General features: G+C 45.1%; 62 protein-coding genes, 1 tRNA gene and 1 riboswitch (1 of these 64 only partly in view). Of the genes, 55 read left to right on the top strand and 8 right to left on the bottom strand.

The window, feature by feature from the left end; translation table 11 throughout:
• Window positions 1–44 precede the first annotated feature (44 nt).
• Both QYF49_RS17295 and QYF49_RS17290 read left to right on the top strand, forming a co-directional pair.
• A complete protein-coding gene (locus tag QYF49_RS17295) occupies window positions 45–674 on the top strand; it encodes an MBL fold metallo-hydrolase (protein WP_290400845.1) in 630 nt (209 codons plus the stop codon).
• A gap of 28 nt (window positions 675–702) precedes the next feature.
• On the top strand, window positions 703–1755 hold the full coding sequence (locus tag QYF49_RS17290) for an SAM-dependent methyltransferase (RefSeq protein WP_290400844.1): 1053 nt from the start codon (window positions 703–705) through the stop codon (window positions 1753–1755).
• A 68-nt stretch (window positions 1756–1823) separates the two neighbouring features.
• Here the strand turns inward: QYF49_RS17290 and QYF49_RS17285 are convergent, their stop codons facing one another.
• Together QYF49_RS17285 and QYF49_RS17280 are read right to left on the bottom strand one after the other, a co-directional pair.
• Window positions 1824–2069, bottom strand: coding sequence for a DUF2626 domain-containing protein (locus QYF49_RS17285; protein ID WP_062235012.1), 246 nt, complete (start codon window positions 2067–2069; stop codon window positions 1824–1826).
• A 134-nt stretch (window positions 2070–2203) separates the two neighbouring features.
• A tRNA-Gln gene (locus QYF49_RS17280) sits at window positions 2204–2278 on the bottom strand.
• Window positions 2279–2401: 123 nt separating this feature from the next.
• Between QYF49_RS17280 and comGA the strand changes: the two genes are divergently transcribed.
• From comGA to moaA, 10 genes are all read left to right on the top strand, one after another.
• Window positions 2402–3466: a competence type IV pilus ATPase ComGA gene (gene comGA / locus QYF49_RS17275; RefSeq protein ID WP_290400843.1), complete on the top strand. Its 1065-nt coding sequence runs from the start codon at window positions 2402–2404 to the stop codon at window positions 3464–3466.
• Window positions 3463–4500: a competence type IV pilus assembly protein ComGB gene (gene comGB, locus QYF49_RS17270; RefSeq protein ID WP_290400842.1), complete on the top strand. Its 1038-nt coding sequence runs from the start codon at window positions 3463–3465 to the stop codon at window positions 4498–4500. The genes comGA and comGB overlap by 4 nt, the downstream gene beginning before the upstream one ends.
• A gap of 14 nt (window positions 4501–4514) precedes the next feature.
• Window positions 4515–4820 carry a competence type IV pilus major pilin ComGC gene (comGC, locus tag QYF49_RS17265; protein ID WP_290400841.1) on the top strand — a complete coding sequence of 102 codons (306 nt, stop codon included), beginning with the start codon at window positions 4515–4517 and terminating at the stop codon, window positions 4818–4820.
• On the top strand, window positions 4804–5250 hold the full coding sequence (gene comGD, locus QYF49_RS17260; RefSeq protein ID WP_290400840.1) for a competence type IV pilus minor pilin ComGD: 447 nt from the start codon (window positions 4804–4806) through the stop codon (window positions 5248–5250). The genes comGC and comGD overlap by 17 nt, the downstream gene beginning before the upstream one ends.
• Complete coding sequence (locus tag QYF49_RS17255) at window positions 5234–5554, top strand: type II secretion system protein (protein ID WP_290400839.1); 321 nt, start codon at window positions 5234–5236, stop codon at window positions 5552–5554. The genes comGD and QYF49_RS17255 overlap by 17 nt, the downstream gene beginning before the upstream one ends.
• Window positions 5551–5991, top strand: coding sequence for a competence type IV pilus minor pilin ComGF (gene comGF / locus QYF49_RS17250; protein ID WP_290400838.1), 441 nt, complete (start codon window positions 5551–5553; stop codon window positions 5989–5991). The genes QYF49_RS17255 and comGF overlap by 4 nt, the downstream gene beginning before the upstream one ends.
• The gene (gene comGG / locus QYF49_RS17245) at window positions 5988–6362 is read left to right on the top strand and encodes a competence type IV pilus minor pilin ComGG (protein WP_290400837.1); all 375 of its coding nucleotides are present in this window, start codon (window positions 5988–5990) and stop codon (window positions 6360–6362) included. The genes comGF and comGG overlap by 4 nt, the downstream gene beginning before the upstream one ends.
• The gene (locus tag QYF49_RS17240; protein WP_290400836.1) at window positions 6359–6886 is read left to right on the top strand and encodes a shikimate kinase; all 528 of its coding nucleotides are present in this window, start codon (window positions 6359–6361) and stop codon (window positions 6884–6886) included. The genes comGG and QYF49_RS17240 overlap by 4 nt, the downstream gene beginning before the upstream one ends.
• A gap of 14 nt (window positions 6887–6900) precedes the next feature.
• Window positions 6901–7077 (top strand): YqzE family protein, encoded by a 177-nt coding sequence (locus QYF49_RS17235; protein WP_290400835.1) that lies wholly within the window; start codon window positions 6901–6903, stop codon window positions 7075–7077.
• A 76-nt stretch (window positions 7078–7153) separates the two neighbouring features.
• On the top strand, window positions 7154–8164 hold the full coding sequence (gene moaA, locus QYF49_RS17230) for a GTP 3',8-cyclase MoaA (RefSeq protein ID WP_425589602.1): 1011 nt from the start codon (window positions 7154–7156) through the stop codon (window positions 8162–8164).
• A 14-nt stretch (window positions 8165–8178) separates the two neighbouring features.
• Here moaA and QYF49_RS17225 read toward each other — a convergent pair whose 3' ends face one another.
• Together QYF49_RS17225 and QYF49_RS17220 are read right to left on the bottom strand one after the other, a co-directional pair.
• Window positions 8179–8985: a YqhG family protein gene (locus QYF49_RS17225; protein WP_290400834.1), complete on the bottom strand. Its 807-nt coding sequence runs from the start codon at window positions 8983–8985 to the stop codon at window positions 8179–8181.
• Window positions 8954–10651 (bottom strand): DEAD/DEAH box helicase, encoded by a 1698-nt coding sequence (locus QYF49_RS17220; protein ID WP_290400833.1) that lies wholly within the window; start codon window positions 10649–10651, stop codon window positions 8954–8956. Before QYF49_RS17220 ends, QYF49_RS17225 begins: the two co-directional genes overlap by 32 nt.
• Window positions 10652–10801: 150 nt before the next feature.
• A riboswitch (glycine riboswitch) is annotated at window positions 10802–10887 on the top strand.
• 214 nt (window positions 10888–11101) lie between these two features.
• Between QYF49_RS17220 and gcvT the strand changes: the two genes are divergently transcribed.
• The 3 genes from gcvT to gcvPB are packed head-to-tail and all read left to right on the top strand — an operon-like array spanning window position 11102 to window position 15024.
• Window positions 11102–12199: a glycine cleavage system aminomethyltransferase GcvT gene (gene gcvT, locus QYF49_RS17215; protein WP_290400832.1), complete on the top strand. Its 1098-nt coding sequence runs from the start codon at window positions 11102–11104 to the stop codon at window positions 12197–12199.
• A gap of 24 nt (window positions 12200–12223) precedes the next feature.
• A complete protein-coding gene (gene gcvPA / locus QYF49_RS17210; protein WP_290400831.1) occupies window positions 12224–13564 on the top strand; it encodes an aminomethyl-transferring glycine dehydrogenase subunit GcvPA in 1341 nt (446 codons plus the stop codon).
• On the top strand, window positions 13564–15024 hold the full coding sequence (gene gcvPB, locus QYF49_RS17205; RefSeq protein ID WP_290400830.1) for an aminomethyl-transferring glycine dehydrogenase subunit GcvPB: 1461 nt from the start codon (window positions 13564–13566) through the stop codon (window positions 15022–15024). Before gcvPA ends, gcvPB begins: the two co-directional genes overlap by 1 nt.
• Window positions 15025–15067: 43 nt before the next feature.
• Here gcvPB and QYF49_RS17200 read toward each other — a convergent pair whose 3' ends face one another.
• Complete coding sequence (locus QYF49_RS17200; protein ID WP_290400829.1) at window positions 15068–15445, bottom strand: rhodanese-like domain-containing protein; 378 nt, start codon at window positions 15443–15445, stop codon at window positions 15068–15070.
• Between the two features lie 154 nt (window positions 15446–15599).
• Here QYF49_RS17200 and QYF49_RS17195 point away from each other — a divergent pair, with 154 nt between their 5' ends.
• From QYF49_RS17195 to QYF49_RS17180, 4 genes are all read left to right on the top strand, one after another.
• Complete coding sequence (locus tag QYF49_RS17195; protein ID WP_290400828.1) at window positions 15600–16436, top strand: lipoate--protein ligase family protein; 837 nt, start codon at window positions 15600–15602, stop codon at window positions 16434–16436.
• Window positions 16437–16772: 336 nt separating this feature from the next.
• Window positions 16773–19331 carry a vitamin B12-dependent ribonucleotide reductase gene (locus QYF49_RS17190; RefSeq protein WP_290400970.1) on the top strand — a complete coding sequence of 853 codons (2559 nt, stop codon included), beginning with the start codon at window positions 16773–16775 and terminating at the stop codon, window positions 19329–19331.
• Between the two features lie 185 nt (window positions 19332–19516).
• Window positions 19517–19945 (top strand): transcriptional regulator MntR, encoded by a 429-nt coding sequence (gene mntR, locus QYF49_RS17185; RefSeq protein WP_091004697.1) that lies wholly within the window; start codon window positions 19517–19519, stop codon window positions 19943–19945.
• Window positions 19946–20021: 76 nt separating this feature from the next.
• The gene (locus tag QYF49_RS17180; RefSeq protein WP_354005844.1) at window positions 20022–20948 is read left to right on the top strand and encodes a patatin-like phospholipase family protein; all 927 of its coding nucleotides are present in this window, start codon (window positions 20022–20024) and stop codon (window positions 20946–20948) included.
• On the opposite strand, the gene QYF49_RS17175 is transcribed toward QYF49_RS17180, so the two are convergent.
• Window positions 20945–21304 carry an SA1362 family protein gene (locus QYF49_RS17175; RefSeq protein WP_290400827.1) on the bottom strand — a complete coding sequence of 120 codons (360 nt, stop codon included), beginning with the start codon at window positions 21302–21304 and terminating at the stop codon, window positions 20945–20947. The genes QYF49_RS17180 and QYF49_RS17175 overlap by 4 nt on opposite strands.
• 12 nt (window positions 21305–21316) lie before the next feature.
• Window positions 21317–22267 carry a DUF1385 domain-containing protein gene (locus QYF49_RS17170; RefSeq protein ID WP_290400826.1) on the bottom strand — a complete coding sequence of 317 codons (951 nt, stop codon included), beginning with the start codon at window positions 22265–22267 and terminating at the stop codon, window positions 21317–21319.
• Between the two features lie 189 nt (window positions 22268–22456).
• Between QYF49_RS17170 and QYF49_RS17165 the strand changes: the two genes are divergently transcribed.
• The 26 genes from QYF49_RS17165 (at window position 22457) to spo0A (ending at window position 44915) form a co-directional block, all read left to right on the top strand.
• Window positions 22457–22957, top strand: coding sequence for a YqhR family membrane protein (locus QYF49_RS17165; RefSeq protein WP_290400825.1), 501 nt, complete (start codon window positions 22457–22459; stop codon window positions 22955–22957).
• 67 nt (window positions 22958–23024) lie between these two features.
• Window positions 23025–23459: a type II 3-dehydroquinate dehydratase gene (aroQ, locus tag QYF49_RS17160; RefSeq protein ID WP_290400824.1), complete on the top strand. Its 435-nt coding sequence runs from the start codon at window positions 23025–23027 to the stop codon at window positions 23457–23459.
• A 26-nt stretch (window positions 23460–23485) separates the two neighbouring features.
• Window positions 23486–24559 carry a M24 family metallopeptidase gene (locus QYF49_RS17155; protein WP_290400823.1) on the top strand — a complete coding sequence of 358 codons (1074 nt, stop codon included), beginning with the start codon at window positions 23486–23488 and terminating at the stop codon, window positions 24557–24559.
• A 17-nt stretch (window positions 24560–24576) separates the two neighbouring features.
• Window positions 24577–25134 carry an elongation factor P gene (gene efp / locus QYF49_RS17150; protein WP_290400822.1) on the top strand — a complete coding sequence of 186 codons (558 nt, stop codon included), beginning with the start codon at window positions 24577–24579 and terminating at the stop codon, window positions 25132–25134.
• Window positions 25135–25255: 121 nt separating this feature from the next.
• Window positions 25256–26200, top strand: coding sequence for a stage III sporulation protein AA (spoIIIAA, locus tag QYF49_RS17145; RefSeq protein WP_290400821.1), 945 nt, complete (start codon window positions 25256–25258; stop codon window positions 26198–26200).
• The gene (gene spoIIIAB, locus QYF49_RS17140; RefSeq protein WP_290400820.1) at window positions 26197–26709 is read left to right on the top strand and encodes a stage III sporulation protein SpoIIIAB; all 513 of its coding nucleotides are present in this window, start codon (window positions 26197–26199) and stop codon (window positions 26707–26709) included. Before spoIIIAA ends, spoIIIAB begins: the two co-directional genes overlap by 4 nt.
• A gap of 17 nt (window positions 26710–26726) precedes the next feature.
• Window positions 26727–26933 (top strand): stage III sporulation protein AC, encoded by a 207-nt coding sequence (gene spoIIIAC / locus QYF49_RS17135; RefSeq protein ID WP_290400819.1) that lies wholly within the window; start codon window positions 26727–26729, stop codon window positions 26931–26933.
• Window positions 26934–26947: 14 nt separating this feature from the next.
• Window positions 26948–27337 carry a stage III sporulation protein AD gene (gene spoIIIAD, locus QYF49_RS17130; RefSeq protein ID WP_290400968.1) on the top strand — a complete coding sequence of 130 codons (390 nt, stop codon included), beginning with the start codon at window positions 26948–26950 and terminating at the stop codon, window positions 27335–27337.
• Between the two features lie 6 nt (window positions 27338–27343).
• Window positions 27344–28546: a stage III sporulation protein AE gene (gene spoIIIAE / locus QYF49_RS17125; protein WP_290400818.1), complete on the top strand. Its 1203-nt coding sequence runs from the start codon at window positions 27344–27346 to the stop codon at window positions 28544–28546.
• A 9-nt stretch (window positions 28547–28555) separates the two neighbouring features.
• A complete protein-coding gene (spoIIIAF, locus tag QYF49_RS17120) occupies window positions 28556–29197 on the top strand; it encodes a stage III sporulation protein AF (RefSeq protein WP_290400817.1) in 642 nt (213 codons plus the stop codon).
• A complete protein-coding gene (gene spoIIIAG / locus QYF49_RS17115) occupies window positions 29187–29846 on the top strand; it encodes a stage III sporulation protein AG (RefSeq protein WP_290400816.1) in 660 nt (219 codons plus the stop codon). The genes spoIIIAF and spoIIIAG overlap by 11 nt, the downstream gene beginning before the upstream one ends.
• A 2-nt stretch (window positions 29847–29848) precedes the next feature.
• A complete protein-coding gene (locus tag QYF49_RS17110; RefSeq protein WP_290400815.1) occupies window positions 29849–30397 on the top strand; it encodes a SpoIIIAH-like family protein in 549 nt (182 codons plus the stop codon).
• A 267-nt stretch (window positions 30398–30664) separates the two neighbouring features.
• The gene (gene accB, locus QYF49_RS17105) at window positions 30665–31165 is read left to right on the top strand and encodes an acetyl-CoA carboxylase biotin carboxyl carrier protein (RefSeq protein ID WP_290400814.1); all 501 of its coding nucleotides are present in this window, start codon (window positions 30665–30667) and stop codon (window positions 31163–31165) included.
• A gap of 14 nt (window positions 31166–31179) precedes the next feature.
• Window positions 31180–32541 carry an acetyl-CoA carboxylase biotin carboxylase subunit gene (gene accC / locus QYF49_RS17100; RefSeq protein ID WP_290400813.1) on the top strand — a complete coding sequence of 454 codons (1362 nt, stop codon included), beginning with the start codon at window positions 31180–31182 and terminating at the stop codon, window positions 32539–32541.
• A 16-nt stretch (window positions 32542–32557) separates the two neighbouring features.
• A complete protein-coding gene (locus QYF49_RS17095; RefSeq protein ID WP_290400812.1) occupies window positions 32558–32962 on the top strand; it encodes an Asp23/Gls24 family envelope stress response protein in 405 nt (134 codons plus the stop codon).
• Between the two features lie 105 nt (window positions 32963–33067).
• Window positions 33068–33463, top strand: coding sequence for a transcription antitermination factor NusB (gene nusB, locus QYF49_RS17090; protein ID WP_290400811.1), 396 nt, complete (start codon window positions 33068–33070; stop codon window positions 33461–33463).
• Window positions 33464–33507: 44 nt separating this feature from the next.
• Window positions 33508–34857 (top strand): exodeoxyribonuclease VII large subunit, encoded by a 1350-nt coding sequence (gene xseA, locus QYF49_RS17085; protein ID WP_290400810.1) that lies wholly within the window; start codon window positions 33508–33510, stop codon window positions 34855–34857.
• Entirely contained in the window at window positions 34850–35086 is a 237-nt protein-coding gene (locus QYF49_RS17080; RefSeq protein WP_290400809.1) for an exodeoxyribonuclease VII small subunit, read from the top strand. Before xseA ends, QYF49_RS17080 begins: the two co-directional genes overlap by 8 nt.
• A complete protein-coding gene (locus QYF49_RS17075) occupies window positions 35083–35967 on the top strand; it encodes a polyprenyl synthetase family protein (protein WP_290400967.1) in 885 nt (294 codons plus the stop codon). The genes QYF49_RS17080 and QYF49_RS17075 overlap by 4 nt, the downstream gene beginning before the upstream one ends.
• A gap of 725 nt (window positions 35968–36692) precedes the next feature.
• A complete protein-coding gene (locus tag QYF49_RS17070; protein WP_290400808.1) occupies window positions 36693–37292 on the top strand; it encodes a hypothetical protein in 600 nt (199 codons plus the stop codon).
• 21 nt (window positions 37293–37313) lie between these two features.
• Window positions 37314–39215, top strand: coding sequence for a 1-deoxy-D-xylulose-5-phosphate synthase (gene dxs, locus QYF49_RS17065; protein ID WP_290400807.1), 1902 nt, complete (start codon window positions 37314–37316; stop codon window positions 39213–39215).
• Window positions 39212–40042 (top strand): TlyA family RNA methyltransferase, encoded by an 831-nt coding sequence (locus QYF49_RS17060; RefSeq protein WP_290400806.1) that lies wholly within the window; start codon window positions 39212–39214, stop codon window positions 40040–40042. Before dxs ends, QYF49_RS17060 begins: the two co-directional genes overlap by 4 nt.
• 137 nt (window positions 40043–40179) lie before the next feature.
• Window positions 40180–40629, top strand: a complete 450-nt coding sequence (gene ahrC / locus QYF49_RS17055; RefSeq protein WP_290400805.1) for a transcriptional regulator AhrC/ArgR — start codon at window positions 40180–40182, stop codon at window positions 40627–40629.
• A gap of 45 nt (window positions 40630–40674) precedes the next feature.
• Window positions 40675–42387, top strand: a complete 1713-nt coding sequence (gene recN, locus QYF49_RS17050; RefSeq protein WP_290400804.1) for a DNA repair protein RecN — start codon at window positions 40675–40677, stop codon at window positions 42385–42387.
• Between the two features lie 150 nt (window positions 42388–42537).
• Window positions 42538–43836, top strand: coding sequence for a SpoIVB peptidase (gene spoIVB / locus QYF49_RS17045; RefSeq protein ID WP_290400803.1), 1299 nt, complete (start codon window positions 42538–42540; stop codon window positions 43834–43836).
• Between the two features lie 275 nt (window positions 43837–44111).
• A complete protein-coding gene (gene spo0A, locus QYF49_RS17040; protein WP_290400802.1) occupies window positions 44112–44915 on the top strand; it encodes a sporulation transcription factor Spo0A in 804 nt (267 codons plus the stop codon).
• Window positions 44916–45070: 155 nt separating this feature from the next.
• Here the strand turns inward: spo0A and QYF49_RS17035 are convergent, their stop codons facing one another.
• Window positions 45071–45307 (bottom strand): DUF2627 domain-containing protein, encoded by a 237-nt coding sequence (locus QYF49_RS17035; protein WP_290400801.1) that lies wholly within the window; start codon window positions 45305–45307, stop codon window positions 45071–45073.
• A 137-nt stretch (window positions 45308–45444) separates the two neighbouring features.
• On the opposite strand from QYF49_RS17035, the gene QYF49_RS17030 reads away from it, so the two are divergent.
• The 10 genes from QYF49_RS17030 to QYF49_RS16985 form a co-directional block, all read left to right on the top strand.
• Window positions 45445–47508: a sigma-54 interaction domain-containing protein gene (locus QYF49_RS17030; RefSeq protein ID WP_290400800.1), complete on the top strand. Its 2064-nt coding sequence runs from the start codon at window positions 45445–45447 to the stop codon at window positions 47506–47508.
• 133 nt (window positions 47509–47641) lie between these two features.
• Window positions 47642–48541, top strand: coding sequence for a phosphate butyryltransferase (yqiS, locus tag QYF49_RS17025; RefSeq protein ID WP_290400799.1), 900 nt, complete (start codon window positions 47642–47644; stop codon window positions 48539–48541).
• 21 nt (window positions 48542–48562) lie between these two features.
• The gene (bcd, locus tag QYF49_RS17020; RefSeq protein WP_290400798.1) at window positions 48563–49663 is read left to right on the top strand and encodes a branched-chain amino acid dehydrogenase; all 1101 of its coding nucleotides are present in this window, start codon (window positions 48563–48565) and stop codon (window positions 49661–49663) included.
• A gap of 23 nt (window positions 49664–49686) precedes the next feature.
• Complete coding sequence (gene buk / locus QYF49_RS17015; RefSeq protein ID WP_290400797.1) at window positions 49687–50796, top strand: butyrate kinase; 1110 nt, start codon at window positions 49687–49689, stop codon at window positions 50794–50796.
• 21 nt (window positions 50797–50817) lie between these two features.
• Window positions 50818–52239 (top strand): dihydrolipoyl dehydrogenase, encoded by a 1422-nt coding sequence (gene lpdA, locus QYF49_RS17010; RefSeq protein WP_290400796.1) that lies wholly within the window; start codon window positions 50818–50820, stop codon window positions 52237–52239.
• Between the two features lie 18 nt (window positions 52240–52257).
• Window positions 52258–53250 (top strand): thiamine pyrophosphate-dependent dehydrogenase E1 component subunit alpha, encoded by a 993-nt coding sequence (locus tag QYF49_RS17005; RefSeq protein ID WP_290400795.1) that lies wholly within the window; start codon window positions 52258–52260, stop codon window positions 53248–53250.
• A gap of 12 nt (window positions 53251–53262) precedes the next feature.
• Window positions 53263–54246: an alpha-ketoacid dehydrogenase subunit beta gene (locus QYF49_RS17000; RefSeq protein ID WP_290400794.1), complete on the top strand. Its 984-nt coding sequence runs from the start codon at window positions 53263–53265 to the stop codon at window positions 54244–54246.
• Window positions 54247–54274: 28 nt separating this feature from the next.
• On the top strand, window positions 54275–55603 hold the full coding sequence (locus QYF49_RS16995; protein WP_290400793.1) for a dihydrolipoamide acetyltransferase family protein: 1329 nt from the start codon (window positions 54275–54277) through the stop codon (window positions 55601–55603).
• Between the two features lie 153 nt (window positions 55604–55756).
• A complete protein-coding gene (locus QYF49_RS16990) occupies window positions 55757–56188 on the top strand; it encodes a BrxA/BrxB family bacilliredoxin (protein WP_290400792.1) in 432 nt (143 codons plus the stop codon).
• 186 nt (window positions 56189–56374) lie between these two features.
• On the top strand, window positions 56375–56397 hold the 5' portion of the coding sequence (locus QYF49_RS16985; RefSeq protein ID WP_290400791.1) for an ABC transporter substrate-binding protein/permease. 1447 nt of this gene lie beyond the right edge of the window; only the first 23 of its 1470 coding nucleotides appear in the window; its start codon is at window positions 56375–56377; its stop codon lies off the right edge, out of view.

The following is a 56397-nucleotide window of genomic DNA, read 5'->3' as shown; positions in this document are numbered from 1 at the left end:
TTAGTGTAAAATAGGGGGAAATAGAATGCAATGGAGGGATACGTATGAAATGGGAGCGGCTGACGGTCGGACCAGTTCAGGAGAATACATATATTTTATGGAACGAGAAGAAGGAAGGCATAATTTTTGATCCGGGCAGTGAGAGCAAAAAGATTATTTCGTTAATAGAAAAAAGGGGAGTAAAGCCGCTTGCAGTATTGTTGACGCATGCCCACTTCGATCATATCGGAGCTGTGGATGATGTCAGGGAAAAGTGGAATATCCCAGTTTATGTCCATAAAAAGGAAAAGGACTGGCTGGTCGATCCGAACAAGAACGGGTCTGCACATTTTATGCAGAATATTAGCGCTAAGAAAGCGGATCACCTGATTCCTGGGGAGGGAGAGCTGAAAATCGGCAGTTTCGCTCTTCATGTGCTTGAGACGCCGGGACATTCACCAGGGAGTGTATCCTATTATGTATCAAGTGCGGAGACCGTTTTCTCTGGAGATGCTCTTTTCGCAGGCAGTATTGGAAGAACTGATCTATATGGGGGAGATCAGGCTCTCCTGTTGAAGAGCATTCACGATAAGCTCTTGAATCTTCCTGAGGAAACAATGGTTCTCTCGGGCCACGGACCAGAGACAACCATCGGTGCAGAAATGGACTCCAATCCTTTCTTAAGCGGTTTTTAACATGCTCTCTGTCATCAAGGAGAGGATTATGAGCTCTCCGGATAAGGCTATTTCATATTCCGACTATATGAGCCTGGCTCTTTACACCCCTCAACTCGGTTATTATCAGAAGGAACGGGAGAAAATCGGCAGAAACGGAGATTTTTATACAAGCAGTGCAGCTTCAGAAGTGTTTGGAGCCGTATGGGCGGATGTGTTTTATCGCGTGTTTCAGGAACAGCAGCTGCCATTTGCCGTATGTGAGATCGGAGCAGGAGACGGGCGGTTTGCAAAAAGTGTTCTCAATGAATGGAAGGCCAAAGGCTATCCGCCTCTGGAGTATATCGCAGTTGAATCGAGCCCTTCTCACACAAGGAAAATAAAGGACAGATTTTATGAGGGCCCTGTCACCCATTTTGACTCGATCGATGCTATGAGAGCTGTACGTTCATCTTTTCAAGGAATCCTATTTGCCAATGAACTCCTAGATGCGATGCCGGTTGACGTGGTTAAAAAAGAGGTTCACGGTATGGCAGAGATCATGGTATCCATTGACAATAAAGGAAACCTTATGGAGCTAGAAAAGCCATTGCAGAATACGGAACTCCTCATGTGGATCGATGAACATATTGGAGACCTCTCAATCGGACAGACTATAGAAATTCCGCTGGCTATGACAAACTGGCTTACTGCTCTTTATGGCTGGGTTGAAGACGGAGCCGTTATATTCGTTGACTACGGATATACGAGGCAAGAATGGAGAATGCCTCAACTTCTGAACGGAAGCCTGAGAGGCTATTACCGGCATCAGCAAATCAACGATCCGCTGAAATTTCCTGGAGAAATGGATCTTACGTCTCATATCCATTGGGACTGTGTAAAAGCAATGGGTGAAAAAGCGGGGTTTCGAGCCGCTTGTTTTCAGGGCCAGTCCAGTTTTCTCCTCGAGAACGGATTACTGGAGCTGCTCCAGGATTCCAGCAGCCTGGATCCCTTTTCACCCGTTCATAAAAAGAACAGAGCCATTCGTTCATTGATTATGGAGGACTCCATCAGCTCATATTTTCAGGTTCTTATCCAAAAAAAAGACGGCTGCCGCTAAACGGCAACCGTTTTCTTTTTTGCATAGAAGTAATGTCTAGCTCAGCGCCAAGGACGCTTGCGCATTTCTTAATGACCGCCCGCTCCGGGAGTCATCATGAACGTCGTCCAGTATGTAAAACCGACAAAAAAGACTGTTAAATAAGCTCCGAAAATGTAAATATACATACGCTCAGATAAATTTAAGTAGCTTAGTGAAACAAACAAAATGGTTTGGCCCAAAAAAAGCAGTGACATGTTCGTTAAGTCCCCAAGATAGGCCATTACTGCGATAATACCGGTCCAAAAGCCCAAAACCTTGTACATTCTTGCCATATGTATCCCTCCCTTTTCACCGAAGAACTCATTCCCTCTGTATTATATATGAATTTTTACTCGATTGTAAATGCCATTCTAACTGGATTTGGAAAACAAAAAAAGAACACGTGGCAGGTGTTCCTGGTAAAAGATGGCTGGGCTAGCTGGATTCGAACCAACGAGTGACGGAGTCAAAGTCCGTTGCCTTACCACTTGGCTATAGCCCATCGGAATAATTTTAGTATGGGTATTGTCGAAAATTTTATGCAAGCAAGTGTAAAATTTTTGAAGGAATGTAGCGGATTTTGCCGTATATTTACTTATAAGATAAGAAAGAAGGTGATAATGCGTTGCCCATTGAAAAGAAAAGTGATGAACTCCTTCAACTCGCAGCGAGCACCAATGCTTCCGATATTCATTTTGTCCCTCTAAGGGAAAAAGGCCTGATCCAGTTCAGAGTGGATGGCCGGCTGCATCAGGTGGAAGAACTGCCCTACGGATTTTTTGAAAGACTTCTTTCCCATTTCAAATTTAAAGCTGGAATGGACATCGGTGAACGCCGCAGGCCCCAGGACGGTTCGATGGACATCGCTCTACAGGACCGGCTCCTTCATCTCCGGCTGTCCACACTTCCAACGGCCTTTCACGAAAGCCTCGTCATCCGGCTGCTTCCCCAAACACATCCCGCTGAGTTTCAATCATTAGCATTGTTTCCGGATTCATTGAAAGGACTGCATGCTCTTTTGCACAGGGCAAGCGGACTTATTCTCTTTTCAGGACCAACTGGTTCAGGAAAAACGACGATCATGTATTCTCTTCTCCAGCATATCCAATCCCTATCTACGCGCAACATCCTCACTCTTGAAGATCCAATAGAAAAGAAAATCGATCTGTTTTTGCAGATGGAAGTGAATGAAAAAGCAGGAATAACGTACGGAGAAGGCTTTAAATCTATCCTTCGCCACGATCCGGATGTGATCATGATTGGCGAGATCCGGGATCAAACGACAGCTAAGCTCGTTATCCGGGCAGGAATGACAGGTCATCTAGTGCTTTCGACTGTCCATGCGGAAGATGCTCTAGGCTGCTTATACCGGTTGATTGAATTTGGTGTCACTGTGCAGGAACTAGAACAGACACTTCTCGGGATTGTTGCTCAGCGGTTGTTATCGGTGAGCTGCCCCTATTGCGGTGAAGCCTGCGAAACGCAATGTTTCATACGAAGAAAAAATAAACGAATGGGTATTTATGAACTGCTGTCAGGATCCGGGCTGGAAAAAGGTATTGAGTGGGTTCGGGGCAACTCGGATCGGCCGGATGAGACCAGAACATTGAATCATTTTATAAAACAAGGCATCGCTTTAGGATTTCTTCCTTCCCAGAGTCTTGAGAGGTGGGGGGTGGACCGGCTGTGAGCAGAGGAAGGAGATGGACGAACAGACAGCAGGGCGATTTTTTGTTGCGCCTTGGCCGTCTTTTGGAGCAGGGTTATTCTTTGCCTAAAGCGATTTCTATCCTTAAGCTCCATCAGAACCGCTGGATGCAAGACGGTCTTCAAAGGGTGTACGATTGCCTGAAAAGAGGCTATGCTCTTCACGAAGCTTTGGCAAATGAGAATTTTTCGAGAGATGTGCTCGGGTTTTTGGAGCTGTCTGAAAAACATGGTGATTTGCGGTTCAGTGTAATGGAAGGAGGTAAAATGCTTCAGAAGAAGGAAGAAATGAAAGGACGATTCATAAAAGCTGTAAGGTATCCCATCTTTTTGTTCGTTGTCGTTTTGTGTATTTGTTTCGTTTTGTTCCGCATGCTGATGCCACACTTTTTATCCTTATACTCCTCCTTAGACATCAAATTCCCTTACTTTACGATGGTGATGATCTCCATCTTAAAAAAAATTCCGTTCCTCTTTTTTATGTTCGCTGCCTTTATTGTCAGTGCAGCGCTATTGTATTTCACATTCATGAAGAAAATGTCTCCCTCCAGGCGAATCTCTTTGCTCTTAAGGATTCCAGTTTTAAAACGGACCGTTATCGTCCTGATCACCCACCAATTTTCCATTCAGCTCGGCAGCCTTTTAAAAGGCGGTTTGGCAATCAATGAGGCGTTGAAGATCCTCGAACAGAATCAATACATGCGATTTTTTCAGACCGAGGCGGCCTTAATGAAAAAGGAGCTTGTGAACGGCTTAAGGTTTGAAGATATTGTTGCCCAAAGACGATACTTTGTTCCTGAGCTGTCTATGATTATTGCACATGGGCAATCTTACGGATCGCTCGGAAAAGAATTGATTGCTTACAGTGAAATATTGATCAGTTATGCAGAAGAACGAATGGCAAAATACATCATCGTTGTTCAACCGGTGCTGTTTTTATTTATCGGAAGCATGATTCTTGCCATGTTTGTTTCGATGCTCCTTCCGATGTTTAAAATGATGGATTCTATTCAATAAAAAAGGAGAGCCAAATGAAAAGAATCAACGAAAAAGGTTTTACTTTGATCGAAATGATGATCGTTCTGCTCATCATTTCTGTGTTGCTCCTAATCGCGCTTCCAAGCATGGCAAAGAACCTCGGAGTCGCAAAGAACCTTGGATGCAGGGCAACACTTGACCTTGTTCAGGGACAAGTAGGTGCTTATGAAGCGGATAAAGAGGAGAAACTCACGGACTTAAATACATTGGTATCAGAAGGTTATGTGGATACGGTTAAATGCCCGAACGGGAATGCTCTTGAACTAAAAGGCGGGACGGTAGTTGAAGCGGCGGATTAAATGGGTCTGCGGCTACTCATTGCTGGAGCTGCTCATTGTTCTTTCCATCGGAAGTATTCTTTTGAGCATTGCCTCTGTTTCCTTACAGAAATACTATAAAGGCAGAGAAGTACACTTTTTCCTGGAGCAGTTCAAACGCGATTTATACTTCACCCAACGAACAGCGATAAATGATCACAAGGTCATGCATCTGCATATTTTACCCGATGAGAACCGCTATATTATTGCCACGGCCATGAACGACTTGCATAAGAACGTTAATTACCCCAAACAAATTAGATTTGAATCGTCCACGATGCCGTTAAAGATTACTTATAACAAAAGCGGAAACATCAGCAATTCAGGAACACTGATCATAAAAACGGAAGCCGGCAAATATAAAATGGTTTTTCTGCTGGGAAAAGGGAGGTTCTATGCTGAAAAATTCTAGAGGATATTTTTTGCTGGAAGCACTCCTTGCCTTAAGCGTGTTTTCAATCGTTATCAGTGGTATCGGCCTTGCATTGCACGCCCTGTATACTGAACGTTTTACAATTAAGCAGGAAAGGGAGGCTTTACAGCTTTTATCCAACAAAATGACCATTGAAGCCTGGGGCGGTGATGAAGGGGGTTCTTCTTATATCCGCGGACAAACAGCTGAATTTCAATGGAGGATGCTAGAAGGAGGGCTCTGCATTGAATTTACAGGAAAGAACGGTAGAACCTACAGAGAATGCGATGTGAGGAAACAATGAAAATCGGCCGGCAAGGGTTTACGCTTCTTGAAGCATTGATAGCGATGTCTATTGTTATCGTATTGGCGAGCTTTTCTCCACTTCTTATAAAGGTTTTATCTCCGCCGGTACAAAGCGGTGTCCCGATGGAAGAGCTGGAATCGTTTTATTCAGGGATCGGCCAGGCGATAAGAGAATCAGTAAACGCAGCGGCAAGCGAGGACAAGCTTATCTTAACTTCGTCTTCGGGCCAGACCATCACTTTTTCCTTATATCAAAATCGTATTCGAAAGCAGATCAATGGACAAGGATATGAAACCTGGCTGTTTTCGGTGAAGAGCTTTTACGCATCCGTCACAGGAAAACTAGTTTCTTTATCGATTACTGACACCGCCTCGCGTGTGTACGAACGCGTCTTTGTCAGACAGGCAGAACAAATCCAGGGAAATCCTAAATGAATAGCCGGGGATATATTTTCCCGGCGGTTCTCGTCTTTTGTCTGATCTTCTCCATGCTCACTGCCCATCAGCTTCTCATTTATCTCGGCGAAAAACAGTTCCTTACCGCACAGCGTGAACAGCTGCAGCTTGGTGCCATGATTGAGAAGTCCAGCAGGCAAGCAATCAGTAATCTGGAAAAAAATAAGGATACGCCCACCCGCATTGTCTTCGATCAAGGCGTTGTGGACTGCGTGATTTCCATGGGAGATCCTCGTGCCATTGAAATAAAAATATCTGCAAGTTTGGGAAACCATCAGACAAAAAGCGTTGTAATATATTATAATAGCGAGACAAAAAGCATTACGAAATGGGTGGAGGGTGCGAGTTGAAACCGATTTACTTAACAGGATTCATGGGATCCGGGAAAACCACGATCGGTTCGCTGCTCGGCAAGAGGCTTAACTTGCCGGTCGTTGATACCGATCACTACATCGAAGAAAAATACAGTCGAAAAGTAGCAGAAATATTTTCATTGCTTGGAGAAGAAGTGTTCAGGAGCTATGAAGCTTCCATTCTTTCTGAACTTCCGCAGCAGGATGCGGTCATTACGACGGGAGGCGGGATGGCTGTTTCGGAGCCAAACAGAAAATACATGCTGGAAAACGGATTCGTTATTTTTCTAAGCTGTCCTCTCGATACAATCTTTGAAAGACTAAAAGAGGATGAAAGCCGGCCATTGTTTGATCATGAAAAAAAGCGGGAGATGGAGAAGCTGTATGATTCCCGGCTCCCATTTTACAGGGAATGCCATTGGGTACTGGAGACATCAGGCGAAGATCCTGCGAATATCGTTGAAAAAATCGCAGCGAGGTTAGAGCTCTCCGATTCAGGACAGACTGTTGAAAAACAATAAAAAGGTGATGGCCTGTGAATGCCTATTTTAAATTTGTCATTGAAGCAATCGTCAAGAGGATGAGCCGTTCTCCTGAGGAAAAACGAAAAGTGAAACAGCAAAAAGCGGAACGCAAGCAGCCGGTGCTCGTTTCGCTTTTTGGCATGGTTCCCCTTTCACTGGGGTTGATGTTCAGGAGGAGGAGGAAGTAACCTTCATTTTTCAATTGCCTGGAAGTATGGTACTGTTGAACTATCATTCTAAAGAAGAAGTGTGATGAAAATGGCTATGGAAAAGGGGATTTACGATCAGCTTAAAAGACCGCTAAAAGATTTGCGGATCTCTGTCACTGACCAATGCAATTTTCGCTGTACGTACTGTATGCCGAAAGAAATATTTGATAAAGACTACTCTTTTTTGGATAAAAAGGAGCTGCTGAGCTTTGATGAAATTGTAACGATCGCAGAACGCTTCGTCTCCTTAGGGGTAACGAAGCTAAGGATAACCGGCGGTGAACCACTGATGAGGAAGAACCTTCCTGAACTGATCGGCCGCTTGAATCAGCTGGAAGGCCTTGAGGATTTGGCACTGACGACGAATGGTGTGCTTCTACCCCGTGTTGCGGAAGATTTGAAGAAAGCTGGGATGGACCGGGTGACAGTAAGTCTTGATTCATTGGATTCTGAGCTCTTTGGCAGGATCAACGGCAGAGGCACTGGAGTGGAACCCGTCTTGGCGGGGATGCAGGCTGCCCATGAAGCCGGTCTTAAAATCAAAGTAAACATGATGGTACGTAAAGGAGTAAACGAGCAGGAAATTGTGCCGATGGCGCGATACTTTAAACGGACCCCATATATTCTGCGATTCATTGAATTTATGGATGTGGGCACGACAAATGGCTGGAATTTGAAGGAAGTGGTAACCAAGGAAGAAATCCTTAAAACCATTCAAACCGAGCTTCCTCTTCGCCCTGTGCGTGAAAATTACTATGGCGAAGTTGCTTCCCGCTTCCAGTTTGCTGACGGAGAAAATGAAATTGGCATCATCTCATCGATCAGTGATGCGTTCTGTTCAGCTTGTACGAGGGCAAGGCTTTCTGCTGATGGAAAGATATTCACTTGTCTTTTTGCTTCAAAGGGAGTGGATTTTAGGACACCTTTGCGGGAAGGTGCAACAAAAAAAGACCTGGACCAGATGATCACAAGTCTTTGGGAAAGCCGTACAGACCGTTATTCGGATGAGAGAAGAATCGACGCGGGCAAGAAGGAAAAAATCGAGATGTCATACATCGGGGGCTGATAAAGCCCCTTTTTTTAGTTGAATGCTTGTGATAGAAAGGAATCAGACAGATAGAAAAGTCCGCCGTTTATGATGTCTACGGTTATTTTCGGCTCATATTGTGTTCGCAGTGCCTCTTTTTCAACCTGGTAATATTCCGGCTTTTCGATTTCATCCTCATAAAACCGATCCAGTAATTCTTCGTCTTCACGCCACCGATTTTCCGCATCCTCCGCCCAGCTATGGTCATCCTCGGTGATTTGCTGCTCAACGATCGCTTCGACTCGTTTTAAACCGCTCATCGGACGGATGAAGGCAGACAGTGTGTAGCAGAAATCCGGGATTTTACGAGTAAGAGGGAGTCCGCGAAGCTGATCATGAAAATTGCTGACGATCCTTCCTGTAATCAGATGGATGCCGTAAGAAGAAATAATATCCTTTTTACGGTCACATTGATAAGAGGTTTTTAAATTTACGCAGAGCCATGGATTTAAGGGGATATTTTTCCCGGGATCCTGGCGGATGGCTTCGTACATCCGGATGAATGAACCGAGTTTCTTGGTGGATGCAAAAATCTGATGCAGCCTCGGTGAACCGAAGTGAATAAACTCCCCGTTTCCCTCGGGTGGATGCTGCTGGCCGGTCACGAGGGTAAGAGCCATCGGATTTGGTGTTCCGCCTGTTTTCTCCAGATAGTGCCAGTAAAAGGGCCGGTTCATCAGCAGTTTATCCAGCTCAACAGTGAGCTGGATTTTCATATAGCTATGATTTTTTTGTTCGATGACACAGTCGTTCGATTCGAAATAGCGCTCAAGAAAGCGATGAATCTCGTGCTGCTGCATGTTCTTCCCAACCTTTCTTTTTGATGCCCCCATCCAGATTAATAAGAGCGGCAAGATTGTCCATTTTTACTTTTATTTCTCCTTCGCTCTCAGAGTTCAGCATAATGTCTGATATATACGATTCGATGTTCTTCAGCTCGAATTTTGCAAGAATCTCATCCAATTCACCAATGACACTTTCAAATAGATTGATCTTATTATACAGAAGGTTCAAGATCCGCTCTTCAATGGTGCCCTGTGTAGCGAAATTATAGATATGAACGTCTCCCTTTTGCCCAATCCGGTGAATACGCCCAATCCGCTGTTCAATTCGCATTGGATTCCAGGGAAGGTCGTAGTTGATGATGTGCTGGCAAAACTGCAGGTTGATTCCTTCACCTCCGGCTTCAGTCGCGATGAGAACTTGTGCATGGTTTTTGAACAAGTAGGTCATGTAGTCTTTCTTGCTTCGCTTAAAGCCTCCCCGAAAAGGGACTGAGGAGATGCCGTGCTGCTGAAGGAACCATTGCAAATAAAGCTGTGTCGCTCTGTATTCTGTAAAAATAATCACCTTGCCATTGATGGATTGAATGAGCTCGAGCGTCTGCTGTGCTTTTGAATTCTGTGTAACGTTCTCAATCTTTTTCATCAATGGAAGAATGGTATGCTCAGTGGCGATGTTGCCCGCGTCTTTCTGAAGCATGTTCTTTAATGTAAGAAAACAAGCCTCCCTTGAGCTGCATACCTCTCTTTGCAATGTCAGGATCGAGAACTTGCTTCGATTGAAAGCAGGCAAATCTTTAAGATCCGAGATGCTATTGTACAAGTCTCTCTCACTCTCAGATAGTGTGATAGGAATCGTTTTGACCAGCCGTTTCGGCCATTTTAAGCCAGTATCTTCCCTGCGGTTCCGTACCATCACTTTATTGACCAGCTGTTTTAGCTTCTCTTCGTTTTTTAGTGAATGTCTATCGTTGCGGAAGTCTTTATCAAAATTCTCCTGATTGCCAAGATGGCCCGGTTTCAATAGGCTGACAAGGTTAAAGATTTCTTCCACCCGGTTCTGTACAGGTGTGGCTGTCAGCAGCAGACAGAACTTTTTCTTTAGACGCTGTACAAATTCGTAGTTTTTTGTATTTTTGTTTTTAAGTTTATGTGCTTCATCGATAACGATGATGTCGTAATCCTGATTGAGTACGATGTCCCTGTGCGGCTGCCTTTTTGCCGTATCAATAGATGAGACGACGACATCACACTGCTCCCACACATAGGATTTTTTCTGAGCGACTGCGGGAATGAAGAATTTTTGATTGAGCTCGCCGGTCCATTGAAGCACGAGGGATGCAGGCACGAGAATGAGCACCTTTTTAGCGAGTCCCCGTATCATATATTCTTTAAGGATCAAGCCGGCTTCAATCGTCTTTCCGAGACCGACTTCATCAGCAAGAATGGCTTTTCCGTTCATTTTTTCAATTACCGTTTTTGCGACCTCAAGCTGATGGGGAAGGAACGTCAGCTGAGGGAGATGATCCGGCGCCTGAAGGCCGAGAAATTCTGGGATGGACAGGTTCTTCTCCGCTTCCAGCGCAAGATTATATAATTCCCATTTTGTCCATGGTCCGTCATCTTCCATTCTTTTCGCAAATTCTTCATGCCAGTCCCGGTTAAAGATAATATTGAGGTTCATCTATCGCTTTCCTTTCTCTGTACGGATAGCCCACCTGATTCACAAAATGCCGTTGCTTTTTAAACTAAAATAATGATAGGATAATAATGTGTTTCCAAGGTAAAAACATATATCTAGTATGGACGATGGAATAAAATTGCATACTTGCGAATGAAAGCAAGAGGAGAGACTATTTCGGTAGCGCCGAAGGAGCAAGCAGGAGCGAAACTCTCAGGCAAAAAGACTCTTGTTTGACGCGTCTCTGGAGAGCGTCCGCGGTCACGCGGCCACCAACGAAGAAACGAAGGGGCTAGCCCCTGAGAAACTTACTGGTTAAAGGACAGAGGGATACCTGGCAAAGGTATTTCTCTGTCCTTTTTTGTGTATATCCTGTTCAGCGGATCGACTTGTGTGATTTTTACTTGGAATTTTTTGAATATTACCAATGATGGATTAAAAGGAGGAAGAGTAATGGGGGACTTAAAACGAACACCACTTTTTGACGTTTACAAGGGCCATGGCGGCAAAGTCATTGACTTTGGCGGATGGGAGCTTCCTGTCCAGTTTTCCCGTATCGGGGAAGAGCATGAGGCTGTCCGGACGAAAGCAGGACTCTTTGATGTATCGCACATGGGTGAATTTGAGGTAAAAGGTGAAGGGGCAGGAGGATTTTTGCAATACATGCTCACCAACGACATCTCAAAGCTGAAAGACGGCGGTGCACAGTATACCGTAATGTGCTATGAAAACGGGGGCACTGTTGACGACCTGCTCGTGTATAAGCATAATGATCAGCATTACCTGCTCGTCGTCAACGCCTCCAATATTGAAAAAGATTTCAACTGGCTTCAGTCCCATCTAACGGAAGGCGTTGAGCTGACCAATATCTCTGATTCTACTTCACAGCTCGCTTTACAGGGGCCAGCTGCAGAAAAGATTCTTCAGAAGCTGACCGATACCGATCTGTCCTCCATTGGCTTTTTTAAATTTAAAAACGATGTGGACCTGCAGGGCATGAAAGCACTCGTGTCCCGCACAGGCTACACAGGAGAAGACGGATTTGAAATATACTGCCGTCCTGAAGCTGCGGTAAAATTATGGGATGTCATCCTTGAAGCGGGTGAGGAAGAGGGGGTCCTTCCATGCGGTTTAGGTGCGAGAGATACGCTGAGGTTTGAAGCAAAGCTTGCGCTGTATGGCCAGGAACTGTCAAAGGACATCACTCCGATTGAAGCTGGAATCGGTTTCGCTGTTAAAACAGATAAAGAAGCAGATTTTATTGGCAAGGAAGTCCTTAAACAGCAGAAAGAAGAAGGTGCACCCCGAAAATTGGTAGGCATCGAGATGATCGACAAAGGTATTCCCCGGTCTTTTTATGAAGTTTTTAAAGATGGGGACCTCATTGGTGAAGTCACAACAGGAACTCAATCACCGACACTGAAAAAAAACCTCGGTCTGGCTCTCATAAAAAGCGAGTTTACTGAGCTGGGAACCGAAGTGGAAGTACAAGTGAGACAAAAACGATTAAAGGCGGTCATCGTTAAGTCGCCGTTCTATAAACGCGGCTAATTAGCCACTGGGGAGGATATTCATATGACGTTTCGTTATCTGCCGATGACAGAGCAAGATAAAAAAGAAATGATGGAAGCTGTCGGTATCGGATCGACAGAAGAACTGTTCAAAGATATTCCAGAAAAGGTTCGATTTAAAGGAGATCTTCAAATTGAAGAAGCCCTTCCTGAGCCGGAACTTGTCACATACATGTCAAGTCTTGCGCAAAAGAACAGAAATACGAAAGACTTTGCAAGCTTTTTAGGTGCTGGTGTTTATGATCATTACACACCGTCCATCGTAAACCATGTCACACTCAGATCAGAGTTCTATACTGCTTATACTCCGTACCAGCCTGAGATCTCTCAGGGAGAACTGCAGGCGATCTTCGAATTTCAGACGATGATCTGTGAACTTACAGGCATGGATGTAGCCAATTCATCCATGTACGATGGGGGAACAGCCCTGGCGGAAGCGGCATTGTTATCCGCAGGACAAACGAAACGCAAAAAGATCATCGTATCCAAAAGCGTACATCCAGAATCGCGTGCGGTTCTTCAAACGTATGCCAACGGACAGTTTCTTGAAGTCGTTGAAGTAGGCACAAAGGACGGGCTTACCGATCTTGACGAGCTGAAAACAGCAGTAGACGGAGAGACCGCCTGTGTACTCGTACAATATCCTAACTTTTTTGGCCAGGTAGAATCATTGAAAGAAATCGAAGAAATCGTACACAATCAAAAGGCGATGTTTGTTGTTTCCAGCAATCCGCTTTCTTTAGGTGTGCTGACGCCTCCTGGTAAATTTGGAGCTGACGTCGTTGTGGGAGATGCACAGGTTTTCGGCATTCCACAAGGGTTCGGTGGACCTCACTGCGGATATTTCGCTGTCACACAAAAGCTGATGAGAAAAGTTCCCGGCCGTCTCGTCGGACAGACGGTCGATGAAAACGGCAAAAGAGGTTTTGTGTTGACGCTGCAGGCGCGTGAGCAGCATATCCGCCGTGATAAAGCGACCTCCAACATCTGTTCAAACCAGGCATTGAACGCGCTGGCAGCTTCCGTTGCGATGACCGCCCTCGGTAAACAGGGAATGAAAGAGATCGCAGTTCAAAACATCCAAAAAGCACATTATGCGAAAAATGTGCTTGCTGAAAAAGGACTCAAGATCGCATATGAAGCCCCTTTCTTTAATGAGTTTGTCGTAAAGCTAAACGGACCGGTCAAAGAGATCAATAAAAAATTGCTGGAAAACGGTATGATCGGCGGATATGATCTTGGCCGGGATTATCCTGAACTGAAAAATCATATGCTCATTGCAGTTACCGAATTGCGCACAAAAGCTGAGATTGACAAACTGGCAACGGTATTGGAGGGTCTATAATGAACAATCATGATACAGCACTTATTTTTGAACTATCGAAAGAGGGCAGAGTCGGATACAGCCTTTCCGGTCTTGATGTCCCTGAAGTAAGCCTGGACAGCCTCATTCCTTCCGATTATATCCGTGAAGAGCCTGCTGGGCTTCCAGAAGTATCCGAACTGCAGATCATGCGCCACTATACAGCTCTTTCCAAACGCAACCATGGTGTAGATTCCGGCTTCTATCCTCTTGGATCCTGTACGATGAAGTACAATCCAAAAATTAATGAAGACGTGGCACGCTTTCCCGGATTTGCACAGATCCATCCCCTTCAGAACGAAGAAACGGTGCAAGGTGCCATGGAAATGCTTTATAACCTGCAGACTTCTCTTGCTGAAATTACGGGAATGGATGAGGTTACCCTTCAGCCGGCAGCTGGTGCTCATGGGGAGTGGACAGGATTGATGATGATCCGTGCCTACCATGAAGCAAACGGCGACAGGCACCGTACGAAAGTAATCGTTCCTGATTCAGCTCATGGAACGAACCCGGCATCAGCAACCGTTGCTGGATTTGATTCGATCACTGTTAAATCGGATGAGCGCGGACTCGTTGATCTCGATGATCTTCGCCGTGTCGTTGGCGAAGATACAGCGGCTCTTATGCTGACGAACCCGAATACACTCGGTCTTTTTGAAGAGAATATCCTTGAGATGGCAGCGATCGTCCATGAAGCTGGCGGAAAGCTCTACTATGACGGTGCCAATATGAATGCCATTATGGGCTATACTCGTCCAGGGGACATGGGCTTTGATGTTGTCCATTTAAATCTTCATAAAACTTTTACAGGACCTCACGGCGGGGGCGGACCTGGATCCGGTCCGGTTGGAGTAAAGAAGGATTTAATTCCGTTCCTTCCGAAGCCTGTTTTAAAGAAGAAGGGCGAAGGATTCACGTTTGAATACGATCGTCCCCAATCCATCGGCCGAGTCAAACCGTATTACGGAAACTTTGGCATCAACGTGCGTGCCTATACGTATATCCGAACGATGGGCCCACAAGGGCTTAAAAACGTATCAGAGTACGCCGTGCTTAACGCGAACTACTTAATGAGAAGGCTTGAGCCGCATTTCGATCTGCCATTCACCCAGCATTGTAAACACGAGTTTGTATTGTCTGGCAGAAGACAGAAGAAGCTTGGGGTACGTACACTTGATATGGCAAAACGTCTGCTGGATTTCGGTTATCATCCGCCGACGATCTATTTCCCTCTCAGTGTGGAGGAGGCAATCATGATCGAACCGACGGAGACAGAGTCAAAAGAGACCCTTGATGAATTCATCGATGCGATGATTCAAATCGCTCAGGAAGCGGAAAAATCTCCTGAAGTGGTTCAGGAGGCCCCGCATTCTACCGTTGTCAAAAGGCTGGATGAAGCGATGGCCGCTCGTAAACCAGTTTTACGTTATGTGGTAAAGTAGAATAGAAAAGAAAAAGGTTCGGGAGATTGCTCCCGAACCTTTTTTAGGATGATTTGACTTTGCCTGTCCATTTTTTAAATCCGCCTCTCAAATGTGAAAGGTCAGTATATTTATTTTTACGCAGGAACTGTGCGGCTCTGGCACTGCGCATGCCGCTCTCACAGTATAAATAGACCGGCTTGTCCTGACGGATTTCAATTTTTCTCTGTTTCATTTGAGTAAGCGGAATGTTCCTTGCACCAAGGATGTGGCCTTTTTTAAATTCCTCCGGTTCACGGACATCAATCAGCTGTGCCTTGCGGTAACCAGCTCTAAACTCCTCTTCGCTCAGCGTTTTTAAATATTTCTTTTGATACAGCGCGGTCACAACGAGATACACGAGAACCGCTGCCAAAATGGCAACAACAATGATCCATTCCATTTCATTTGCACTCCTTTTTTCTATCTCCTCTAATTATATCTTCACCGCCCTTCATAATCAAAAGAATAATATAAAAAAATTGGACGGTAGTTGATGTTTTGACAGGAGTGATAGTTTTGATAAACTAATAGGGTATGAAAAAGGAGATAGTTATATGGAGAGAGAAAAATGGTTATTTATTGATTCTGGAAATTGTGATCCTGCCTATAATATGGCATTGGATGAAGCATTGCTGACGTGGCATAGTGAAGGGAAAATTCCGCCGGTTATCCGGTTTTACGGCTGGAATCCGGCGACGTTGTCCATCGGCTATTTTCAGAAGGCCGAAATGGAGATCAATCTTGAGGCAGTAGAAAAGTATGGCCTTGGATTTGTGCGCCGTCCGACAGGTGGCCGTGGAGTCCTCCATGATCAAGAGCTTACATACAGTGTTATTGTCACCGAAGAGCATCCGAATATGCCTAAGTCGGTAACAGAAGCGTATAGGGTGATATCCGAAGGAATTCTGCAAGGATTCAGGAACCTTGGTTTAGACGCCTATTTTGCCATTCCAAGAACTGAAGAAGAAAAAGCAGGGCTTAAAAATCCCCGCTCCGCCGTCTGTTTTGATGCGCCCTCCTGGTATGAGCTTGTAGTAGAGGGCAGGAAGGTAGCCGGCAGTGCACAAACCCGCCAAAAAGGGGTTATTCTGCAGCATGGTTCCATTCTGCTGGATCTTGATGAAGACAAGCTTTTTGATCTGTTTTTATACTCCAGTGAGCGTGTCCGTGCGAGGATGCAGAAGGCATTTAAAAATAAAGCAGTAGCGATGAACCAGCTCAGGGAAACACCGGTCACACAAGAAGAAGCGAAGAAAGCTTTCCGTGCAGGGTTTGAGGAAGGATTACAGCTCGATCTCAAGCCCTATACTCTAACCGGTGAGCAGGAGAAGGAAGTAGAACAGATCGCAGAATCAAGATATAGGAGCAAAGAGTGGACATTTAGACGATAAGGGGAAAATCGGGGCAAGATTTTGTTGTCTCGGTTTTTATTTTCTGCTTATGTCAAGGCAGAAAAATTTTTTTGCATTATTAGACCGGAATCCGGTAAAGCTTGATATCTCAAGGCTTCTCTGTTTGGTTTTTTTTTCAATCGTTAAATGGATAGAATTGAGGGGATTTGAAGCAGGAAAATCATCAATTGCTATGTTTTTCTTAAAAAAGCTTGGTTTTTCTTGTTTGACAAGATAAATGTTTTGACAACAGGTTTACCTATATATAGTATAGTGGTAACTTAACTACATACAACATATAGAAAAAGTTTGGATTTAACCATAAGGAGGAGAATGATGGGAGTAGCAGTACATGACCCTTCAGGAATTAACATTGAGATGCTGAATAAGGATATTGAGCAATTTCCTCAAGTACATCCAGTAACAAGCGACATGAAAACGACACATAAAGGTGTATCACGGTTAGTTATGCTGGACAGATACAGTTTTAAAGACACGGAAAGGAAGACGTTAAAAGAAGGAGATTTCGTTGTATTAACGGTAAAAGAAGATCCGAAGTTCCCGGCCAGAGGACTCGGATACATCGTCAGCATTGACTGGGATGCGAAAACGGCGCGTGTCCGGGTAGAAGACGAATTTAAGGCGGTGCTCGAGAAGCCAGAGGAAGCAGAAACGGGGATCATCAACCGTTCCCTTGATGTGATGGACAAGCCGCTTGAGATTTATTATGAGCAGATTGCCAAACGGAATGCAACGGGGCTTGCAAGCGTGGAGATGACCGAGGAGAAGCGCAAGGATTCGTTCGAGAAGTTCTACAAAGAACTTTCAGATATGAACTTTATCCCGGCAGGACGTGTGCTGTACGGTGCAGGAGCGGAAACGGACGTCACGTACTTCAACTGCTACGTCATGCCGTATGTGAAGGACTCACGTGAAGGAATCTCCGACCACCGCAAACAGGTCATGGAGATCATGAGCCGAGGCGGCGGTGTAGGAACGAACGGTTCGACCTTAAGACCGAAGAACGCATTGGCGCGCGGAGTGAACGGAAAGTCCTCCGGTTCGGTATCCTGGCTCGATGACATTGCGAAGCTGACCCATTTGGTCGAACAAGGCGGCTCCCGCAGAGGTGCCCAGATGATCATGCTGGCGGACTGGCACCCTGACATTATCGATTTCATCATTTCAAAAATGCAAAATCCGAGGATCCTTCGTTACCTCATCGAAAATACAGAGGACGAAAAGATTAAGCAAGTTGCTCAGGACAAGCTGAAATTTACACCGCTGACGCCGACAGAGAAAGCCATGTATGAAGGAATTCTCCGCTATAAAGAGATTCCGGGTACGGGCGGATTTGACGCCGATGTACACCGTGAAGCCGAGCGCATGCTACGTGACGGCGGAACCTATAGCGTCCATAACCCTGAATTCCTTACAGGTGCCAATATTTCTGTAACGATTACAAAAGAATTTATGGAAGCTGTAGAAAACGATGAGGAATACGCTCTTCGCTTTCCTAACGTTGAAAATTACACACCGGAAGAAATGAGAGCCTACAATGAAGAATGGCATGAAGCTGGTGACGTAAGAGTCTGGGAAGAAAAGGGCTACAGCATCCGGGTTTATAAAAGAATTAAAGCGAGAGAGCTTTGGAACCTCATTAACATTTGCGCAACCTATTCAGCTGAACCCGGAATCTTCTTTATTGATAATGCCAACGATATGACGAATGCTGTAGCATACGGCCAGAAGGTTGTTGCTACCAACCCGTGCGGAGAACAGCCTCTTGCTCCATATTCTGTCTGTAACCTCGCTGCCGTTAACCTCGGCAACATGGCAGACAAAGAGAACAAGACGATTGATTTTGAGAAATTGGAGCGCACAGTAGAAGTCGGAGTTAGAATGCAAGACAACGTAATCGATGCGACACCTTACTTCCTTGAACCAAACCGCGTTCAGGCGCTAGGGGAACGCCGTGTGGGACTAGGTGTCATGGGTCTTCATGACCTTCTTATCTACTGTGAAACCATCTATGGTTCCGAAGAAGGAAACCGCATGGTAGATAAGATCTTTGAAACGATCGCGACGACTGCTTACCGTACATCCATCGAGCTGGCCAAAGAAAAAGGAAGCTTCCCATTCCTCGTCGGCAAGACGGAAGCAGAAACGAAACAGCTTCGTGAAAACTTCATCAAGACCGGTTATATGAAAAAACTGCCGGAAGATATTCGTCAAGGCATCTTAAAGTACGGCATCAGAAACTCTCACTTATTAACGGTTGCACCAACTGGAAGCACAGGGACAATGGTTGGAGTCTCCACAGGGTTAGAACCTTACTTCTCTTTCTCGTACTTCAGAAGCGGAAGGCTGGGCAAATTCATCGAAGTAAAGGCGGATATCGTCAAAGAATATTTGGACCGAAATCCAGGAGCAGACGAAAACAACCTGCCTGAGTTCTTTGTTTCCGCTATGGAACTGTCACCTGAAGCGCATGCGGACACGCAATGTGTAATCCAGAACTGGGTAGACAGCTCCATCAGTAAAACGGTGAACGCACCGAAGGGCTATTCTGTCGATCAGGTGAAAAAAGTGTATGAGCGGTTATACAAAGGCGGAGCAAAAGGCGGGACCGTATACGTGGACGGAAGCCGTGACGCTCAAGTCTTAACGCTGAAAGCTGAAGAATCATTTGAACAAACAGAAATGAACCTTGGGGAAGAAGAAAAAAGTAAAGTAGTACTTGTAGATACGATTACCGATCTTCGCTCAACAGACGTAACTGTCGGGAATGAGGTTGGCAACACGTGCCCAGTCTGCCGAAAAGGAAAAGTAAAGGAAATCGGCGGCTGCAACACGTGCACGAACTGCAACACACAATTAAAGTGCGGACTATAAGTGATCCATCTGCCATAAAGCCCAAGCGTATTGCGTTTGGGCTTTTTTTGCGGTGTCCTGAGCATGATCCATATTAACCAATACAGCTAGAAAGAAACCACAGAATTGATACTGCCTTGTCACCCTTTCTTTTGTATAGTAATATTTTAAACAGAGCAGTGAAAGAATGAATCGGAGGGAACAGCATGCCCCCAACGCCCAGCATGGAAGATTATATTGAACGAATCTATGCGTTAATTGAAGAAAAAGGATACGCCAGGGTTTCTGATCTTGCTGAAAGTCTGGAAGTACATCCCTCCTCAGTTACAAAAATGATACAGAAGCTGGATAAAGGAAAATACCTCGTCTATGAAAAGTATCGCGGATTCGTATTGACGCCAAACGGGAAAAAATTAGGCAAACGCCTCGTTTACCGGCACGAACTGTTGGAAGGTTTTTTAAAAGTCATCGGTGTTGACCAGGAAAAAATCTTTGACGACGTAGAAGGGATCGAGCATCATTTAAGCTGGAATGCCATCGACAGGATCGGGGATCTCCTGCAATATTTTGAGGAAGATCCGCAAAGAGTTGAGGCCTTGAAAGAGATACAGCAAAAAAATCAGGAACAATCATAACCGCGGTTATGATTGTTTTTATTTTGGTTGAATATTGTACTTCCCCTCATGATTAGGATAATAAAGGGGGGAATTCATGATGATGGTGGATGGAGTTTTCTCAGGCGGAGGCATAAAAGGCATATCTTTGATAGGAGCCATACAGGCAGCAGAAGAGAGGGGCCTTCAATTCAAACGCGTAGCCGGGACGAGTGCCGGGGCGCTCGTCGCTTCCCTCGTAGCAGCAGGATATACTTCCGCTGAACTGAAAGATCTGATTCATAACGTGGAACTGAAACAGTTTCTCGATGAAAAAAAATCGTGGCTGCCGGTTCCTTTTATGAATTGGCTGAAGGTTTACTGGAAGTTAGGCCTGTATAAAGGAGAAGCCCTGGAAAGGTGGGTGAAGGAGCTCTTAAAGGCAAAAGGGATCGAGACTTTTGCTGACCTGCCGGACGATTCCCTTAAAATCATAGCTTCTGATATTACGAGGGGCCGGCTGGTCGTTCTGCCAGACGACCTTCAGGAATATGGGCTGCTGAAAGAGAAGTTTCCCGTTGCCAGGGCAGTGAGAATGAGCTGCAGTATTCCCTATTTTTTTTACCCCATCACACTTTATAACCGTCTTGGGCAAAAAAGCTATATTGTGGATGGAGGGGTATTGAGCAATTTTCCGATCTGGCTGTTTCAGCGAAAAGACCGGACATCAGAGCGGCCGGTTCTTGGCTTTCAGTTAAGCTCATCGTACGGAAATATTCCAGCACATAAAGTGAACAATGCCTTTAATCTTTTTAAAGCGCTGTTTCAAACGATGATGGAAGCACACGATAATCGGCATATTTCCAAATATGATGCCAGGGACATCATATTTATCCCGGTCAAGGAAATCTCCGTCGTGGATTTTGAGCTTCCGGAAGAAACAAAAAACGCAATGATGGACTTCGGTTATCTGCAGGGGACCGAGTTCTTGAACCGGTGGGCAGCAGGCAAGAAAATATGGACTCCATATAAAAATCGAGCTTAAAAAGAAGCTCGATTTTTTTTCTTATTCTTTTTTCCTTCAATCACAGTGAGGTGATGTTCTTTTTTTCGCTTTTTGAAGGGAGCTGGTTTGTTTGAAGTCAGGCTCTTTTTAATCGGTGCAGCAGACTGGCTATACTTTCGTTTGGACTGCTTTACCGCTTTTTTGTATTTTCCGTTCTCACCGGGACGAAACCGCTGAAAAATAAAGTAAAAGAGAGCGACAATCACCCCGACCATGAGCAACTGCGTGATTAACTTTTGAGGTGAAAAGATTAATTGTGACCCAAGTCCAATTACTGCCAACACGATAATGACCCAAATGACTGGATGAAATGATTTGCGATGCAACAGGTTCACCTCCTTGAAGGTTTAAACGATTTTTGTACTGTTTTCAAGTTTTCTTTTTTCATGCTCGGCATCCCGCCGGAGCATCTCGTTAAATGAAAGGATGGCCACTTCAGTCTGTTCACGGTCAGGTTCTTTCGTAGTGAGAAGCTGAAGCCATAAACCCGGAAACCCGAGATATTTTAGAACAGGGACGTTCCTTAGTTTGTTCGTAATCTGCAAAACTTCAAAAGAAATACCGAGGACTACGGGAATCAGTACGAGCCTGTAAACGACTCTCTGCCATAGGGGATCAGATGGAACGAACAGATAGATAAAGACTCCTACTACTACTGTAAACAGGATAAAACTGCTTCCGCAGCGGTAGTGAAGCCGTGATTGTTTTTTAACATTATCAACGGTAAGTTCAAAACCGTTCTCGTAGGCATTGATCACTTTGTGTTCCGCTCCGTGGTATTGGAAAACTCTCTTTATGGTTGGAGTTAAAGAAACAAAGTAAATGTACGATAAGAGAAAGAGAAACTTAAAGAATCCCTCCAGCAGGTTTTGGCCGATATGGCTTTCCACCCATGGCCGGAATGCTTCTGCAAGAAAAACAGGAACAAGAGTGAAAACGAATTTTGCAAACAAGAAAGAGATGATTCCGATTACCGCCAGACTGAAAACGAACATGGCTTTGGATGAGGAAGGTTCATCCTTTTTTATTTCCTCTCCCGGAGGGATGTCATACCGTTCAGTAGAGAAGTTCAAATGTTTGGTTCCGTTTGAACTGGCCTCAAGTATCGCTGCGATCCCCCGCAGAAAAGGTATCTTTTTAATTCTGTTCAGCCAGGGGTTGTAGCGTTTAAGCAATTCAAAGTACTCAATACTGTCATCATTCCTGCGGATGGCGGTAACATATGTGTGCTTGCCGGCAAACATCACCCCTTCGACGACTGCCTGGCCGCCGTATGCCGGTTTTTTGTTTTCTGTCATTTCTACACCTCTACCCTTTATGTTTATTAGCTTAATTCTACAGTAAAACGCTATAAACCTCTAGGCAATCGTGCGTTATCTTTATTTTTCCCATTTTATACATTTTTAACACGGAATATTAATAGAACACAACTTATTGAAAGTGGAGGAAGAAAACGGGACATACTGTAACTATGGAGGTGTTTTCCAATGAATGATTTTAAACAGGACAAGAACAAGCGGGATGAGGCGATGTCCTTTATGGCCAGGGTGGTGAGTGTAGGGTTTTTTGGAGGACTGTTCTGGGGGATTGTCGGTTATTTTGCTTACTACCTCAATTTGTCCAAAATTGGACCGGCACTCATTCTGGCACCATGGGCGCTAGGAAAGTGGAAATCCCAATGGCTTGGCCAGCTCATCGGCGTGATCGCCATTTCTCTAATTTCCATCCTGGTTGCTATTTGCTACCGCTATCTGCTATCAAGAGTTAAAAGTATGGTGGGTGGCCTGACCTTTGGTATCCTTCTCTGGGTCATAGTATTTTACTTGCTTCATCCCATCTTTCCGGGTTTAGAGCCAATCAGTCAATTAGGAAGGAATACGATTGCCACAACACTGTGCTTGTATATTTTGTATGGTGTATTCGTAGGATACTCGATATCGTTTGAGTATCAGGAACTGCAATCAGCACAAAGCCGGGAAAATACCTAACTATTCAAAAAAATGACGGTATGATAGAATGTTCATGGAACATTCTATTTTTTAAGGGGACCAAATCATGGATAAAATACTGGTCATCAACGGCCCGAATCTGAATCGTCTAGGTACCAGGGAACCTACCATCTATGGGAATGATACGCTCGCCGCTCTGGAAAAACAGCTCATTCATTTCGGTGAAAGCAAAAACGTAAAGGTTGAGTGCAGACAATCCAATCATGAGGGAGCCATATTGGATTGGATTCATGAAGCAGAGAAAGAATATTCCGGGATTGTCCTGAACGCAGGGGCCTTTACACATTATAGTTATGCGATTAGGGATGCCATTGCAAGTGTGAATATCCCGGTTATCGAAGTACATATTTCAAACATTCATGCAAGAGAGGAATTTCGTCATCATTCCGTCATTGCACCTGTTGCAGCAGGACAGATCGCTGGACTTGGATTCAAAGGGTATGAACTTGCGGTGTTAGCGCTGCTGCATGAGATCAGCTGAAATTTGTCATTAGGGGAGGAAAAGGTATGTCAAGATTAGAGAAATTAAGAGCGGAGTTTCAAAAGCATCATATCGATGGGATGATTGTAACATCCGGGAAGAACAGACGATATCTCAGCGGGTTCACTGGAAGTTCTGGTGTGCTTGTGGTCTCTGAAAAAGAAGCGAAGCTCATAACGGATTTCAGGTATGTGGATCAGGCAGCAGCACAGGCGAAAGACTTTGAGATTATCAGGCATACCTCAGCGATTCAGGAAAAAGCCGTACAAGCTGCAGCGGAAATGGGGATCAAGAAAGCCGGCTTTGAGCAGGATTATCTCAGCTTCTCACAATATCGGACATACGAGAAGTATACAAGCAGCCAGGATACAGAGCTTGTGCCAATTTCCGGCCTTATTGAAAAGTTACGCTTGATTAAGGATAATTCAGAGATTAAGATATTAAAGGAAGCCGCACAAATTGCCGATGCAGCCTTCTCCCACATTACTTCTTACATAAGGCCAGGCCGGACGGAGCTTGAAGTCTCCAATGAACTTGAATTTTTCATGAGGAAGAATGGGGCAGCATCTTCTTCGTTCGATATAATTGTCGCATCTGGCAATCGTTCTGCACTTCCCCATGGAGTAGCTTCTGAGAAGAAAATCAGTGAAGGAGAACTGGTAACCCTTGATTTTGGAGCATACTATAAAGGCTATTGCTCGGATATCACGCGAACAGTTGCTGTAGGTGAAATTTCTTCAGAGCTGCGGAAGATTTATGAAACGGTTTATCAAGCACAGGCACGGGGTATGCAGGGAATAAAACCGGGAATGACTGGAAAACAGGCAGATGCCTTAACAAGGGATTATATTGCCGAACAAGGCTACGGTGAATATTTTGGGCATTCGACGGGCCATGGCATTGGCCTTGACGTTCACGAAGGGCCTAGTCTTGCTGTCCATTCAGACACCATTCTTGAGCCGGGGATGATGGTAACGGTGGAACCGGGAATCTATGTTTCCGGTTTAGGCGGAGTAAGGATTGAAGATGATGCCCTTATTACCGAACAGGGGAATGAATCTCTTACTCATTCCACAAAAGAACTGCTTATTTTAGGTTAGTATCAGGAGGAAAAACGATGATTTCAGTTAATGATTTTAGAACAGGATTAACCATTGAGGTAGACGGGGGAATCTGGCAAGTGATGGATTTCCAGCACGTAAAACCGGGTAAAGGAGCGGCTTTCGTTCGTTCGAAGCTTCGCAATCTCCGTACAGGGAGCATTCAGGAAAAAACATTCCGCGGCGGTGAAAAAGTAGCGAAAGCTCATATTGAGAACAGAAGAATGCAATACCTTTACGCTTCTGGGGATACACACACATTCATGGACAACGAGACCTATGAACAAACTGAGCTGACTTCTGCTCAGCTTGAGCATGAATTGAAATTCCTTCTTGAGAACATGGTAGTGCAAATCATGACGTACCAAGGAGAAACGATTGGAGTGGAACTTCCGAACACGGTAGAACTGGAAGTTACTGAAACAGAACCCGGAATTAAGGGAGATACTGCTTCAGGCGGGTCCAAACCTGCTACCCTTGAGACAGGCTTGATTGTACAAGTTCCTTTCTTCATCAACCAAGGCGACAAATTAATCATCGACACACGTTCAGGCGACTACGTTTCCCGAGCGTAAGTCAATACGGCCACAAAGCTTCATTCCAAACGGGGAATGGAGCTTTTTTGTGTTTATGCAGGTCATAAAGCGTGCTGGCAAGCATAAGGTATAATACCTATTTCTTTTTGGGGTGGTGCGCTTGGAAAATGTGATGGCTGTGTTGCCGGAAGCTGTTTGTGAACTCATTAAAAAATACCCGAAAGAACGGATCGGACAACTGGAGGAAATCCGTTTTCGCCTGCAGAGACCACTGGAGCTGATTATTAATGGCCAGCCGGAGTATCCTTCCTGCGGCTCGGGATATTATCTCGTCCGTCCTGAGGACGGGGTACAGCTGATCAATAAGTTAAGCCGCTATTCCTTGTACGCTCTTGAGGAAGAATTGAAGAGAGGCTATATCACGATAAAGGGCGGACACCGTGTGGGGCTCGCTGGCAAGGTAATCACTGAAAAAGGGGAAGTAAAAGCAATCCGGGACATTGGTTCCTATAATATCCGTATCGCACGAGAAAAAATCGGGAGCGCAGATCCTTTCCTGCCGAGTCTATATGAAAACCGCCGCTGGCTGAACACACTGATTGTCGGAGCTCCGCAGACAGGAAAAACTACCCTGCTTCGGGACTTGGCCCGAGCGGTCAGTACGGGATGCCCGGAGAAGAAAATACCTTCAAGCAAGGTTGGCATTGTTGATGAGCGTTCAGAGATTGCAGGAAGTGTGAAGGGGATCCCGCAGTTTGTGCTGGGCCAAAGAGTGGACGTGCTCGACGCCTGTCCAAAAGCTGAGGGAATGATGATGATGATCCGATCGATGAGCCCCGAAGTGCTCATCGCAGATGAAATTGGAAGAAAAGAAGATGCAGAGGCCATACTCGAGGCGATGAATGCCGGAGTGGGAATGATGATGACCGTTCACGGACACTCCCTTGAAGAAGCGCTCCGGCGTCCTGCCATATCTCCGCTTGCTGAGATGAAGCTTTTTGACAGGTATATTGAATTGACAAGGACAGGCAAGCCAGGCACCGTCCGAGGAATATATGATGCGAACCAAAAACGTATAACGGCAGAACTGAAGGCGATCACATGAACTGGTTGGGAGCTGTCCTTATTCTTGTGTCGACCACATGGATCGGTTTTGAACTGGCTAAAAAGGTAAGAGAAAGGCCGAAGCAGCTGAGACAGCTGAAGGTAGGCCTTCAATCTCTTGAGGCAGAAATCATGTACGGCCTCATTCCGCTGGATGAAGCTTTCTTACATCTGAGTTCCCAGCTGAAAGGGCCGGTCGCCCGCTTTTTCCTTGAGGTATCTAATCGACTGGATGAATCGGCTTCCTCTGTTCTAGAAGCATGGGAAGAAAGTTTAGCAGGACTGTCAGATGCTTCTGCGTTCAAAAAAGAAGAGATTGAAATTCTCAGGCAGTTTGGTGCAACGCTCGGCAGGCACGACCGGGAAAACCAGCAAAGACAGATCAAACTAACCCTCTCACATCTTGAGAGGGAGCTTGCTGAAGCGAACGAAGCACAGGTGAAGTATGAAAGAATGTACAAAAGCCTCGGCATACTTACAGGGCTGCTTCTCATCATTTTACTGTTCTAGGCATGGGAGGAAATCAGATGGGTTTTGACGTGAATGTCGTCTTTCAAATCGCTGGTCTCGGAATCATAGTAGCGATGCTGCATAGTGTTCTGAAGATGGTTGGAAAAGAAGATTATGCACATTGGGTGACACTCCTAGGGTTCATCGTGGCATTATTTATCGTTATTTCACTGTTAAGCGACCTGTTTCAAAAAGTGAAAGGCGTCTTTCTTTTTCAAAACTGAAGGGGGTATCCAACATTGAGATTCTTCAAATCGTGGGATTAGGTTTAATAGGTACGTTTCTTGCCCTCATACTGAAAGAACAAAAAACATCCTTTGCCTTTTTGCTGACGCTCGTTGTGGGAATTACAATCTTCCTATTTTTGATCGACCAGATTGCTCTAGTGTTAAGAATGCTGGAGCACCTGGCTGAAGAAGCACATATCAATCTAATGTACGTTGAAACCATTATGAAGATCATCGGCATCGCATATATTGCCGAGTTCGGTTCGCAGATTACAAGGGATGCTGGGCAGGGCGCAATTGCTGCGAAGATTGAACTCGCCGGTAAAATCCTCATTCTTGTCATGGCCATTCCGATTTTATCTATCATCATTGAGACGGTCATAAACCTGATTCCGAGGTAGGAGGTGATGAAGACGGTTCAGCACCAAACTTTTTCTACTAAAATTCTCATTCTATTTCTTGTACTCTATGGCCTTTATACGTGGGGCAGCGGGGTGCAGCCTGCGAGCGCCTCTTCCATCACCCAGAACATCATGGATGAACAGCTGTCCAAGCTGGGAGTAGAAGACATTAAAGAATATTGGACAACCATTATGACAGAATATGGGGGATTTCTGCCGGAAACCCAAAAAGGATCATTGCTTGATTTCATAAAAGGGGAAAAAGATTTCAGTATTAAAGCATGGGCGTTAGGCATATTAAAGTACTTATTCTATGAAGTTCTCATTCAAGGAAAACTCCTTGGCACTTTGATTTTGCTCACTGTTTTCAGCATGCTGCTGCAGACGATACAGAATGCCTTTGAACACCACAGCATCAGCAGGGTGGCCTATTCTATCATCTATATGGTGCTCATCATCCTTGCTTTAAACAGCTTTCATATTGCCATGCAGTATGCTCAGGGGGCCATCAGCACAATGATGGACTTTATGATGGCCCTCGTCCCCCTGCTGCTTGCTTTGATGGCCACCGTGGGCAGTGTGACATCCGTTGCTTTTTTTCATCCGGTCATCGTGTTCCTTGTAAACTCGAGCGGCCTTCTTATCAACAATTTTGTTCTTCCGCTCCTTTTCTTGTCGGCCTTGTTAAGCATTGTGAGTACACTGTCTGAGCATCATAAGGTCACACAGCTGGCCAAGCTGCTAAGATCACTTGCAATGGGAGCTCTGGCGGTTTTTTTCACGGTTTTTCTCAGTGTAATCAGCGTTCAGGGAGCCACAACAGCGGTCGCTGACGGGATCACGGTCAAAACGGCCAAGTTTATTACCGGCAATTTCATACCGGTCGTCGGCAGGATGTTCACAGATGCAACGGATACAGTGATGAGCGCTTCCGTCCTTTTAAAGAATACTGTAGGGATTGCAGGCGTTGCCATCTTGTTTCTCCTGGCTGTATTTCCGGCCATTAAAGTACTTGCGCTAGGTTTTATCTTCAGTTTTGCGGCTGCTGTCCTGCAGCCGTTAGGGGGCGGTCCAATCATCGAATGCCTCGGGATTATCGGGAAGAGTGTCCTGTATATCTTTGCTGCCCTGGCAACCGTCTCCATCATGTTTTTTCTTGCGGTAACGGTTATTGTAGCAGCTGGAAATCTATCATTAATGATCCGTTAGCGGGAGGCCATGATGAATTTTTTGACGGACTGGATTTCAAATATCGTTCTGATCATTCTTCTTGCGGTCATCGTAGATCTGCTCATCCCAAATAGCAGTTTTCAAAAATATATCAAAATGGTGGTTGGCCTGCTCCTCATTCTGGCCATCCTCAATCCGATCCTCAAGATTGCAGGTTCCAATGTGGACAAAGTGTTTGAGGCGATTGGCGTAGAGCATCAATTTAATGAGAGTGATATAAAAAATTCGATAGAAAAGAATAAAAAAGAAATACAAGACTCCCAATCTGCATATATTTTAGAACAAACGCGTGTCCACATGGAAAACCTAGTTAAAGAGGAGTTGAAGGCAAACTATGGTGTAGCGATACTGAGTCTGCAATTGATACCGAAAAGTGGACCGTCTCAAGGCGAGCTGACAGCAAAAACAATAGATTCAGTCCACGTCGTCATTGGACAGGGCGGAGATCAGAAGGACATTTCAGTCCCTGCAGTCAAGAAAGTAGAAATTAACGCCGATCAGCCTGTTCAGAAAGAGAAAGAAACACAAATAGAAGCGAAGCCGATTCAAACGTTCCTAGCAAAGAAATGGCAGATGAAAAAGGAAAACGTACTGATCTTTACGGAAGGAGGAGAGGAAAATGGCGGGTAACAACAGCAGCAAGAACGGGCTTCAAAAAATAATGGCCCTGCTGCCCGGCGGAAATGGAAAAAAAGGCCCGCCACCTTATATATGGCTGCTGTTGCTGCTGGGCTTCGCCATCATGATTGCGAGTAAAATTTTCAGCCCGTCACCGTCGGAAAATGGAAGTCTGCCGACCGCTGGCATTAAAGCTCCGGACGAAGCAAAAACGGTATTTAAACCATCCGGGACCTCTTCTTCAAAGAAGTTCAGAGAGTACGAAGACAATTATGAAACACAGTTGAGAGATATCCTCGAGCAGATCTCCGGCGTAAAGAAGGTAAGGGTAATGGTTACCCTGGATACGACGGAGACGAAGGAGATCGAGAAGAACGAGAGAAGGCAAAATCAGACTACGAAGGAAACGGATAAAAATGGCGGGGAACGAACGATCAATGATATTAAAACGGATGAAGAAGTGGTGACGATAAAGAGCGGAGATGAAGAAAGGCCGATCATCATTACGACGGAGAAGCCAAAAGTCCGCGGAGTGATTGTTGCCGCTGAAGGAGCAGAAAACCTGCGCATCAAAGAAATGATCATAGATGCAGTAACAAAGGTTTTTGATATCGGAAGTGACAGAGTGTCAGTGATACCGAAAAAATTTGAGGGGGAATAGAAATGCTATTAAAGAAACAAACCGTTTGGCTGCTAACGATGCTTAGCTTGATTATCGTCCTTTCCGTATATTATATTACGGCTCCAGGTTCAGGAGACGACCTTGCCTATCTTGAAAAAGGGAAAAATACAGCCTCTACCAAGCAGGAGCAGCCAGCAAAGAACAAGAAAGGATCTGATGCGGCTGTTACGAGTGCGGCAGGAGATGATCTTTTTACCGCTCTTCGAATGAAAAGAGACGAAACCCGAGATGAACTGAGCAGCAAATATACGGCAGCGATTGCTTCTCCAAATGCCTCTGCTGAGGTACAGGCTGAAGCACTTGCAAAAATATCAGAGCTTCAATCTCTCACGATGAAAGAGTCCACACTGGAGACCTTAATTAAAACCATGGGCTACGATGATGCTCTCGTCAACACGATGGATAATGAAGTGAGAATCATCGTCAAAGGGAAGCATTCTTCAAATGAGGCGGTTAAAATTATGAAAAAAGCAGAAGAACAGCTAGGAAACAAGCAAGTGGCAGTCGAATTTCAAAAACCTGCAAAATAAGCCGGGGATAACGCCCCGGCTTTTTATATTCAGGGATTTTCGTAAAGTAGTATGTTAAGCCTGAACGTTGGTCAAGATGATACTGAAGAAAAAATGGAGCAATCGCTTACATTCAATGCAGATTACATGTATTATGTACATGTATAGCGATTAAAACTATTCTTTAGGCCCAGATTATGATATGATTTGCTAGTACCAGGTAACAATAGAAGGTGCTAAGATACGGCATACAACACCGTGTATCGATTGAAAAAGGAGTGGAATTTCGTGTTTAAAATACAAGAAATCCGAGAACTGATTAAACTAATTGACAAATCCAGTATTGACGAATTTCAATATGAAAATGACGGTGAAAAAATCGTCCTTAAGAAAAATGAGACAAGTATACAGCAAGGCTTAGAGCAAGCAGCTGCACCGGCAGCAATTCAAACCGCGCCTCCTGCACAAGCTGTTCAGCCAGCTGCTGCACCATCAGCACCTGCGGAAGCTCCAGCAGCTCCTGTGGCTGAAAAGAAAGAAGATGCCAACTTACATAAGATTGAATCCCCAATGGTTGGTACTTTCTACGCATCCCCATCACCGGAAACCCCTGTTTATGTCAAAACAGGGGATAAAGTCAGCAAAGATTCCATCGTTTGTATCATTGAAGCGATGAAGCTGTTTAATGAAATTGAAGCAGAAGTAAACGGGGAAATCGTTGAAATCCTTGTTGAAAACGGGCAACTCGTAGAGTATGGACAGCCCCTCTTTTTAGTTAAAGCGGAATAGAGGTGTATTCTACAATGATTAAAAAGCTGTTAGTTGCGAACCGGGGGGAAATTGCCGTCCGGATCATCAGGGCATGTAAAGAATTAAACATAGAAACAGTAGCTGTCTATTCTGAAGCAGATAAGGATGCCCTGCATGTTCGTCTTGCCGATGAAGCATATTGCATTGGACCAAAATCTTCCAAAGACAGCTACTTAAACTTCACAAACATAATGAGCACGGCGATGCTTACAGGAAGTGACGCCATCCATCCGGGCTATGGGTTCTTGGCTGAGAATGCTGACTTTGCTGAGATCTGCTCCGAGTGCAACGTAAAGTTTGTCGGGCCAAGTGCTGATGCGATCAACAAAATGGGGATTAAAGACGTTGCGCGCGCGACGATGAAAGAAGCCGGCGTACCGATCGTACCCGGTTCAAACGGAATCATTTCGAGTAAAGAAGAAGCAATTGAACTTGCGGAAGAAATTGGGTATCCTGTTATTATCAAAGCCACTGCTGGCGGCGGAGGTAAAGGAATACGGATCGCGAAGACAGAGGCTGAACTCATAAAGGGAATCTCCATCACTCAGCAGGAAGCTGCAACAGCTTTCGGAAACCCGGGAGTATACATTGAAAAGTTCATTGAAGATTTCCGCCATGTTGAAATTCAAGTACTTGCTGATAATTACGGAAATGTCGTGCATCTTGGTGAAAGGGACTGCAGTATTCAAAGACGGCTGCAGAAGCTTTTAGAAGAAACACCATCACCCGCCATCTCCCCAGAAAAACGCGAGGAGATGGGACGTGCCGCTGTGAGGGCAGCAGAAGCGGTTAATTATTCAGGGGCCGGAACCGTTGAATTTATCTTTGACCATAATACGGGTGATTTTTATTTCATGGAAATGAACACGCGCATACAGGTTGAACATCCGGTGACAGAGATGGTTACCGGAATTGACTTGATCAAGCAGCAGATCCGTGTAGCTTCTGGTGAACATTTAAGTGTTTCCCAAGGAGATATTGAATTCCAGGGATGGGCCATCGAGTGCCGTATTAACGCCGAGAATCCGGATAAGAATTTTATGCCGTCTGCAGGCAAGATTGAAATGTACCTGCCGCCTGGCGGATTGGGTGTGCGTGTAGATTCAGCAGCTTATCCGGGCTATACGATTCCTCCGTACTATGATTCGATGATTGCGAAAGTGATCACGTACGGAAAAACGAGACAAGAAGCAATCGACCGAATGAAGAGGGCATTGAATGAATTTGTGATTGAGGGTGTCCATACGACGATCCCGTTCCACTTGCGCCTTCTAAATCACGCTACATTTGTAAACGGCGACTTTAATACAAAGTTTTTAGAAATTCATGACTTGACGTCAAAGTCTGTAAAATAGCATGGAGGTGTAAACAATGAGTGAGCTTACATTTGAAATGGAAGAGCATCATTCTGAACTTGGACGAGTGGAAATATCTCCTGAAGTTATTGAAGTAATTGCAAGCATCGCTGCTTCTGATGTAGAGGGAGTCGCTTCAATGCGAGGCAACTTTGCGACGGGTGTTGCCGAGCGATTTGGGAAAAAATCTCATAGCAAGGGTGTAAAAGTTGAGCTTGGAGAAGAAGGGATTGCCATCAGTGTTTATGTGATCATGAATTATGGTGTCTCCATACCTGAAGTGGCACTGTCTATCCAGGACCACATCCGGCAGGGACTCAAGAATATGACAGCCCTTGAGGCGAGTGAGATCAACATATTTGTTGTCGGTGTCCAGTTTGAAGCAAAAGAAAAGCAGCTGGAAGCGCCTGAAGCATACTGATAAAGGGGATTCTCATATCCCCTTTATTTTTTTGCGATTGTTAACTCTTTAGGACATATGATATGATTTCACTTATATTATGGTACGAACGAAAGGAAGTAAAAAATGAAACGTAGGCTTGCAAGAGAAAAAGCATTTCAATCTTTGTTCCAAATTGAGGTCAGCGATATCCAACCGGAAGCTGCGATCGCGCATGTATTGGAAGAAGGAGAAAAGGAAGATGAATTTCTTCATTCCCTTGTGTTCGGCACTGTTGAAAATAAACAGGAGATCGATGAAATCATTTCCAATCATTTGGAAAACTGGAGTTTTTCCCGTTTAGCGAATGTTGAAAAGGCAGTTCTTCGCCTCGCTGTTTACGAAATGCAGTTTCTTGGGGATATTCCCGTTAATGTATCAATGAATGAAGCGATTGAACTTGCCAAGGTCTTCGGAGGAGAAGAGTCAGGCCGTTTTGTAAACGGTGTTCTCGTAAAAATTGTCCAGCATTTTTCAAAATAGTGTACCAGCAAGAAATGCGGTAAGTGCGAAAAAGGAGACGTTTCATGCAAAATGACCGTTATGTAACGATAAGCTCAGTTACCCGTTACATTAAGCGGGTTTTTGAAGAGGATGACAACTTGAATAACGTATGGGTCCGCGGAGAACTTTCCAATGTCAAACGACATAGCCGCGGTCATTTGTATTTTACTTTGAAGGATGAGCACAGCAAAGTCAATGCAGTCATGTTTTCCGGAAATAACCGTTTTCTATCCTTTCAGCCCGAAGAAGGGATGAAGGTACTGATTCAGGGTGAAATTTCCGTATATGAACCTCAGGGCCAGTATCAGCTCTATGCAAGGACGATGAAAAAAGACGGAGTAGGCAATTTGTTCCTAGCCTACGAAGAGCTGAAGCGAAAGCTTGAATCCGAAGGGCTGTTTGATTCTTCCCGTAAAAAGAAGGTTCCTTCGTTTCCGGATGAGATTGGAGTCATCACTTCACCGACCGGAGCAGCTGTAAGGGATATTATAACGACGATCAGGCGCCGTTTTCCCATTGCGAAAGTAACGGTATATCCAGTACTTGTTCAGGGTTCAGGTGCCGCGGCATCTATCGCAAAAGCGATCGAAAAAGCAAATAGGGGACCTTCTCATGTTCTTATTATTGGACGAGGAGGCGGCTCGATAGAAGAATTATGGGCTTTTAACGAAGAGCTGGTAGCAAGGGCCATTTATGGATCAACCATTCCCGTCATATCCGCTGTCGGACACGAGACGGACTTTACGATCGCGGATTTTGTAGCTGATCTCAGGGCACCAACACCGACTGCAGCTGCTGAATTGGCCGTTCCGCATATTGCCGAACTGCATGACAGGCTCGCTCAACGCCATTTCAGATTGACCCGGGCGGTTGGTGACCAGATCGCCCAGTACCGCCAGCGGCTGTCAAGACTGCAAAAATCTTATGCTTTCCGCTATCCTGATCAGCTGATCAAGCAGAAAGAAGTCGAACTCGACCGTGTGCTTGAGATGATGACAAGAGAGATGAACCGAAATATTGAACGCCAGAAAAGCAAAATCCGTCAAATGCAGAAACAGCTGTCCTATTTTTCACCAGGAGATCAGATCCTGAAAATGAAAGAGAAGCAGTTGAAGCTTGGAAAATCCTTAATACGTTCTATGCAGCAGCAAGTGAAGGGGAGCCAGTCGGGATTTCAAAGCAAACTGTCACGTTTGAATGCCCTAAATCCACTGGCAGTTATGGAGAGAGGCTACAGTCTTGTGTATAGGGAAGACGAGCAGCTCGTTAAAAGCGTGAAACAGATACAGCCTGGAGACACCATAAAGGTCCGGCTGCAGGATGGAAAATTGGATTGCCAGGTTTGGGGATTGGAGGAGAAAAATAATGGCTGAGAAAAATAATATTACCTTTGAAGAAGCAATGGAACAGCTGGAACAAATCGTTGAACGGCTGGAAGAAGGGGATGTCCCTCTTGAAGAGAGTATAGATTTGTTTCAGCAGGGGATGGCTCTGTCAAAAGTATGCCATACCAAACTTCAGAACATTGAACAAAAAATGGATACGATCATGAAAGATAATGGAGAAGCAGCCCCGTTTATCATTCAGGAAGAAGAGAAATAATCATGGATATTCAACACTACCTGCAAGACAAAAGGCAGTTCATCAATGATTATCTTCCCTCTTTCCTAGCTGAAAAATCCATTCCTGGCCTTTTAAAAGACTCCATGCTTTATTCGCTGCAGGCAGGCGGCAAACGGCTTCGCCCCATCTTAACGCTGGCTGTTCTCGATGCTTTCGGCAAGAGGGCGGAAGTGGGTCTGGAAGCTGCCTGTGCACTCGAGATGGTGCACACCTATTCACTCATCCACGACGACCTTCCTTGCATGGACGATGATGATTACAGGAGAGGGAAGCCAACGAATCATAAAGCGTTTGGAGAAGCGATCGCGATCCTCGCAGGCGATGCTTTGCTAACGTTCAGTTTTCAGGTCATCGCAGGAAGCCATGTATATTCACCTGAGCAGAAAGTTTCACTCCTTTCCATTCTTTCTGAAGCGTCCGGAGCAGAAGGGATGGTCGCCGGGCAGGCAGTGGACATGGAATCAGAGAATCAGGAGCTTACACTGGAAGAGCTGCAATCGATCCACGAAAGAAAAACGGGGCGCCTCCTTGAAGCATCCGTTCTTTTTGGTGCGGTCCTGGCAGACGCGGACACCGAAGATTTCGCACGCCTGAAAGCGTTCAGCAGGCACTTGGGAATCGCCTTCCAGATACAGGATGATATTTTGGATGTAACCGGTGATTCCGAGCTCTTGGGAAAACAAGCTGGAAGTGATGAAAATAATTTTAAAAGCACCTATCCAAAACTTCTCACGCTTGATGGAGCAAAAGCAGAGCTCGCCCACCATATCAAGCTGGCAAAAGAGAACCTTCGGGAAGCGAAAGTTCATCCTGTCATACTCGAAGGGATCACGGATTATATTGTAAGTAGAAACCACTAGTGTTTCAGCCGTATTGTTGGCATTCGAGTTTTATGGTATGATAGAGAATATTTTGGAGTGGTGCAGTATTCTAGTCAGTCTCCCATTCTTGAAGGCGGGCCTAAAAATCCGCCAAAGGGCACATCGATGAAGTTCCTGGTGTTGGCTTGAGGCGCCCAGCCTTGGGTTAACGCTGGGAGTTAAGGTCGCAGGGCGATCCACAATGGCATGTGGGCGTTGACCCTGCTTCCGCGGAGACCCCCATCTTTGCGGCTTGCGTTGTAATACCTTGCTGTGAAATGGGGTTTGAACCTGCCAATGTTCTGCTACATGCAGAAACATGCAGCGTAGCCTGCCTTGAGTGGAGCTTGAGGGGATTATGGACATAAGGACGATGGAGGGTTGGCCGCCTGAAATCTGTTCATGCCGTATGAAATCATCTCTGCAAAAGAGGCTAGGGAAATGGGTAAGGGCTGTTGAGGAAAACTCCTAGACTGTTCCCGCGACATTCAAAAAGGATTATAGTGCGGACTAAGTGGCAATCCAGTCTAACGTTTGGCGACACCGTTAAGGAGGAAGTAAAGGGAAACCGCGGATATGGCGACATCTCCGTTTCCTCTTGGGAAAACCTACTGGACCTAAGCCGCAGCGTTTACTTTTTGAATGACCACTCCTCATACATAATTTAAATGGAGACCTTACGCAGGATTCTGGCGTAAGGCGTTCATTATATATAGGGAGATTTTATGAAGCATTCATTTCATAAATCGCTAAAATGGAGTACAGGCATTGCCGTTATCACGCTCGTGTTAGCGGCAATTTTTTCAGTGGCTTCCACCCTGCTCCTTAGCGGCGTTTCATGGGGTATGGGAATGGTCATCGTGTTAATTATTGTTCTTATTGGTGTGATTTTTGATATTATTGGTGTAGCATCTACTGCAGCGAATGAAGTTCCCTTTCATGCGATGGCATCAGAAAAGGTGCCCGGTGCCCGGCATGCTATTCTTATTACAAGGAATGCTGACCGGGTAGCCAATTTCTGCAATGATGTAATAGGGGATATATCAGGCATCATCAGCGGAACGGCTTCAGCGGCAGTTATTGTAGAATTGACCATGAACCTCGGACATGGGGAAGGAACAGTGTTTGAGCACACGATCTCCATCCTGTTTACCGGGGTGATTGCGGCGCTAACGGTTGGGGGAAAAGCGTTCGGAAAATCATATGCGATCCACCATGCCACAATTATTATTTTTCAAGTGGGCCGTTTAATATATTTTTTTGAGGAAAAGTTAAAGATTAAACTATTTGATACTTCTTCTAATAGAGGAAAGAGAAGGAATTAAATTGGAAAGTGAGGATTTTCCATGAAACTGGAAGATATTCAAAACCCTCAGTTCTTAAAGACGTACGATCAGGAACAGCTTAAGAAGCTTGCGCAGGAGATCCGTCACTTCTTAATCAGCAAGCTTTCTGTGACAGGCGGGCATCTCGGTGCCAATCTAGGGGTAGTCGAACTGACTCTTGCCCTTCATAAGGTTTTTGACAGCCCGAAGGACAAGCTGATCTGGGATGTGGGCCACCAGGCCTATATCCACAAAATGCTGACAGGGAGAACTTCGCAATTTGATACATTGCGTCAATATAAAGGTCTTTGCGGATTTCCTAAACGAGTGGAAAGCGAACATGATGTCTGGGAAACCGGCCATAGTTCCACTTCTTTATCAGCGGCTATGGGAATGGCCATCGCGCGTGATTTAAAAGGAACCGATGAAAAGGTAGTAGCCGTTATTGGGGACGGCGCTCTGACTGGCGGGATGGCGCTTGAAGCATTGAACCATATTGGACATGAGAAAAAAGATTTGATCGTTGTGCTGAATGACAATGAAATGTCCATAGCTCCGAACGTCGGTGCTCTCCACAGCGTACTCGGGCGAATGAGGACGGCTAAGAAATATAATAAAGCGAAGGACGAATTGGAATCTCTTATCCGCAAAATCCCGGCGTTTGGCGGTAAACTCGCTGCCACAGCCGAAAGGCTGAAGGACAGTTTAAAATACATGCTGGTGTCTGGCATGTTCTTCGAAGAACTTGGATACACGTACCTTGGGCCCGTTGACGGCCATGACTTGTCTGATCTTGAGGAGAACCTTCGTTATGCGAAGAAAACAGAAGGCCCAGTGATTGTTCACGTATTGACCAAAAAAGGGAAAGGGTACAAGCCGGCAGAACAGGACCAAACCGATCACTGGCACGGAGTGGGCCCATATAAAATTGAATCAGGCGAGAAGATTAAAGCGAAGCAGGCTGCTCCTTCTTACAGTAAACTCGTGAGTGATACACTAGCCAACCTTTCTGAAAAGGATGATCGGATCGCTGTTATAACACCTGCTATGACTGTAGGTTCGCAGCTTGAAGGGTATGCACAGAAGTTTCCTGAACGCCTTTTTGACGTAGGAATCGCAGAACAGCATGCGATGACCATGGCAGCGGGGCTGGCCACTCAAAACATGAAGCCTGTTCTGTCCATCTATTCTACTTTTCTGCAGCGCGCGTATGATCAGCTTCTCCACGATGTGGCGAGACAGAATCTTAATGTTATTCTTACAGTGGACAGGTCTGGGCTCGTAGGTGCGGACGGTGAGACCCATCAAGGTGTGTTTGATATTGCTTTTATGCGCCATATACCGAATCTCGTGATCGCCATGGGGAAAGATGAGAACGAACTTCAGCACTTAGTTCATACGGCTGTCCAATATGACGATGGACCGATTGCCATTCGTTTCCCGAGAGGCAACGGCCTTGGTGTAGAAATGGATACCGAGTATGAACAAATTCCAATCGGAAGCTGGGACGTATTGAAAGAAGGAAATGAAGCTGTCATTCTTACCTTTGGAACAACGATCCCAATGGCTTTGGAGGCGTGGGAAACCCTGGCTAAACAAGGTGTTTCTGCAAGGGTGGTCAACGCGCGCTTCATCAAGCCCTTTGATCATAAGATGATGTTGGAAATCCTGCGTGAGGGTTTGCCGATTCTTACGATTGAGGAAGCAGTCCTGCAGGGCGGCTTCGGGAGTGCCGTTCTGGAATATGCAAACGAACATCAATTTTACTCCACAATGATCGACAGAATGGGAATACCAGATTGTTTTATTGAACATGGAAGTGTGACCAAACTTCTAGAAGAGATTGGAATGACAACAGAAGACGTAGTGGAGCGGACAAAAAAACTTGTTTTAGAAAAAAAGAAAAAGGGTCTATATACATGAAGAAAGAACGGATCGATGTTTTGCTCGTTGAACGGGGGCTAAGTGAGACGAGGGAAAAAGCAAAGCGTTCAATAATGGCCGGGCTTGTCTATTCGGGCAGCGAACGTTTAGACAAACCAGGTTTAAAAATCGATATTGAAGCCCCTCTTGCCGTCAAAGGCAACGAAATGCCCTACGTGAGCAGGGGCGGATTAAAACTTGAAAAAGCGATCAAGGCATTTGATTTGGAGCTTGAAGGGAAAATTGTGCTGGATATTGGGGCATCCACTGGTGGATTTACCGACTGCGCACTTCAAAATGGAGCGAAGTTCGTTTATGCCCTTGATGTCGGCTATAACCAGCTGGCGTGGAAGATCCGTCAGGATGAACGAGTAGCTGTTATGGAACGAACAAATTTCAGGTATGTTAAGCGGGAAGATCTTCAATTCGGCCTGCCGGAATTTGCTACGATTGATGTTTCGTTTATCTCATTGAAGCTGATTTTGCCGGTACTTAAGACGATCTTAAAACCAGGCGGAGAGGTTATGGCTTTAATCAAACCTCAATTTGAAGCTGGAAGAGCTGATGTTGGAAAAAAAGGAATCGTGCGGGATCCTGTCATTCATGAACGGGTGATCGGGGAAATTATCCGATTTTCTCTCCATGAAGGCTACAATGTCCTAAATCTTTCTTATTCCCCTATAACCGGCGGGGAAGGAAACATCGAATTTCTCGTTCATTTGAAGACTGAAGCCGAAACCGCTGAACGACCATTTCAAGAAGAAAAAATTGCAGAAGTCGTAACAGAGGCCCACCAGCTGTTCAAAAAAACGGATGCAGATGAATAAATAAACAATGGCCCGTATTGCAAATCAGTGATACGGGCTATTTTATTAGATGTACAAGCACGGGACAATATTATAAGATAAGAGCAGATGATTAAAGGATTTTAAGCTTCAATCGATATTTAAATGAGGTGAAAGACGTGAATAAAGGCCAACGTCATATTAAAATAAGAGAAATTATTACACATAAAGAAATTGAAACACAAGATGACCTGGTCGAGGAGCTGCGCAATGCTCGTTTTAATGTGACACAGGCTACGGTTTCCCGTGATATTAAAGAACTGCACCTTGTCAAAGTGCCGATGTCGGACGGAAGATACAAGTACAGCCTGCCGGCGGACCAGCGTTTCAACCCCCTTCAGAAACTGAGAAGGACACTGATCGACAGCTTTGTAAGCATTGATCAGGCTGATCACTTGATTGTTATGAAAACGCTGCCCGGCAATGCAAACGCGATTGGCGCATTGATCGATAAACTGGACTGGGAGGAAATTATGGGAACGATTTGCGGTGATGATACGATCTTGGTGATCTGCCGGTCAAAGGACGTTTCTCCCGACGTTTCGCAGCGGTTCTTGGACATGCTTTAAATGAACGGTTTTACTCAAAAGCTTAAAAAGTAAGGTGTGATGTAATTGCTGGCAGAATTAAGCATCCGCAATTTTGCGATTATTGATGCGTTAACCATTTCATTCAATAAAGGGCTAACCGTACTGACGGGGGAAACGGGTGCAGGGAAATCCATTATCATTGATGCCATAGGTCTCTTAATAGGAGGAAGAGGATCTTCAGAGTTCGTACGTTACGGAACGAATAAAGCGGAAATAGAAGGCCTATTTCTAGTGGATTCTCCTCATCCTGTTTTTGCAAAAGCTGAGGAACTGGGAATCGATATTCAGGATGGAATGATCGTACTGAAAAGGGACATCATGGAGTCCGGCAAAAGTGTATGCAGAATTAACGGGAAGCTTGTCACGCTTTCGCTCTTAAAAGAATTTGGGCAATCTTTGGTTGATATCCATGGCCAGCATGAGACACAATATTTAATGCAGCCCGAGATGCACCTTTCGCTGCTCGACAGCTTTGGCGGTGATGAGATGGAACACCTAATCAGTAAATATCAAGATGTATATTATGACTATAAGGAAATGAGAAAACAGTTAAGAAACCTGACAGAGAATGAGCAGCAGATGAATCAGCGGGTGGATCTGATCCAATACCAGCTGGAAGAGATCAGCAACGCCGAATTATTGCCCAATGAAGATGAAGAGCTGCAGGAAGAGAAGCTTAGGCTTGGCAACTATGAGAAGCTGTTCAACAGCCTTCAGGATTCGTATCAGTCCTTGTACGGGGAGCAAAAAGGGATTGAAAACATCTCTGTCGCTTTAAGCCATCTGCAGAATGTAGCTCATCTCGACGAGGAGCTCCACCAGCTGGAGGAGAATGTGGCCAACCATTTTTATGCCTTGGAAGAAGCTGCTTTCACCATTCGAAATTACTTCGAAACGATGGAGTTTGATCCAGCACGGCTCGATTTTATCGAGACGAGATTGAATGAGATCAGTAAACTGAAACGCAAATATGGCAACAGTGTAAATGAAATATTGGAATATGCGTGTAAGATCGAAAAAGAATTGGACGTACTTCAAAATAAAGACGGCAATATCGAAGCATTGCGGCAGCAGCTTCAAAATCAGGAGAAGCTTCTCCAGAAACATGCTCAAAAGCTCGGCAAAAAAAGAAAGAACCTTGCTGAGCGCCTGACTAATGAGATCCTTCAGGAGCTTAAAGAGCTTTACATGGAGAAAACGGTGTTTGATATTGTGATCAATTCTTTGCAGCAAGAAGGCGGGCAAATACGCGAACAGGATTTCGGTAAATATGGGTCAGATGAAGTGGAGTTCTTCATCTCGACCAATCCTGGGGAACCGTTAAAGCCTTTGGCAAAAGTAGCCTCTGGAGGGGAGCTCTCCCGTGTTATTCTGGCGCTGAAATCCATCTTTTCACATCATCAGGGAATCACTGCCATCATTTTTGATGAAGTGGATACTGGTGTGAGCGGCCGTGTAGCACAGGCGATCGCAGAAAAAATATTCAGGGTTTCAGAAGGCTCTCAAGTGTTGTGTATTACCCACCTTCCGCAGGTCGCAGCAATGGCGGATACGCATTTGCATATATCCAAAGAAACGTCGAACAAACGTACAACAACACATGTCGTATCGCTCGAAACCACACAAAAAGTCAATGAGATCGGAAGAATGATCTCGGGAGTGGAGATCACGGAACTGACGAAACAGCATGCCAGGGAACTGTTGGATCTGGCTGAAGAAATTAAAAAAACTTCTTGAGCCTCCATCCCAATCTCCATTATACGTATGTAATGCTATCCATTTAAGGATAGCTTTTTCTTTTTGGGCGGTTATAATCTTACAGTTCTAAGGCAAAATTAGTAGTACAGCCATGTTGGAGGTGTGGGTAAGGAGCGAGGAGAGTGAAAGATGGTTAAAGATAAAATAAGGCGGATTTTAGGTGTGATCCTCCTTGGTTGCCTGGTGGGAATCGGTTTTCTTCATCCGGTTCAGGATTACGTCGGTCTTCCTTCAGCAGTAAGGGTTTTTAAAGGACAAGACCGTGTGGTTTCCAATCTGCCTTCGGGAACTGAGGTTGCTTCCAAAGGTACAAAAGCAATCTTATCAATAGGCAAAACGAGTGGCAGACACTCATTTTCAGTCAATGCTCATGAGGATGGTGATTCTGTGGTCACGCTCGAAGCAGGCGGCTTTCCGGTGAAAAAAATGGGGATAAATGTACTGCCGGAATTGAAAGTGGTGCCAGGGGGACAATCAATCGGGGTTAAACTGAATACTTTAGGTGTTTTGGTCGTAGGCCATCATCTTGTAGATACTAAAAAAGGTCAAAGATCACCAGGCGAAATCGCAGATATTCAAGTTGGTGATATCATTACCAAGATTAACGGGGAAAGTATTGCAAAAATGGGCGACGTCGCGCCATTTGTGAGAAAAGCCGGAAAAACAGGCGGTATGCTTGATGTAACAGTGATTAGAAACAAAAAAACCTTTCATCGAAAATTGCAGCCGCTGCAGGATAAACATGATTTATCCTACCGAATTGGGCTTTATATCAGGGATTCTGCTGCAGGAGTGGGGACGCTGACATTCTTTCATCCTCAATCCCATAAATACGGGGCCCTCGGGCATGTCATCTCTGATATGGATACGAAGCAGCCAATCGTCGTAAATAATGGAGAAATACTGAAATCCACCGTTACTTCCATCGAAAAAGGAAGCAATGGTCATCCGGGTGAGAAATTGGCTCGTTTTTCAGAGGAAAATGAAAGCATTGGGAGCATCTCAAGAAACAGTCCGTTCGGTATTTTCGGAAAACTGAATGATGGACTATCAAATGGACGATGGGATAAGCCATTGCCGATTGCTTTTTCGGATGAAGTAAAAGAAGGGCCGGCCAAGATTCTGACGGTTGTGAATGGAACAAAGGTACAGGCGTTCCAGGTGGAAGTGGTCAGTTCCATCCCTCAAAAATTCCCTGCGACAAAGGGAATGGTCATCAAAATTACCGATCCCAAGCTTTTAAAAACGACGGGAGGTATTGTTCAGGGGATGAGCGGGAGCCCGATTATCCAGAACGGAAAAATCATTGGTGCCGTCACACATGTATTTGTAAATGATCCAACTTCAGGGTACGGTGTCCACATTGAATGGATGCTCGACGAAGCAGGTATAGATATATACGGAAAACAAAAGCAGAAGGCGAGTTAATAGCAGCCTCTGCTTTTTCCTTTCCATCAAAAGGAAAACTTTCTTTGCTTTTCATAGACATTTGTATGAATATTTTATACAATACATATAGATAAAGAAAATTCGACAAGCGTGGTTAAGAAAAGTGATATAGTGTCGAAAATTTAAGATAATTGAAGAGAAAATGTGCTATTTTAACCATAATTAAAAATTTGAGAAAAAATAAAGGGAAAACAGGATTTTTGTGGAAATCTTATAGGAGAAATGAAGAAAATGTTGGATAGGGAGGAATATCCGTGCAAAAAATAAAAGTTTGTTTAGCCGACGATAACCGTGAATTGATCAGTTTATTAAAAGAATATTTAGCAAACCAGGACGATATGGAAGTGATTGGTGTCGCTTACAATGGGCAGGAGTGCCTGAACGTCCTTGAAGATAAAAATCCTGATGTTCTTGTACTCGATATTATTATGCCGCATCTTGACGGGCTGGCGGTATTGGAGAGGATTCGCTCGAATGATCACCTTCCACAGCCGAACGTCATTATGCTTACGGCTTTTGGACAAGAAGATGTTACGAAAAAAGCGGTTGAACTCGGTGCATCCTATTTCATTTTGAAACCGTTTGATATGGATAATCTTGCAAATCAGATCCGCCAGATCTGCGGGGCAGAAAAATCTTTTGTACAGCGTCCTTCTGCAGCTCGTTCGGCTGCCGTGAATACGGTTAAACAGCCGCGCAATCTCGACGCGAGCATCACCAGTATTATTCATGAAATTGGTGTGCCTGCCCACATTAAAGGCTATATGTATCTCCGTGAAGCCATTTCCATGGTATACAATGATATTGAATTGCTGGGTTCCATTACCAAAGTTCTCTACCCTGACATTGCCAAAAAGTTCAATACGACGAGCAGCAGGGTTGAGCGAGCGATCCGCCATGCGATTGAAGTGGCTTGGAGCCGTGGCAATATTGACAGTATTTCATCCCTTTTCGGTTATACAGTATCCATGTCAAAAGCAAAACCAACCAATTCTGAATTTATTGCTATGGTCGCAGACAAGCTGAGGATCGAGCATAAATCAAGTATGACTGTTTAACCGCATAGGAAATAAGGAGAAAACAAACTTGCAGTTCTATTCCTTCCTAACCATTGAATGTATATCTCCTTACTGCTTATCCGCAGAAGGCTCCAATACGGGTCTTCTGTTTTTGTTGAAAAAAATAACCCGCCGAAGAAAAATTCTTCTGCGGGCTATTTTTTTTGGAAACGGGTTTGAACTTTGTTTCGTTTTCGGTCCCGGTAGAATATGAATCCCCCTACAAACGCAAGGCCAAAGACAAACAGGATGAAACCGGCAAAAAACTGAAGCCAAAGAGCACCGAATCCGTTATGAAGGATGCCAAATAATACATCTCTCATTAATTTTATACCGACTACCCCGAGAATGCCCGGGATCACCATAATGAGCAGAGCGATTAAACGTTGCATCGAAGGTCCTCTCCTTTGTCCCTTTTTATTTTACTGTAATTGAGGAATGCTGTCGATGAATATTCCATCCTTGCAAACCTTTTCATAAAACCGTATGATGTAGGTATGAAAATAATTGCAAAAATAAGGAGCTGGGTATGCAAAAAGCAGTTATTTATGGGACCGGGGAGCATCTTGAGCCTCTGGTACACCTGTTGTCATCATCCCGTGTGATTCAGATCAGTGCCATAATTATTGTAAAACCTTCAGCTTCTGAAGGATTAAAGCGTCTCGCAGCGCAATTTAGTATTCCTTTTGCAGACAGTTTGGAAGGAGCTGCTGACCCTGCTGTTGATTTTTTAATCGACTTTACCAGCCGATTAACACTAGAAACAGCGAGGGTTCATTTTGGGAAACGAGTGAGTATCATCCCTTCGTCCATTGCCTGGCAGTTCTCTCAGGCGCTGTCTGCGAGTGAACATTACATCCCTTCTTATAGAAGCAAGCTACATAAGATCAATACGATTCTTGATTCGACACATGATGGCATGATCGCCATCAATGAAAACCTTTCTGTCACATTGTTCAATAAAAGTGCAGAAAAAATGACGGGAAGCAAAAAAGAAGATGTGATCGGCCACCCGGTCCAGGAAGTGATCCCTAACAGCCAGCTGCCGCGGGTGATGTCTGACGGCAAAGAAGAGATCAACCAGGAGCAGATCCTCGATAACGGTACTAAAATCATTACAACCCGTATTCCAATCATTGATGAATTCGGAAACAAGATGGGTGCTTTTGCGGTATTTAAAGACATTACCGAAATGATCGACCTGGCAGAGGAAGTAACCAATCTGAAAAGCATTCAGTCGATGCTTCATGCGATTATCCAGTCTTCAGAAGAGGCCATCTCGGTTGTTGACGAAGAGGGAAAAGGGTTGATGATCAATCCTGCCTATACAAAACTAACCGGCTTCACCTCGGAGAAGGTAATAGGAAAGCCTGCTACAATAGATATCTCTGAAGGCGAAAGTATTCATATGCAGGTTCTTAAGACGCGAAAGCCTGTCAGAGGGGCTCGATTAAAAGTGGGGCCACAGCGGCGTGATGTTGTCGTAAATGTAGCGCCGATCATCGTTGACGGTGTGCTGAAAGGCAGTGTCGGGGTCATTCACGACGTTTCCGAAATTAAATCTCTTACAGAGGAGCTTAGCCGGGCACGGCAAATTATCAGGACGCTGGAGGCCAAATATTCGTTTGAGGATATAAAAGGTGAGTCGGAGGAAATGAAATTTGCTGTTGAGCAGGCCCGGCTGGCGGCTTCAACACCTGCTACCGTACTCCTTAGAGGGGAATCCGGGACAGGAAAAGAACTTTTTGCTCATGCGATCCATAACGGAAGCAGCAGGAAATACAATAAATTTATCAGGGTCAATTGTGCTGCCATCTCAGAATCTTTGCTTGAGAGCGAGCTGTTCGGATATGAAGAAGGTGCCTTTTCTGGTGCATTGCGCGGAGGTAAACGAGGCCTCTTTGAAGAGGCTAACGGAGGAAGCATATTTTTAGATGAAATCGGTGAGCTTGCCCCCGCCATGCAGGCCAAGCTTCTCCGTGTTCTTCAGGAAAAAGAAATAAGAAGGGTCGGAGGAACGAAGTCTATTCCAATCAACGTCAGAGTGATTGCGGCGACCAACATTAATTTGGAAAGAAAAATTGGTGAAGGTGCTTTCAGGGAAGATCTTTATTACCGACTGAACAGAATGCCGATCTATATTCCGCCGCTTCGTGCCAGAAAACAGGATATCCGGCTTTTGGCAAGACACCTGATTCATAAGCTCAATCAGGATTATGGAAAAAATATTGAGGAAATAACAGTGCAAGCAGAAGCAATACTAAAACAGTATGAATGGCCAGGCAATGTCAGAGAGCTCGAGAACGTGCTTGGGAGAGCGATGATCCATATGGATCCCCATGAACAATCGATAGGCTCGAGCCATATCGATCTGCCGTCCCTGGAAAAGACGGAGGAGCAAAAATTGCGTATTACCGAGGCTGAAGATATAAAGCCGCTTGCTCTCCAAATCGAGAAAGTCGAAAAAGAGATTTTAGAGACCACATTAGCTGCGGTTCAGGGCAATAAAACCAAGTGTGCAAAGGCGCTCGGTATTTCATTGCGTAGCCTGTACTATAAACTTGAAAAGTATGGAATCAGTCAATATGAATGAAAGTGCATGCAATTATATTCATGCTATGCAATTATATTCATATTACCATTCGAAAAATTGCCGTTTCCATGGGTGAAAAAGTTGGCACAGTTCTTGCAAGGTATTAGCAGGGTGGCAAAAAGGAGGCTGAACATTGAAACTAGAACAACTGCTGAACTCCAATTCAACGGATTCAAAAAAAGTGGTAGCGGTTGCTGCTGCTGAAGATGAAGAAGTCATTCTGTCAGTGAAGCAGGCCTATGAAAAAGGAATTGCATCATTTATCCTTGTTGGAAATAAAGAAAAAATACAATTTTTGCTTCGGCAGCACGAGCTGAAGGAGGGTGAAGACCTGCAGATAGTGGAGGCTAATCCTCAAAATACGGCAATGGAAGCTGTGAAGGCAGTCAGCGGCGGACAAGCCGACATCCTTATGAAAGGCCATATTCCAACCGCAGACCTGCTGAAGGCGGTCCTTCATAAAGAAAACGGGCTGCGTACCGGAAAGGTATTGTCACATGTGGCAGCGTTTGAAGTTCCAGGCTTTGACCGGCTTATTTTTTTAACCGATTCGGCCATGAACATTGTTCCCGATCTTCAACAAAAAGCACAGATCATCGAGAACGCCGTACAAGTTGCAAGAGGCATCGGTGTGGCTATGCCTAAGGTTGCGGTCTTGGCGGCTGTTGAATCCGTTAACCCGAACATGCAGGCTACCCTGGATGCGAGTGCGCTAGCCATGATGAACAGGCGAGGACAAATCAAGGGGTGCATCGTGGACGGCCCTCTTGCTCTCGATAATGCCATTTCAGTCAAAGCAGCTGAACATAAAGGGATATCGGGTGAGGTGGCCGGGCAAGCGGATGTTCTTGTTGTCCCGGCCATCGAAACAGGAAACGCATTGTATAAGTCTCTCATCTATTTTGCGAATGCCAAAGTGGGGGCCGTTGTTGCGGGCGCCCGAGCACCAATCGTTCTGACGTCGAGGGCTGATACGGCTGAAAGCAAGCTGTATTCAATTGCTCTTGCTGTATATTCGCTTGAAAAAATATAAACAAACAGGAGGAAAAATAAAATGGAACTATTCAAATACATGGAAACTTATGATTATGAACAAGTGGCGGTATGCCAGGATAAACAATCAGGATTAAAAGCCATCGTAGTGATTCATGATACAACACTTGGGCCGGCACTGGGCGGTACAAGAATGTGGACGTACAACTCTGAAGAAGAAGCATTTGAAGATGCTTTGAGACTGGCACGCGGAATGACATACAAAAATGCGGCCGCAGGACTTAACCTTGGCGGCGGCAAAACAGTGATCATCGGAGATCCGAAAAAAGACAAGAACGAAGAGATGTTTCGTGCGTTCGGCCGTTATATCCAAGGGCTGAACGGCCGATATATTACAGCTGAAGATGTAGGTACTACTGTAGAAGATATGGATATCATCTACCAGGAAACTCCATTCGTAACAGGTGTTTCCCCGGCATTCGGTTCTTCAGGCAATCCATCTCCAGTAACCGCGTATGGCGTTTACCGTGGAATGAAAGCCGCAGCGAAGGAAGCATTCGGTACAGATTCACTGGAAGGAAAGGTGATCGCAGTACAGGGTGTCGGGCATGTGGCCTACAATCTTTGCCGCCACTTGAACGAAGAAGGCGCTCAGCTTATCGTAACGGATATTAATAAAGAAGCCGTTGACCGTGTCGTTGAAGAATTCGGTGCTAAAGCGGTGAATCCGGACGAAATCTATGGAGTGGAATGCGATATATTCGCACCTTGTGCTTTAGGAGCGATCATTAATGACCAGACCATTGGAGAGATCAAGGCAAAAGTTATCGCCGGTGCAGCAAATAACCAGCTCCGCGAAACCCGCCATGGAGATGCCATCCACGAAATGGGAATTGTTTACGCTCCGGATTATGTGATCAATGCAGGCGGTGTAATCAACGTAGCGGATGAATTGAATGGCTATAACCACGACCGTGCAATGAAAAAAGTTGAAACGATATATGACAACATCGCGAAAGTGATCGAGATTTCTAAACGAGACGGTATTCCAACGTATTTGGCAGCTGACAGGCTCGCTGAAGAACGGATTGAAAGAATCCGCAATTCCAGAAGCCAGTTCCTTCTAAACGAACGTCATACGCTGTCCAATAGAACCCGATAATCTCGGCTTGAATGGAGGTTTTTATGGTGCCAACAAAAGAATATCGCTTGCTAGTCATCAATCCAGGATCAACCTCTACCAAAATCGGGATTTTCGACAATGAACGTGCTGTTTTTGAAAAAACAATACGTCATGACAGCGACAGTATTAATCGGTTTGAAAATAGTATTGATCAATACGAATTTCGAAAGAACACGATCCTTGAAACCCTTGATCATGAAGGGATCAATATCTCTAAATTGAGTGCTGTTGTTGGGCGCGGCGGATTGCTGCGCCCCATCGAAGGCGGCACCTACCATGTAAACGATGTGATGCTTAACGATCTTAGAAATGGATACGCGGGAGAGCATGCTTCTAATCTCGGCGGCATCATCGCATTTGAAATTGCATCGGGGCTTAATATCCCTGCATTTATTGTGGACCCGGTTGTCGTTGATGAGCTGCAGCCTCTCGCCAGAATATCCGGCATCCCTGAGATTAAGCGAAAGAGTATCTTTCACGCTCTGAACCAAAAGGCGGTAGCAAGAAGGGTCTCGTCTTTACTCGGCAAGCCATACTCCAGCTTAAGGCTGATCGTTGCGCACATGGGCGGAGGAATAACGGTCGGTGCACACCTTAACGGTAAAGTGATTGATGTTAATAATGGTCTTCATGGAGAAGGCCCCTTCTCTCCTGAACGTTCGGGTACCGTGCCTGTGGGGGATTTGGTGGAGTTATGCTTCTCGGGCGAATATTATGCCGATGAGATCATGAAGAAGCTGGTCGGGCAAGGAGGTCTTGTCGGATACCTTGGAACAAACGATGCGGTAAGGGTCGAAGAGATGATCGCAAAAGGCAATGAAGAGGCGAAACTGGTATATGATGCGATGGCCTACCAGGTGGCAAAGGAAATCGGCTCAGCAAGTACGGTGTTGAAAGGACAAGTAGATGGGATTGTCATTACCGGAGGACTTGCTTATGGCAAGGAATTTGTGAAAAAAATAATTGAACGTGTGGAATGGATTGCTGATGTCATCGTCCAGCCAGGTGAAAATGAACTGCAAGCCCTGGCTGAAGGAGGACTGCGTGTGCTCAAAGGCGAGGAAGAAGCTAAGGAATATCATGTATCAGGTGTTTCTGTCCGAACGTATTAAACCGAAAAAGGAGAAACAGTTATGGCAACTGAATTTGATCTAGTGATCCTGGGCGGCGGAACTGGCGGTTATGTTGCTGCCATCCGTGCCGCTCAACTCGGCAAAAAAGTGGCGGTCGTTGAAAAAGGGCTGCTTGGCGGAACATGCTTGCATAAAGGATGCGTTCCAAGCAAGGCTTTACTGAGAAGTGCTGAAGTATATGCGACTTCTAAAAAAGCAGCTGAATATGGTGTTTCCATTGAAGGAGTATCACTGGATTTTAATAGAGTCCAGGAACGTAAACAAAAAATTGTCGACCAGCTTCATAATGGTGTAAAGCACCTTATGAGAAAAGGTGACATTAAGGTGTTTGAGGGGACAGGCCGTATCCTCGGTCCTTCCATTTTTTCTCCGATGCCCGGAACCGTTTCGGTCGAATTTAATAATGGAGATGAGAATGAAATCCTCATCCCTCAAAATGTCATCATAGCCACTGGCTCAAGGCCGCGTACATTGCCGGGATTAGAGCTTGACAGCAAACTGGTCATGTCCTCTGATGATGCCTTGAAGATGGAGTCGCTGCCTTCTTCCATTCTGATTATTGGCGGTGGCGTTATCGGAATCGAGTGGGCATCCATGCTCAATGACTTCGGTGTAGAAGTTACGGTCGTTGAATATGCAGACCGCATTCTTCCGACGGAAGATGCGGACATTTCCAAGGAAGCTGCGAGAATCCTTAAGAAGAAGGGCGTCAACCTGGTTACAGGTGCGAAAGTCCTTCCGAAGACACTGAAAAAAGAAGGCAAGGTTCATATTGATGCTGAGCATAAAGGAGGAACGGCATCATTCACAGCAGAAACCATCCTTGTATCCGTTGGCCGTCAAGCGAATGTTGAAGGGATTGGCCTGGAGAACACAACGATTAAAGTAGAAAAAGGATTCATTGAAACCAATGAGTATTATCAGACGGCTGAAAGCCATATCTACGCGATTGGAGATGTCATCGGCGGACTCCAGCTTGCTCATGTAGCTTCCCATGAAGGAATCACAGCTGTTGAACATCTTTCCAATGAGAAACCGCACACCATTGATTATTCTATGATTTCCAAATGTATTTATTCCAGCCCGGAAATGGCTAGTGTCGGATATACAGAACAGGAAGCAAAAGATAAAGGGTATACTGTTAAGGTTGGAAAGTTTCCGTTCAAAGCGATTGGCAAAGCTCTTGTTTATGGAGAATCTGATGGATTTGTTAAACTTGTAGTGGATGAAGCTACAGACGATCTTCTAGGTGTCCATATGATCGGTCCTCATGTTACCGATATGATTTCGGAAGCGGGTCTGGCGAGGGTTCTGGATGCTACACCTTGGGAAATCGCCCAGACTGTTCATCCTCATCCTACACTTTCTGAAGTGTTCGGCGAAGCAGCACTTGCTGTCGACGGAAAAGCGATTCATTTCTAATAATAGGAGGGATATATCATGGGAGAAAACCGCCATGAAAGACTTGGTTTGACGGACGAGAATGTCCTTGAAATGTATAGAACGATGCTGATGGCCAGAAAAATTGATGAGCGTATGTGGCTGTTGAACCGCGCAGGAAAAATACCATTTGTGATTTCCTGTCAGGGGCAGGAAGCCGCTCAGGTAGGAGCTGCCATGGCACTCGACCGGGAAAAAGATTTCGTATTACCGTATTACAGAGATATGGGTGTCGTACTTTGGTTTGGAATGACAGCAAAAGATTTAATGCTTTCTGGTTTTGCAAAAGCTGAAGATCCAAACAGCGGCGGAAGGCAGATGCCCGGCCACTTCGGCGGGAAAAAATACCGCATCGTGACGGGTTCTTCCCCGGTTACCACTCAGGTGCCTCATGCCGTGGGAATGGCACTTGGCGGCAAACTCGAAGGAAAAGACCTTGTTACATTTACTACATTTGGAGAAGGTTCTTCCAATCAGGGGGATTTTCATGAAGGCATTAACTTTGCCAGTGTTCACAAACTTCCTGTAATCTTCATGTGTGAAAATAATAAATATGCGATTTCTGTACCTATTCAGAAGCAGTTGGCGTGCAAAAATGTTTCAGATCGTGCTTTAGGTTATGGCATCCCTGGTGTGACTGTTGATGGAAACGATCCATTAGCGGTATACGAAGCTGTAAAAGAAGCTGCAGACCGAGGACGCCGCGGGGAGGGCCCTACATTAATCGAAGCAGTTTCTTACAGGCTGACTCCTCATTCCAGTGATGATGATGACCGTGCTTATCGTACGCGCGAAGAGGTGGAAGAAGCAAAAGCAAAGGATTCCATCTTTACATTTGCTGAATATCTAAAAGATGCAGGCGTTCTAACTGACGAGTATGAGAAACAATGCCATGAAGAGATCGCAGCGATTATAGACGAAGCAACTGATTATGCAGAAGCAGCGCCGTATGCAGACCCAGAGTCGGCCATGCGCTTTGTTTATGCAGAGTAAGGGGGAGAAACGATGCCGATTATTTCCTATATAGATGCAGTAACACAGGCTATACGCGAAGAGATGAAACGAGATAAAAGAGTATTTGTGGTAGGGGAAGACGTGGGAGTGCGCGGAGGCGTGTTCCGTGCTACTGCTGGATTGATTCAAGAATTCGGTGAAGACCGTGTGATCGATGCACCACTTGCTGAATCTGCTATTGCAGGTGTTGGAATCGGTGCAGCAATGTATGGCATGCGGCCGATAGCAGAGATGCAGTTTGCTGATTTCATTATGCCAGCCGTAAACCAGATCGTTTCAGAGGCAGCAAAAATCCGTTACCGTTCAAATAACGACTGGACGTGCCCTATCACAATACGTGCTCCATATGGCGGAGGCGTTCATGGTGCTTTGTACCATTCCCAATCGGTGGAAGCATTGTTCGCCAATGTTCCGGGGTTAAAAATTGTTATGCCGTCCACACCGTATGATGTAAAAGGCCTTCTGAAGGCTGCGATCCGTGACGAGGACCCAGTTTTATTCTTTGAGCATAAACGTGCCTACCGTTTGATTAAAGGCGAAGTTCCGGAAGAAGAATATACATTGCCGATCGGCAAAGCGGACGTAAAACGTGAAGGGGAAGATCTTACGGTTATTACATATGGCTTATGTGTACATTTTGCGCTCCAGGCTGCAGAAAAGCTTGAGAAGGACGGAATTTCCACTCATGTTCTTGATTTGAGGACGGTTTATCCGCTTGATAAGGAAGCGATTATTGAAGCCGCCTCAAAAACAGGCAAAGTATTGCTTTTGACTGAAGATAATAAAGAGGGAAGCATCATGAGTGAAGTTTCCGCGATCATCGGTGAACATTGCCTCTTCGAACTGGATGCACCGATCAAACGTCTTGCCGGGCCAGATGTGCCTGCCATGCCGTACGCTCCCACCATGGAGAAGTATTTTATGATCAATCCGGACAAAGTGGAAAAAGCAATGAGAGAACTGGCTGAATTTTAATACAGCACTCTAGCAGGAGGGTGAATTTATGGCGACGGAAAAAATCTTAATGCCCCAGCTCGGGGAAAGTGTAACAGAAGGCACAATCAGCAAATGGCTCGTACAGCCCGGTGATCATGTCAAAAAGTATGATCCGCTTGCTGAAGTAATGACCGATAAAGTGAATGCGGAAATTCCCTCATCATTTACAGGTGTTATTAAGGAACTGACCGCTCAGGAAGGCGATACACTAGCAGTCGGTGATCAAATCTGTTATATCGATACGGAAGGCGGAACATCCAAAAAAAGTGATGAAACAGCCCCGGCGGATGCTCCTTCTGATAAAAAAGAGGAAGGAGCCGCAATTCCTTCTGCATCAACTGGGCTTCCTAAGCGGGATCAATCTGAGAAAAACCGTTTTTCTCCAGCGGTCCTTCGACTAGCGGATGAGCATAACATTGACCTGAACCAAGTAGAAGGATCAGGAATGAACGGCCGTATCACCCGCAAAGATTTAAAGAAATTAATTGAATCCGGCAATATTCCGGCACAAGGGGCAGCACCGGCTCAAGCACCGATTCAGGAAGCAGCCCATGTTAAGGCTCCTGAACCACAGGCGGCTCCTCAAGCGGAAGCTCCTAAGCCAGCACCTGCAGCGCCAGTGGAAAGCCTGCCCGGAGATATTGAAATACCGGTAACAGGCGTCAGAAAAGCCATCGCCGCGAACATGGTGAGAAGCAAGCATGAAGCACCACATGCGTGGACAATGGTCGAGGTAGATGTATCGAACCTCGTGTCCTACCGCAATGGAGTGAAAAACGACTTTAAATCGAAAGAAGGCTTCAACTTAACGTTCCTGCCATTCTTTATTAAAGCTGTCGTCGAGTCATTGAAGGAATTTCCTCAATTGAACTCCATGTGGGCGGGTGATAAGATCATCCAGAAGAAAGACATCAACATTTCGATCGCGGTAGCAACGGATACGGCGCTTTACGTTCCTGTCATCAAACAGGCTGATGAGAAGAGTATCAAAGGCATCGCGCGTGAAGTGAAGGATCTGGCAGATAGAGTGCGTACGAACCGTTTGGGTGCTGATGATATGAAAGGCGGTACGTTCACTGTCAATAACACGGGATCTTTTGGATCTGTTATGTCTACACCGATCATCAATTATCCGCAAGCGGCGATTCTTTCCGTGGAATCCATCGTAAAACGTCCGGTTGTCATGAATAACGGTATGATTGCGGTCCGCGATATGGTTAACCTTTGTCTTTCACTTGATCACCGAGTACTCGATGGACTCGTATGCGGCCGATTCCTTGCCCGTGTGAAAGAACGTTTAGAAAATATTTCGAGTGAAACAACATCTATTTATTAAAAAGAGGTTTATGAGGGAAAGAAAAGGGTAAGTAAGAAGTATCAACACCTCCATACCCCATAACCCCCTAAAGAAAAGACGCTTCGGTAAGCGTCTTTTCTTTGTATTGAATGAGAAAACGGGTAAAATAAAGACAGAAAGGGGAGGTTAGCAATGAATCTGAATTTTAACTTTTTCATGAATGATGCCGTTGAATCAGCACGAAAAGAGATCGTAGAAGCCGGATATACACAATTAACAACACCCGAAGAGGTAGACGAGGCATTGGCTAAAAAAGGGACGACCTTGGTTATGGTCAATTCTGTATGCGGGTGTGCAGGCGGCATCGCCCGGCCTGCTGCTTCTTACTCTGTAAAACAAGGAATCCGCCCAGACCATCTTGTGACAGTGTTCGCAGGACAGGATAAGGAAGCGACAGAACAAGCGCGTTCCTATTTTACCGGATATCCTCCTTCTTCACCTTCATTTGCCCTTTTAAAAGACGGAGAGGTCCAGATGATGGTGCAAAGACATGAAATCGAAGGCGAAGAACCGATGGAAGTTGTGAATAAACTGATCGGTGCGTTTAATACCTATTGCAAATAAACAAAAGACAAAGACAGGACCCATTCTCCAAGAGGATGGGTTTTCATATGCATTGTTTTGTATAGAAATACATTCGGAATTATCAGAAAACGTAAAATCCCTACTTTTTGTGTTAAAATGCATTATATTGAATAAATATGAGTGCATAAATTTTTATAGATACACTATTGAGAGTTGGGGATATCGATGCAAAAAAGAACTTATGTATT

The sequence above is a fragment of the Fictibacillus terranigra genome (assembly GCF_030412265.1).
In the GTDB taxonomy this organism is placed as follows: domain Bacteria; phylum Bacillota; class Bacilli; order Bacillales; family Fictibacillaceae; genus Fictibacillus_C; species Fictibacillus_C terrinigri.
The sequence above is the reverse complement of the archived record's forward strand: the minus strand, read 5'-3'. Positions and strand labels throughout refer to the sequence as shown.

What these genes read in the sequence shown, in the direction of transcription:
- QYF49_RS17295 (WP_290400845.1), top strand. Translation starts at nt 45, where the DNA reads ATGAAATGGGAGCGGCTGACGGTCGGACCAGTTCAGGAGAATACATAT.
- QYF49_RS17290 (WP_290400844.1), top strand. Translation starts at nt 703, where the DNA reads ATGAGCTCTCCGGATAAGGCTATTTCATATTCCGACTATATGAGCCTG.
- QYF49_RS17285 (WP_062235012.1), bottom strand. Translation starts at nt 2,069, where the DNA reads ATGGCAAGAATGTACAAGGTTTTGGGCTTTTGGACCGGTATTATCGCA.
- comGC (WP_290400841.1), top strand. Translation starts at nt 4,515, where the DNA reads ATGAAAAGAATCAACGAAAAAGGTTTTACTTTGATCGAAATGATGATC.
- QYF49_RS17255 (WP_290400839.1), top strand. Translation starts at nt 5,234, where the DNA reads ATGCTGAAAAATTCTAGAGGATATTTTTTGCTGGAAGCACTCCTTGCC.
- comGF (WP_290400838.1), top strand. Translation starts at nt 5,551, where the DNA reads ATGAAAATCGGCCGGCAAGGGTTTACGCTTCTTGAAGCATTGATAGCG.
- comGG (WP_290400837.1), top strand. Translation starts at nt 5,988, where the DNA reads ATGAATAGCCGGGGATATATTTTCCCGGCGGTTCTCGTCTTTTGTCTG.
- moaA (WP_425589602.1), top strand. Translation starts at nt 7,154, where the DNA reads ATGGAAAAGGGGATTTACGATCAGCTTAAAAGACCGCTAAAAGATTTG.
- QYF49_RS17225 (WP_290400834.1), bottom strand. Translation starts at nt 8,985, where the DNA reads ATGCAGCAGCACGAGATTCATCGCTTTCTTGAGCGCTATTTCGAATCG.
- QYF49_RS17220 (WP_290400833.1), bottom strand. Translation starts at nt 10,651, where the DNA reads ATGAACCTCAATATTATCTTTAACCGGGACTGGCATGAAGAATTTGCG.
- gcvT (WP_290400832.1), top strand. Translation starts at nt 11,102, where the DNA reads ATGGGGGACTTAAAACGAACACCACTTTTTGACGTTTACAAGGGCCAT.
- gcvPA (WP_290400831.1), top strand. Translation starts at nt 12,224, where the DNA reads ATGACGTTTCGTTATCTGCCGATGACAGAGCAAGATAAAAAAGAAATG.
- gcvPB (WP_290400830.1), top strand. Translation starts at nt 13,564, where the DNA reads ATGAACAATCATGATACAGCACTTATTTTTGAACTATCGAAAGAGGGC.
- QYF49_RS17200 (WP_290400829.1), bottom strand. Translation starts at nt 15,445, where the DNA reads ATGGAATGGATCATTGTTGTTGCCATTTTGGCAGCGGTTCTCGTGTAT.
- QYF49_RS17195 (WP_290400828.1), top strand. Translation starts at nt 15,600, where the DNA reads ATGGAGAGAGAAAAATGGTTATTTATTGATTCTGGAAATTGTGATCCT.
- QYF49_RS17190 (WP_290400970.1), top strand. Translation starts at nt 16,773, where the DNA reads ATGGGAGTAGCAGTACATGACCCTTCAGGAATTAACATTGAGATGCTG.
- mntR (WP_091004697.1), top strand. Translation starts at nt 19,517, where the DNA reads ATGCCCCCAACGCCCAGCATGGAAGATTATATTGAACGAATCTATGCG.
- QYF49_RS17180 (WP_354005844.1), top strand. Translation starts at nt 20,022, where the DNA reads ATGATGATGGTGGATGGAGTTTTCTCAGGCGGAGGCATAAAAGGCATA.
- QYF49_RS17170 (WP_290400826.1), bottom strand. Translation starts at nt 22,267, where the DNA reads ATGACAGAAAACAAAAAACCGGCATACGGCGGCCAGGCAGTCGTCGAA.
- QYF49_RS17165 (WP_290400825.1), top strand. Translation starts at nt 22,457, where the DNA reads ATGAATGATTTTAAACAGGACAAGAACAAGCGGGATGAGGCGATGTCC.
- aroQ (WP_290400824.1), top strand. Translation starts at nt 23,025, where the DNA reads ATGGATAAAATACTGGTCATCAACGGCCCGAATCTGAATCGTCTAGGT.
- QYF49_RS17155 (WP_290400823.1), top strand. Translation starts at nt 23,486, where the DNA reads ATGTCAAGATTAGAGAAATTAAGAGCGGAGTTTCAAAAGCATCATATC.
- efp (WP_290400822.1), top strand. Translation starts at nt 24,577, where the DNA reads ATGATTTCAGTTAATGATTTTAGAACAGGATTAACCATTGAGGTAGAC.
- spoIIIAB (WP_290400820.1), top strand. Translation starts at nt 26,197, where the DNA reads ATGAACTGGTTGGGAGCTGTCCTTATTCTTGTGTCGACCACATGGATC.
- spoIIIAC (WP_290400819.1), top strand. Translation starts at nt 26,727, where the DNA reads ATGGGTTTTGACGTGAATGTCGTCTTTCAAATCGCTGGTCTCGGAATC.
- spoIIIAE (WP_290400818.1), top strand. Translation starts at nt 27,344, where the DNA reads ATGAAGACGGTTCAGCACCAAACTTTTTCTACTAAAATTCTCATTCTA.
- spoIIIAF (WP_290400817.1), top strand. Translation starts at nt 28,556, where the DNA reads ATGATGAATTTTTTGACGGACTGGATTTCAAATATCGTTCTGATCATT.
- spoIIIAG (WP_290400816.1), top strand. Translation starts at nt 29,187, where the DNA reads ATGGCGGGTAACAACAGCAGCAAGAACGGGCTTCAAAAAATAATGGCC.
- QYF49_RS17110 (WP_290400815.1), top strand. Translation starts at nt 29,849, where the DNA reads ATGCTATTAAAGAAACAAACCGTTTGGCTGCTAACGATGCTTAGCTTG.
- accC (WP_290400813.1), top strand. Translation starts at nt 31,180, where the DNA reads ATGATTAAAAAGCTGTTAGTTGCGAACCGGGGGGAAATTGCCGTCCGG.
- QYF49_RS17095 (WP_290400812.1), top strand. Translation starts at nt 32,558, where the DNA reads ATGAGTGAGCTTACATTTGAAATGGAAGAGCATCATTCTGAACTTGGA.
- nusB (WP_290400811.1), top strand. Translation starts at nt 33,068, where the DNA reads ATGAAACGTAGGCTTGCAAGAGAAAAAGCATTTCAATCTTTGTTCCAA.
- xseA (WP_290400810.1), top strand. Translation starts at nt 33,508, where the DNA reads ATGCAAAATGACCGTTATGTAACGATAAGCTCAGTTACCCGTTACATT.
- QYF49_RS17080 (WP_290400809.1), top strand. Translation starts at nt 34,850, where the DNA reads ATGGCTGAGAAAAATAATATTACCTTTGAAGAAGCAATGGAACAGCTG.
- QYF49_RS17070 (WP_290400808.1), top strand. Translation starts at nt 36,693, where the DNA reads ATGAAGCATTCATTTCATAAATCGCTAAAATGGAGTACAGGCATTGCC.
- dxs (WP_290400807.1), top strand. Translation starts at nt 37,314, where the DNA reads ATGAAACTGGAAGATATTCAAAACCCTCAGTTCTTAAAGACGTACGAT.
- QYF49_RS17060 (WP_290400806.1), top strand. Translation starts at nt 39,212, where the DNA reads ATGAAGAAAGAACGGATCGATGTTTTGCTCGTTGAACGGGGGCTAAGT.
- spoIVB (WP_290400803.1), top strand. Translation starts at nt 42,538, where the DNA reads ATGGTTAAAGATAAAATAAGGCGGATTTTAGGTGTGATCCTCCTTGGT.
- QYF49_RS17035 (WP_290400801.1), bottom strand. Translation starts at nt 45,307, where the DNA reads ATGCAACGTTTAATCGCTCTGCTCATTATGGTGATCCCGGGCATTCTC.
- QYF49_RS17030 (WP_290400800.1), top strand. Translation starts at nt 45,445, where the DNA reads ATGCAAAAAGCAGTTATTTATGGGACCGGGGAGCATCTTGAGCCTCTG.
- bcd (WP_290400798.1), top strand. Translation starts at nt 48,563, where the DNA reads ATGGAACTATTCAAATACATGGAAACTTATGATTATGAACAAGTGGCG.
- buk (WP_290400797.1), top strand. Translation starts at nt 49,687, where the DNA reads ATGGTGCCAACAAAAGAATATCGCTTGCTAGTCATCAATCCAGGATCA.
- lpdA (WP_290400796.1), top strand. Translation starts at nt 50,818, where the DNA reads ATGGCAACTGAATTTGATCTAGTGATCCTGGGCGGCGGAACTGGCGGT.
- QYF49_RS17005 (WP_290400795.1), top strand. Translation starts at nt 52,258, where the DNA reads ATGGGAGAAAACCGCCATGAAAGACTTGGTTTGACGGACGAGAATGTC.
- QYF49_RS17000 (WP_290400794.1), top strand. Translation starts at nt 53,263, where the DNA reads ATGCCGATTATTTCCTATATAGATGCAGTAACACAGGCTATACGCGAA.
- QYF49_RS16995 (WP_290400793.1), top strand. Translation starts at nt 54,275, where the DNA reads ATGGCGACGGAAAAAATCTTAATGCCCCAGCTCGGGGAAAGTGTAACA.
- QYF49_RS16990 (WP_290400792.1), top strand. Translation starts at nt 55,757, where the DNA reads ATGAATCTGAATTTTAACTTTTTCATGAATGATGCCGTTGAATCAGCA.